This window comes from Modestobacter sp. NPDC049651 (genome assembly GCF_040659695.1).
In the GTDB taxonomy this organism is placed as follows: Bacteria; Actinomycetota; Actinomycetes; order Mycobacteriales; family Geodermatophilaceae; genus Modestobacter.
Genome location: NZ_JBFAOG010000021.1, coordinates 1 through 57,076, shown reverse-complemented (window position 1 = coordinate 57,076; position 57,076 = coordinate 1). Strand labels below are relative to the sequence as shown.

The window sequence follows — 57,076 nt, the reverse complement described above, 5'->3', positions numbered from 1 at the left end:
CGCAGCACGTGCCGGGCCGCGAGCAGCCCGGTGTGCACGGTCACCGCCTCGAGGTCGCCGCCGAACGCCTGCCCGACGGTCACCACCCCGGCCAGCCGGTCGGCCAGCGCGTCGAGGGTCCGGGAGAACGCGGCCGGCAGCGCCCCGCCGTCGGTCATCACGTAGGCGACCCGCAGGCCGGGGTCCGTGGCGTGCACGCCGGCGAGCACGGCGGGCAGCGCGGAGTGCAGGTCGGCGACGACCACCGGCATCCCGCCGACGTCCTCGGCGTCCGCGATCACCGCGTGGTGCGGCGTCTCCTGCTCGTCGACGCCCTGCACCGTCACCTGCAGCCCGGTGTACCGCCCCTTGACCAGGTGCCCCGGCCCGGCCGGGTCGGCCGGCAGCCGGTCGGGTACGGCGACGACCAGCGCGTACCCGCCGGTGCCCAGCCGCTGCGCCCAGGCGGTGGTGTTGAGCAGCACGTCGTCGCCGACCTGCGGCAGCCCGACCACCGAGGGGTGCGCCAGCGCCTGCAGCGTCCCGTCGCCGGGCACCTCGACGGTCATCTCCTGCGCGTCGGTCCACGCCCGGCCCAGGGCGGTGACGCGGCCACGCCGCCAGCGGATCCGGGAACCGGGGGAGGGGGCTGCCGTCACCCCGGCAGGGTAGCCAGCGCTCCCACTAACCTGTGCGCGTGTCGGCGAAGCGAGCAGAGCGGCTGGTCAACCTGGTCATCGCGCTGCTGGGCACCCGCCAGTACGTCTCGGCCGCCCGGATCCGGGAGACGGTGCCCGGCTACGAGCCGCACGACGGCTCGGCCCGCGCCGACGAGGCCTTCAAGCGGATGTTCGAGCGCGACAAGGCCGAGCTCCGGGAGATCGGCGTCCCGCTGGAGACCGGGCGCACGAGCATCTTCGACACCGAGGACGGCTACCGGATCGCCCGCGCCGAGTACGAGCTGCCCGAGATCACGCTCACCGGCGAGGAGGCCGCCGCGGTCGGCCTCGCCCTGCGGCTCTGGCAGTCCGCGCAGCTCGCCGGGGCCGCGCAGAGCGCGCTGGTCAAGCTGCGCGCCGCCGGGGTGGACGTCGACCCGTCGCGCACCCTGCCGATCCAGCCACGCCTGGACGCCGGCGAACCCGCCTTCGAGCCCTGCTACGCCGCGGCCCGCGACCGGCGCGAGCTCACCTTCGACTACCGGCGACCCGACGCCGGCACGCCCAGCACCCGCCGCGTGCAGCCCTGGGGCGTCGTCGCCTGGCACGGCCGCTGGTACCTCGTCGGCCACGACCAGGACCGGCAGGCGCCCCGGGTCTTCCGGCTCTCCCGGGTCGTCGGCTCGCCCACGCCGGTCGGCGAGGCCGGCGCCTTCGAGCCCCCGGCCGACCTGGACCTCGCCGCGGTCGTGGAGCGCTCGGTGAGCCGGGAGGAGTTCCTCGTCGTCGTCCGCGCACGCCCGGGGACGGCGAACGGGCTGCGCCGGACCGCCGAGCCGCTGGGTCCCGCCGACGACGGCCGCGGCGGGTACGACGACCGGCTGCAGGTGCGCACCACCGAGCCGGAGTCGCTGGCCGACCAGCTGGCCGCCTACGGTGCCGACGTGGTGGTCGAGGCGCCGCAGCGGATGCGGGAGGCGGTCGTCGAGCGGCTGACCCGGCTCGCGGCGATGGACGGGGCGAGCGCATGACCAGCCCGACCACCGCGGACCGGATGGTCCGGCTGCTCGCCCTCGTGCCCTACCTGCAGGCCCGCCCGGACGGCGTCCGGCTGGCCGACGCGGCCGCCGACTTCGGGGTGAGCGAGTCCCAGCTGCGCCGCGACCTGGACCTGCTCTGGGTCTGCGGGCTGCCCGGGCACGGCCCCGGCGACCTCATCGACCTGTCCTTCGAGGGCGACCTGGTCCGGGTCACCTTCACCGCCGGCATGGTGCGCCCGCTGCGGCTGACCACCGACGAGGCGGTCGCGCTGATCGTCGCGCTGCGCACCCTGCTGGAGCTGCCCGGTCTCGCCGAGGGGGAGGCGGTCAGCCGCGCGCTGGCCAAGGTCGCGGGTGCCGCCGGGCACGCCGCCGAGCAGCGCACCCCGGTCGCGGTCAGCGTCGGCGCCCGCGAGCAGTCGCTGGCCGTCGTCCGCGCGGGGCTGGAGCGAAAGCGCGCGCTGCACCTGCACTACTACGTGCCCAGCCGCGACGAGCGCACCCAGCGGGTGGTCGACCCGATGCGGCTGCTGCTGGTCGACGGGCACTGGTACCTGGAGGCCTGGTGCCGCAACGTCGAGGGCACCCGGCTGTTCCGGCTGGACCGCATCGACCAGGTCACCGTGCTCGACGAGCCGGCCGCCCCGCCGCCGGAGGCGACCGAGCGCGACCTGGACGACGGGCTCTACCAACCGCCCGCCGACGCCCCGGTGGTGCGGCTGCGGCTGGCCCGCACCGCCCGCTGGGTGGCCGACTACTACCCGGTCGAGGACGTCGCCGAGGTCGACGACCCCCCGGGTGGCCTGGCCGTCGCGGTGCGGACGGCGGACCTCGGCTGGGCCCGCCGGCTGGTCGCCTCGCTGGGCGGGTCGGGGCTGGTCGACGAGCCGGCGGAGCTCGCCGGGCAGGTCGCCGCGGAGGCGCGCGCGGCGCTCGCCCGGTACGCCGACTGAGCGCCCGTTAGGGTCGGTGCCGTGCTGCTGTGGGTGTGGATCGGCGTCGCCGTCCTGGCCGTGCTCGTGCTCGGCGTCCTGGGCTACGGCCTGCTGGGCGCCGTCGGCCGGCTGGGCAAGGAGTTCCGGGCGCTGGACCGGGAGGTCCGGCCGGTGCTCGCGGAGGTGCAGGCCACCGCCGAGCGCGCCGCCGCGGTCCGGGCGAAGGAGCAGCCGACCGCCTGACCGCCCGCGCGGGGACCGGGGACGGTCGGCTCCCCGGCGTAGGCTCGGCACGACCGCCCCACCACTCGGAGGAACCGATGAACCTCGGCCCGGCAGAGATCGGCCTGATCATCCTCGCGATCCTGCTGCTCTTCGGTTACAAGAAGCTGCCCGACGCGTCCCGCTCGCTGGGCCGCTCGCTGCGCATCTTCAAGGGCGAGATGAAGGGCATGAAGGACGACGACGTCCGCACCAGGGACGCCGCGCGGACCACGCCGGTGACCGGTCAGGTCGTCGCCACCCCGTCGGCCGCGGACCTCGAGGCCGAGGCCGCGGCTGCGGAGAAGGCCGCCGCGGACGCGCGTGCCCGGGCCGAGCTGGCGCGCGCCCGCGCCGCGGCCGACAGCGCGCGCTGATCCCCGACCTCCCCCCGTCCGTGAGCGCCCCAGGGCGAGAGCGCACCCGCCGCCGGCGGCGTCCCCCGCGGGACGCCGCCGCGACCATGACCCTGGTCGCGCACCTGCGCGAGCTGCGCAACCGCATCGCGGTGGCGCTGCTGTTCGTCCTGGCCGCGACCGCGGTCTGCTTCTGGTGGTACGACCACGGCCTGGGCACGTTCATCCGCGCCCCCTACTGCGGCATCCCCGCCGACAACCGGGCGCTGGGCACCGGCACCACGAGCGGTGACTGCAAGCTGCTGGTCACCGACGTGTTCGGCGGCGCCCTCATCCGGCTGAAGATCGCCTTCATCGCCGGGATCGTGGTCTCTGCGCCGTTCTGGCTGTACCAGACTTGGGCGTTCATCACCCCGGGCCTCAAGCGCAACGAGAAGCGCTACGGCGCCGGGTTCGTCGCCGCCGCCAGCACGCTGTTCGCCCTCGGCGCGGTGCTGGCCTACGTCTCGCTGCGCGCCGGGCTGACCCTGCTGCTGGGCCTGGCCGGCGACAACGTCGCGGTCGCGCTCACCGCCCAGGACTACCTGGGCTTCGTCATCTCGATCCTGCTCGCGTTCGGGGTCAGCTTCGAGCTGCCGCTGCTGGCGGTGGCGCTGAACCTGGTGGGCATCCTCAGCCACGCGGTGCTGGCCAAGGGCCGGCGGTGGATCTACTTCCTCACCGTCGTGTTCGCCGCGTTCATCACGCCCACCCAGGACCCGTTCACGATGTGCCTGATGGCCATCCCGATGATCGTGCTGTTCGAGCTGGCCATCCAGATCGCCCGGGTCGTCGACAAGCGGCGTGCCCGCCGCGAGGCGCTCAGCGGGTTCGCCGACCTCGACGACGACGAGGCCTCCCCGCTGGACGCCACGCCGTCCCGGCTCCACCCGGACTCCGACCCCGACCCGGCCCACCCGCTCGACGCCGCCGACCTGCCGCGCGGCCGTCCGGCACCCTGACCGGGTGCCGCTCCCGGAGGTGGCGCTGCTGGTCAACGCCGCCGCCGGGCGGGGCCGCGGCGCCCGGATCGCCGACGACGTCGCCGCCGTCCTCACCGCCGGGGGCGTGACCCCGCGGGTGCTGACCGCACCCACGCGGGCGGACGCCGAGCGCCAGGCCCACCAGGCGGTCACCGGAGGCGCGGCCGCGGTCGCCGCCCTCGGTGGGGACGGCGTCGCGCACGCCGCGCTGCAGGCCGTGGCCGGCACCCGCACGCCGCTGGCCCTGCTGCCCGCCGGCAGCGGCAACGACCTGGCCACCGCGCTGGGGGTGCCGGCCGACCCGCTGGCCGCGGCCCGGGCGGCGGCCGCGGACCTGGCGGCGGGGACCGACCGGCGGGTCGACCTCGGCCGCACCGGGGACCGGTGGTGGGGCACCGTGCTGTGCTGCGGCTTCGACGCCGCGGTCACCGCCCGGGCCGAGCGGCTGCGCTGGCCGCGCGGCCCGCGCCGGTACGACGTCGCCGTCCTGGCCGAGCTGGCCCGGCTGCGCCCCCGGCCGGTGACGCTCACCGTCGACGGGACCGTCCGCAGCCGCGAGGTCACCCTGGTGGCGGTCGGCAACACCGGCACCTACGGCGGCGGCATGCGGATCAGCCCCACCGCCACCCCGGACGACGGCCTGCTCGACGTGGTCGTGATCGGACCGGTGACCCGGCTGGACCTGGTGCGCACGAAGCCGCGGCTCACCGACGGCACCCACCTCACCCACCCGGCGGTCGAGGTGCTGCGCGGCCGCCGGGTGTCGCTGCACGGCGCGGGCCTGGTCACCTGGGCCGACGGCGAGCGGGTGCAGCCGCTGCCGGCGACCGCCGTCTGCGTGCCGGGCGCGCTGCGGGTCGTCGGCACCCGCCCCTGAGGCGCCTCCCTGCAGGGGGTCGGGCGGGTACCTACTGTGGGGGCATGTCCAGCCCGGCTGAGCGCTACGCGGCGGCCCGGCGGCGCACCGCCCACCCCACCCTCGCCGACTTCACCGCCGAGCTGGGCTTCTCCCTGGACCCGTTCCAGGTGGAGGCCTGCGAGGCGCTGGAGGAGGGCTCCGGGGTGCTCGTCTGCGCGCCGACCGGCGCCGGCAAGACGGTGGTGGGGGAGTTCGCCGTCCACAAGGCGCTGCAGGAGGGCCGCAAGGCCTTCTACACGACCCCGATCAAGGCGCTGTCGAACCAGAAGTACAACGACCTGGTCGACCGCTACGGCGCCGACCGGGTCGGCCTGCTCACCGGCGACAACGCCGTGAACGGCGACGCCCCGGTGGTCGTGATGACCACCGAGGTGCTGCGCAACATGCTCTACGCGGAGTCCCCGGCGCTGCGCGACCTCGGCTACGTGGTCATGGACGAGGTGCACTACCTGGCCGACCGGTTCCGCGGCGCGGTGTGGGAGGAGGTGATCATCCACCTCCCGCAGCACGTCACCCTGGTCTCGCTGTCGGCGACGGTCAGCAACGCGGAGGAGTTCGCCGACTGGCTGGTCACCGTGCGCGGTGACACGGCGGTCGTCGTCAGCGAGGTGCGGCCCATCCCGCTGTGGCAGCACATGCTGGTCAACGGCCGGGTGATGGACCTGTTCGCGCTGCGGCCCGCGGCGCACGCGGGGGAGTGGGAGGACTCCCCGCGCGGCCGCTCGACCCGCGACCGGGGCGCGGCCGTCGTCGACCCCGAGCTGGTCCGCTACGTGCACGAGCAGGAGCGCCGGTTCGACAGCTGGTCCGGCGGCGGGGGTGGCGCGCGCGGCGGGTTCAGCCACAAGCCGCGGTTCAAGCCGCCGGCGCGGCCCGACGTCATCGCCCGGCTGGACCGCGCGGGCCTGCTGCCGGCGATCACCTTCATCTTCAGCCGGAACGGCTGCGACCAGGCGGTGCACCAGTGCCTGCTGTCGGGGCTGCGGCTGACCGACGAGTGGGAGCGGCAGGAGATCGCGGAGATCATCGACCGCCGCACCGGGTCGCTGCCGGAGGAGGACCTGCACGTCCTGGGCTTCTGGGAGTGGCGCGAGGGGCTGCTGGCCGGGTTCGCCGCCCACCACGCCGGGCTCGTGCCGGCGTTCAAGGAGACCGTCGAGGAGTGCTTCGTCCGCGGCCTGGTCAAGGCCGTGTTCGCCACCGAGACGCTGGCGCTGGGCATCAACATGCCCGCCCGCACGGTGGTCCTGGAGCGGCTGGTCAAGTGGAACGGCGAGGCGCACGTCGACGTGACGCCGGGGGAGTACACCCAGCTCACCGGCCGGGCCGGCCGGCGCGGCATCGACGTCGAGGGGCACGCGGTCGTCGTCTGGGCGCCGAACGTCGACCCGACCCTGGTCGCAGGCCTGGCCAGCACCCGCACCTACCCGCTCCGGTCCTCGTTCCGGCCCAGCTACAACATGGCTGTCAACCTGGTCGGCGCGTTCGGCCGGGCCCGCGCCCGCGAGCTGCTCGCCTCCTCCTTCGCCCAGTTCCAGGCCGACCGGTCGGTGGTGGGGCTGGCCCGCAGCGCCGCCCGGCACGAGGAGACGGCGCTGCAGCTGGAGGCGGAGATGCGCCGGGACACCCACCCGGCGCTCGACGTCGCCGGGTACGCCCGGCTGCGCCGGGAGATCTCCGACCGGGAGAAGTCGCTGTCCCGCGACTCGCAGGCCAAGCGCCGGATCGAGGCGGCCGAGTCGCTGGCCGCGCTGCGGCCCGGTGACGTGATCCGGGTGCCCTCGGGACGGCGCCAGGGGCTGGCCGTCGTGCTCGACCCGGGCGTCACCGACCTGGCCGACCCCCGCCCGCTGGTGCTCACCGAGGACCGCTGGGCCGGCCGGCTCGGGTCCGGCGACTTCCCCTCGCCGGTGAGCGCGCTGGCCCGGGTGAAGGTCCCCAAGAACTTCAACCACCGCAGCCCGCACGCCCGCCGCGACCTCGCCTCCACGCTGCGCAACACCCGGTCCGAGCAGGCCCTGGGCGCCCGGCTGGCGCGCAGCCGCTCGGCGGCCGCCGACGACCCGGTGCTCGCCGACCTGCGGCACGCGATGCGCGCCCACCCGGTGCACGCGCTGCCCGACCGGGAGGAGCGGGTGCGGGCCGCCGACCGCTGGCTGCGGGAGCTGCGCGAGGCGGAGACGCTGCACGCCCGGATGGCCGACCGCACCGGCTCGCTGACCCGCCAGTTCGACCGCACCTGCGACGTGCTGGAGGAGCTGGGCTACCTGCACCCCGAGGCCGCGCCCGACGAGGACGGCCCGACCGTCGAGGTCACCGAGGACGGCATCGCCCCGGAGGCGTCCCCGCTGGTCACCGACGCCGGCCGCCGGCTGGCCCGCATCTGGTCGGAGTCGGACCTGCTGACCGCCGAGTGCGTGCGCGCCGGCGTCTTCCGCGGGCTGACGCCGGCCGAGCTCGCCGCGGTGCTGTCGGCGCTGGTGTTCGAGGCCCGCCGCGAGGGCCCGGGGCAGCCGCCGGTGCCGGCCGGCAAGGTGGCCGGTGCGCTCGCCGAGATGCGCCGGGTGCGCGGCCGGCTGGCCGACGTCGAGGCCGAGCACGGGGTGCCGCTGAGCCGGGACCTGGACCTGGGCTTCGTGTGGGCCGCCTTCCGCTGGGCCGACGGGCAGACCCTGGACCGGGTGCTGTCCGGCGCCGAGCAGGCGGGCGTGGAGCTCTCCGGCGGCGACTTCGTGCGCTGGGCCCGGCAGCTGGTCGACCTGCTCGACCAGCTGGCCAAGGTCGCCGACGAGCCGCTGGCCGGGGTCGCCCGGGCCGCCGTGGGCCGGGTGCGCCGCGGGGTCGTCGCCGTGGCGCTCACCGGCTGACCACCCCAGGATGGGTGCCGCGACCGTGAGCAGGCCGGGCAGCCGGAGGGGACGACGATGAGCCAGCCGCACGACCCGTGGCGCCCCGGGCCCGGCGACCAGCGCCCCGGGCCCGGCGACGGGCACGCCGACCCGGCCGGCCCGCAGCGCCCGGCCGGCCCCTACCCGCCCCCGCCGCAGCCCGGTTGGGGCCAGCCGCACCCGTACGGGCCGCCGCAGCACTGGGCACCGCCCGCCCCGGGACCCCAGCAGGCCTGGGGGCAGCCCTGGGGGCAGGGCCAGCCGTGGGGTGCGCCCGGCGGCTGGCCGCCGCCTCCGCCGCCGGTGCGCCGCCAGCGGTCGTGGCCGTGGCTGCTGTTCGCCCTGCTGCTGGTGGTCGTGGCCGCCGCCGCCACCGTGCCGCTGGCGCTGCGCCCGACCGCGCTCGACCCGGTGTCGGTCCAGCGGGACGTCGCCGCCCAGTACCAGCAGCTGCGCGGCGGGGACGTCGAGCTGCGCTGCGACGACGACATGCCGGTGGAGGTGGACCGCACCTACCGGTGCAGCGGCACGACCGCCGACGACGCGCGGGTCGACATCACCATCCGGGTCACCGGCCGGGACGGCGCCTACACCTGGTCCGACGGCCGCTGAGCCGGCCGCTCAGTCGAGGACGACGGCGTCGTCCGGCCAGCCCAGGGCCGCGCCCAGCCGGCGCAGCGAGGACCCGATGCCGTGCTGGTGGGCCAGCGCGGCCAGCGCGTCGGGGTCCGCGGGGCGGGCCGGCAGGTCGCCGTCCACGGCCGGCAGGTCGATGTCGGTGACCACCCGGACGACGGCCGGCGCGGCGTCGAGGTAGTCGCCGGCGGCGGCCAGCCGCTTGAGCACCGCCGCGGTCAGCGGCGCCCTGGGGACGACGGTGCGCGCGGCGGCCTCGCGGATGGCAGGGAGCGTGCCGAACTCGGTGATCAGCGCGGCCGCGGTCTTCGCGCCCACGCCGGCCACCCCGGGCAGCCCGTCGCTGGGGTCGCCACGCAGCACGGCGAAGTCGGCGTAGGCCGTGCCGGGCACGCCGTACTTGGCGGCGACCGCGGCCTCGTCGACGAACTCCAGGTCGGTGATGCCGCGGGCGGTGTAGAGCACCCGCACGCCGCGGGCGTCGTCGACGAGCTGGAACAGGTCGCGGTCGCCGGTGACGACGTCGACCGGCCCGCGGGCCCGGGTGGCCAGCGTGCCGATGACGTCGTCCGCCTCGTAGCCCGGCGCGCCGACCCGGGCCAGCCCCGCGGCGGCGAGCACCTCGACCAGCACGGGCACCTGCGGGCCCAGCTCGTCGGGGGTCTCCTCCCCGCCGTCCGGGGCGACGCGGTGCGCCTTGTAGGAGGGGAGCGCCTCGACCCGGAAGGCCGGCCGCCAGTCGTCGTCCCAGCAGGCGACGAACCGCTGCGGGCGGTGGGTGGTGACCAGCCGGGCGGTCATGTCCAGGAACCCGCGGACCGCGTTGACCGGGCGCCCGTCGGGGGAGGTGACGCTCGTGGGCACGCCGTAGAACGCCCGGAAGTACAGGCTCGCGGAGTCCAGCAGCATCGTCGTCACGCCCGGGACGGTAGCGGCCCCGGCTCCTCCCGGGACGAGCCCGTCGGCGCCGTCGGGGGCCGCCGTTAGTCTGCGCGCGTGGCTCCTCCCGTCTCCCCGCTGGTGACCGTCGACCGGCTGCACGCCGCGCGCGCCGTCGCCGACGAGCTCGGCATCGACGTCCTGGTCGTCACCCCCGGCTCCGACCTGCGCTACCTGTGCGGGTACGCGGCGCACGCGATGGAGCGGCTGACGGCGCTGGCGGTGCCGCGCCGGGGTGAGCCGCTGCTGGTCGTGCCGCGGCTGGAGGCGCCGATGGTCGACGCCTCACCGGCCGGGTCGCTGGGCCTGCAGCTGCTGGCCTGGGACGAGACCGACGACCCGTTCACCCGACTCGCCGAGGCGGTCACCGCCCGGCTGGGCACGGCGCCCGCGCGGGTCGCCGTCGGCAACCGCACCTGGGCCGAGCACGCCCTCGGCGTCCAGCGCGCGCTGCCCGGCTCGGCGCTGGAGCTCGCGGCGCCGGTCGTGGACCGGCTGCGGATGGTCAAGACGCCCGCGGAGGTCGAGGAGCTGGCGCTGGCCGGCGCGGCCATCGACCGGGTGCACGCGCGGATGGGGGAGTGGCTGCGGGTCGGCCGCACGGAGGCCGCGGTGGGCGCCGACATCGCGGCGGCGATCCTGGCCGAGGGGCACGTGGCGGTCGACTTCACCATCGTCGCCTCGGGCCCCAACGGGGCCAGCCCGCACCACGAGCTGTCCGAGCGGGTGGTGCGGGCCGGTGACGTGGTGGTCGTCGACATCGGCGGGGAGACCGCGACCGGCTACCGGTCCGACTGCACCCGCACCTACGTCGTCGGCGGCTCGGCCGGCGCGCGGACCGCCGAGTGGTACGGGGTGCTGCAGGCCGCCCAGGCCGCGGCGACCGGCGCCGTGCGGCCCGGTGCCACCTGCGAGCAGGTCGACGCGGCGGCCCGCACCGTCATCGCCGACGCCGGGTGGGGGGAGCACTTCATCCACCGCACCGGCCACGGCATCGGTCTGGACACCCACGAGGCGCCGTACATCGTCGCCGGCAACGACCGGCCGCTGGAGCCCGGGATGGCGTTCTCCGTGGAGCCCGGCATCTACCTCGCCGGCGAGGCCGGCGCCCGGATCGAGGACATCGTCGTGTGCACCGACGACGGCGTGCGCGTGCTGAACGAGGGCCCCCGTGAGCTCGTCGAACTCGCCGGCTGACCCGGTCGAGGGGCCGGGCGCCCCGATCGACGTCGACCGCCAGCTGATGGCGGCGCTGGCCCGCGACGGGCGGGCCAGCTACACCGAGCTCGCCGAGCGGGTCGGGCTGTCGGTGTCCGCGGTGCACCAGCGGGTGCGCCGGCTGGAGCAGCGCGGGCTGATCACCGGCTACTCGGCGCACCTGGCCGCGGGCGCGCTCGGGCTGCCGCTGACCGCCTTCGTGGCGATCACCCCGATCGAGGCGGCGCAGCCGGACGACGCCCCGGCCCGGCTGGCGCACCTGTCGGCGATCGAGGAGTGCCACTCGGTCGCCGGGGAGGAGAGCTACCTGCTCAAGGTGCGGGTGCCCTCGCCGAACGCCCTCGAGGCGCTGCTGGCGCAGATCCGCGCGGCGGCGAACGTGTCCACCCGGACGACGGTCGTGCTCACCACCTACTACGAGGACCGCCCGCCCCTCTGATCCGGCCGTGCACGGTCCGCCGCGCCGCGCGGGGCAGTGGACACGGCTTCGAACGTGTGTTCGTATGACGGCATGCGGTGGGACGCCCAGAAGCTCGACCTCGACGAGCCGACGACGCTGCCCGGCCTGCCCACGGTCCGCGGGCTGCTGCGCCGGGTGCAGGTGCCGGAGTTCCCGGACCTGACGTTCCACGAGGTGCGGTCCAAGAGCGCGCTGAACGCGGTGCCGAAGGAGTCGGCGATGCCGTTCGGCCACACGATCAACCCCTACCGGGGCTGCTCCCACGCGTGTGTCTACTGCTTCGCCCGCGGCACGCACGAGTGGCTGGAGCTGGACACCGGCACCGACTTCGACCAGCAGATCGTGGTGAAGACCAACATCGTCGAGGTGCTGCGGCGGGAGCTGTCCCGGCCGAGCTGGAAGCGCGAGCACGTCGCGCTGGGCACGAACACCGACCCGTACCAGCGCGCGGAGGGCCGGTACCGGCTGATGCCCGGGATCATCGACGCGCTGGCCTCCTCGGGCACGCCGTTCTCCGTCCTGACCAAGGGCACGCTGGCCCGCCGCGACGTCCCGCTGCTGGCCGCCGCCGCCCGGGACGTGCCGATCGGCATGGGCGTCTCCCTGGCCATCTGGGACGACGAGCTGCACACCGCCCTGGAGCCCGGGGTGCCCACGCCGCGCGCCCGGCTGGACCTGGTGCGGGCGATCACCGACGCCGGTCTGCCCTGCGGGGTCTTCCTCGCCCCGGTGCTGCCCGGCCTCACCGACCGGGTCGACCACCTCGAGGCGGCCATCGGCGCGATCGCCGCCGCCGGTGCCACCGGCGTGACCGTCCTGCCGCTGCACCTGCGGCCCGGCGCCCGGGAGTGGTTCACCGCCTGGCTCGCCCGGGAGCACCCCGGGCTGGTGCCGCGCTACCGCCAGCTCTACGGCCGCGGCGCCTACGTGCCCGCCGAGTACCGCAGCTGGCTGGCCAAGCGGGTCGCGCCGATCCTCGCCCGGCACGGGCTGGACCGGCAGTCCGGCGGTGACGCGCGCGGGCTCGCCGGTTCGTCGTCGGGTCTGCCCGGCGACGAGTCCGCCGGGTTCCCGGTCGGCAGCCTGCCGCACCCGGCGCCGAACGCGGTGGCCGCGCCCGCCGACGAGCCCGAGCAGCTCGCCCTCTGCTGACGGCCGGCACCCCGGCCGTCAGCAGCGAGCTCGTGCGCGGGGACGGTCAGCCCGCCATCCGGGCGGCACGGCCGACGCTGCGCAGCGCCCGGACCGCCCCGCGGGGCGCGACCGGCGCCGCCCCGGCGGCCAGCGCCAGCCGCCGGTAGGAGTCGTAGGAGAGCGTGCCGTAGTCCTTGGCCAGCTCCTCGACCACCGCCCGCTGCGACGGCGCCGCGGTGGCCTGCAGCTCGAGCGCCGTCCGCACCGCGTGCTTGGTGAACGTCACCTGCAGCGCCTGCGTGGACAGCTGACCGCCCACCGAGCTGTTCACCCCGGGACCGCGGCGCAGCGCGGGCAGCACCCACGGGCTCGCCGCCAGCGCCGGGAACCGCGACCGCGCGGTCTCCCAGGCGTGCCAGGCCAGCAACGCGCCGGGCACCGACCAGTCGCCGTCGTCGGTGCTCAGCAGCAGCCGCTTGCTGGTCGCGTGCACCTGGTCCCGGCGCAGGTTGCGGAACTGGGTCACCGTGCCGGGCCAGCCCAGCGCGAGGGCGCACCAGGCGACCGTGCGCAGGTGCTCCGGCGCGGAGCCGCGCACCTCGGTCAGCGGCCGGAGGTCCAGCAGCACCGGATCGGGCTCCGGCGTCCGGACCAGCGGGACGGCCAGCCCGCCGTAGCGGGCCACCTTGCTGTACAGCGCGACCGTCGCCGGCTTCCAGCCGCGGGCCGCGGCGATCGGTTCGATCCCGCCGGCCAGCAGGTCGTCGGGACCGATGCCGAGTTCGAGGGCCGCCTCGACCAGCCGCCGCCACTGGGGCTCGTAGCCCTGGGGTGGTGGGATGCGCCGCCATGCCCGCGCAGCGGGCGGCACCGGCATGTCGGGCAGGGGGAGCTGCCACGAGCCTGTCATGGACCAATTCTGCCGTTATTCCCAACATTTCTCCACCCCCGAATTGGTGGTCACCTGCCCTTGCCGGCAACCGCGCCCTCCGGGCGCCGGCGCAATGACACGACCATTCCCCCAACCGGTGCGGACGCGGCCGCCCCAGGTGATCATGAGCCGGTGCGCACCGTCGGAGTGGAAGAAGAGCTGCTCGTCGTCGACCCCGGCGGGGTGACGGTCCCGCTCGGGCCGGCGCTGCTCGACGTGGCGGCGCGACGGGGCGAGGGCGAGACGGTCGAGCAGCACGACCGGGCCGAGCGCGGGGAGTTCGAGACGCCCGACGGCGCCCACCTGGTGCCCGAGCTGAAGCAGCAGCAGGTGGAGCTGGGCACCGAGGTCTGCCGGGAGCTGTCCGCCGTCGCCGCCCGGCTGCGGCACTGGCGGGCCGAGGCCGATGCCGCCGCGACCGCCGTCGGTGCGCGCGTCGCCGCGCTGGCCACCTCGCCGGTCGCCGTCGAGCCGCTGCGGACGCCGGGGGAGCGGTACGAGCGGATCGAGGAGTCCTTCGGCGTCACCTCGCAGGAGCAGCTCACCTGCGGGTGCCACGTGCACGTCTCGGTCGACGGGGACGAGGAGGGCGTCGCCGTCCTGGACCGGATCCGGGTCTGGCTGCCGGCACTGACCGCGCTGTCGGCCAACTCGCCGTTCTGGCAGGGCCGCGACACCGGCTACCAGAGCTTCCGCAGCCAGGCCTGGAACCGGTGGCCCTCGGCCGGCGTGAACGGCCCCTACGGCAGTTCGGCCGAGTACCACCGGCTCACCGCGGACCTGCTCGCCACCGGCACCGTGGTCGACGAGGGGATGGTCTACTTCGACGCCCGGCTGTCCGCGACCTGGCCCACGGTGGAGGTGCGGGTGGCCGACGTCTGCCTGCGGGTGGAGGACGCCGTGGTGCTCGCCGGCCTCGTCCGCGGCCTGGTCGAGACCGCGGCCGCGGAGTGGCGCGCCGGGCTGCCGGCGCCGGACACCCGCACCGAGGTCGTGCGGGTCGCCGGCTGGCGGGCCGGGCGGTCGGGGCTCACCGGCGACCTCGTGCACCCGCGGACGGGCCGCCCCGCGCCGGCCGGCACCGTGCTGCGCGACCTGGTCGCCCACGTGCGCCCGGCGCTGGCCGACGCCGGCGACCTCGAGCGGGTCGAGCACGGGGTCGCCGAGCTGCTCCGCCGGGGCACCGGGGCGGCGCACCAGCGGGCGGTCTTCGGCGAGACCGGTGACCTGACCGCCGTCGTCCGCTCCGCGGTGCAGGTCACCCACTCCGGCTGAGCCGACCGGCGGCACCGGCGGCTATCGTCCGCCCATGGACACCGCGCGCTGGAGTGACGTCGTCCGCCGCGATCTCTTCGGCCCCTCCCCGGACCCGCGGGACCGGCGCTACCGGTTCCTCGACCGCGTCGTGCTGGCGTTCTTCCGGGTGATGGGCTTCCGGTTCGACATCCGCGGCTCCGAGCACGTGCCCGCCTCCGGCGGCGCGGTGCTGTGCAGCAACCACGTCAGCTACCTGGACTTCATGTTCCTGGGGCTGGCGGCGCTCCCGCAGTACCGGATGGTGCGGTTCATGGCGAAGGCGTCGGTGTTCCAGAACCGGGTCTCCGGCCCGCTGATGCGCTGGATGCAGCACATCCCGGTGGAGCGCAAGGCCGGGGCCGCGGCGTTCGAGCACGCCGTGCGCGCGCTCAAGGACGGCGAGGTCGTCGGCGTGTTCCCCGAGGCGACGATCAGCAGCTCGTTCACCGTCAAGGACCTCAAGGCCGGTGCCGCCCGGATGGCGATCGACGCCGGCGTGCCGATCGTCCCGGCCGCGGTGTGGGGCGGGCAGCGGGTGGCCACCAAGGGGCGCTCGGTCGAGCTGCGCCGCGGGCTGCCGGTCACCGTGCTCGTCGGCGAGCCGATCGTGCCCCTGCCCGGGGAGAAGGTCGCCCCGCTGCTGCGTCGCACCCGCGCCGCGATGGAGGAGCTGCTGGACCGGGCGCAGCGGGAGTACCCCGACGCCCCGGCCGGCGACGACGACCGCTGGTGGCTGCCCGCGCACCTGGGCGGCACGGCGCCGGCGCCCGAGGAGGTCGCGGCCCGGGACGTCTCCGACGCGGCCGGCCACAAGCCGCACCTCCCCCGCCCGCACCCCGTCGTCCGGGTCCGGCAGGCCGCGCGCGCCCTGGTGAAGCTCGCCCGCCGCTGACCCGGGCGCTGCTCACACCCCAGCGCCGGCGTCGTCCCGGACCACCGGGCCGGCGAGCTCGCGCTCGAGCGTCCGGTGCCAGAAGGCGCCGGTCTCCCGCCGTTCGGCCCGGGTGGTGAACCGGTAGCGGTACACCAGCGCGCGCACCGCCGCGGGCCGCTGCGCCCCGAACGGCGCCGAGCGGAGCAGCCGCAGCGTCGCCGGGTCGGCGTCCAGCAGCTTGCGCAGCAGCGGCCGGAACCACGACCGGCCGTAGGCGGGGGAGAGGGCGAAGAACCACATCAGCCAGTCCAGCCGCAGGTGGTAGGGCGCCCACTGCGGCGGGCGCCGGCGGACGTCGCCCGGCTTGCCCTTGAACTCGTACTCCCGCCAGACCGCGTCCGGGCCGAGGGCGTCGGTGGCCTCGATGACCACCTCCCGGCGCACCTTGGTGACCGAGCCGAACGCGCCGTAGCTGTTGACCAGCCGCAGCGGGTCGAAGCTGGTGTTCATCCGCTGGTGCGGGGAGAGCATGTTGGTGACCGGGCCCCAGCTCAGGCCGGCGACCACGGCGGCGAGCGCGACCACCAGCCACACGTGCCAGGCAGGGGAGTCCAGCTGCGCCGGGCGGTCGACGGGCAGGACGGCGGCCCACCAGCGGCCGTCGAGCACCGAGAGCCCCAGCACCAGGGTGAGCGCGTTCAGCCAGGCGAAGTTGCCGCTGACCAGCAGGTAGCCCTGGGTGACCACCATGACCAGCGCCGCGACCCCGGCGACCGGCTGCGGCCCGAGCAGGCCGAAGACGACGACCAGCTGGGTGGCGTGGTTGGCGACCGTCTCCACCCTGTGCAGCCGCGGGCTGAGCCGGTGGAACCACCAGCTCAGCGGGTTGGGCATCGGCTGGGTCTCGTGGTGGTACTGCAGGCAGGTCAGGTCCCGCCAGCACCGGTCGCCCCGCATCTTGATCAGCCCGGCGCCGAACTCCAGCCGGAACAGCAGCCACCGCAGCAGCCACATCCCCAGCGTCGGCGGGGCGACGTGCGCCGGGCCCAGGAACGCGGTCAGGAAGCCGGCCTCCAGCAGCAGCGACTCCCAGCCGAAGCCGTACCAGATCTGCCCCACGTTGACGATCGACAGGTACAGCGCCCAGAGCACCAGCCACCAGGCGAGCCAGCCGGCCAGCGGCAGCTGGTCGGCGACCCCGACCAGCGCGGCGGCCGACAGCGCGGCGCCCAGCCACGTGCACGCGGTGAAGAACCGGTCGGACCAGTGCAGGAGGAAGATGCTGGGCGCCTTCCGCCGGTCGGCCCACTCCAGGAACCGCGGCACCGGGGTGAGCCCCCGGCTGCCGATCAGCGCCGGCCCCTGCCGCCAGGCGGCGACGAACGCCAGCAGGTAGACCAGCGCCATGCCCCGGGTGAACACCAGCCGGGGCAGCCAGGCACCGGGATCGGCGAACCAGTCCACCGTCTCCTCTCCCGCCCTTCCCGCTCTGCCCGCCCTCAGTCCTCGGGGGCGTCGAGCCGGAAGGCCTCCAGCTCGACGTCGTACCAGCGCCGGGTGCGCCCCAGCGGCGTCATGCCCAGCCGCCGGCACACCGCCAGCGACCGCTCGTTGCCCGGCCGGACGACGGCGTAGACCTCCGGCAGGCCCTGGGTGAACGCCCGGTCCAGGACGGCGCTCGCGGCCTCGGTGGCGTAGCCGCGGCCCCAGCTGTCCGGGTGCAGGTGCCAGCCGACCTCCACCTCGCCGACGCCGCGGGGCAGCGGCTTGAGCAGCAACGTGCCCGCGGTCGGGCCGCCGTCCAGCGGGTCGACCGCCCAGCAGCCGTGCCGCCGGTCCAGCCGGTGCACCAGCGCCCACCGCTCCACCAGCTCCGGCAGCGGCACCGTCGGCGGCCCCCCGACCCAGTCGGTGACCTCCGCGCGGCCGTAGATGTCCGCCAGCCGGGCGAGGTCCGCCGGCTGCGCCGTCCACGGGCGGAGCCGCAGCCGCTCGGTGCACAGCAGTTCCATCCGCGGTGGCTACCGCCGGCCGCTCGGCGGGAAACCAGGCGCGCCGCGCTCGCCGCTGTGCGCTGGGCGCGGCATCGACGGCCGCGACACAGCATCCAGCGCACAGCGGCGGGAGCTAGGCGGGCTGCAGCTCCCCGGCGCCGGCGCGCTGCGCGGCCCACCACTCCTGCCCCTCGGGCGGCAGGGTGTGCACCGGGTCGTGATAGGTGTACCGGCGGTCCAGCGCGGCCTCGTCGGCGCGCTCGATCCCGGTCCGGTAGTTCTTCGTCCAGTAGGAGATGCCGCGCACCCGGTCGTACTCGGCGACCTGGTGCACCCAGCGCTTCCCGACGTAGGGCACGTCGCAGACGATCCGCGGGGTGGCGAACCCGGGCAGGTAGCCCATGAGGTCGTGCTGCAGCGTCTGGGCGTGCGCCAGCGACACCCGCCAGTGCTCGGCCGACGGGATCATGTCGCACATGTAGAAGTAGTACGGCGTCACCGAGGCGCCGTCGGCGAGGGCGAAGCAGAGGTCCAGCAGCTGCCCGGCCGTGGCGTTGACCCCGGCCAGCAGCACCCCCTGGTTGCGGACGTCGCGCACGCCGGCGGCCAGCAGCGCCCGGGTGGCCTCGGCGACCAGCGGCGTCACCGACTGGGCGGCGTTCACGTGGGTGTGCACGGCCAGCGCCACGCCGCGCTCGCGGGCGGTGGTGGCCAGCCGGGTCACGCCGGCCAGGACGTCGTCCTGCAGCCAGTGCTGCGGCAGCCCCATGACGGCCTTGGACGCCAGCCGGACGTCGCGCACCGACTCGATCTCCAGCAGCCCGGCGACGAACGCCTCCAGCGCCCGGAACGGCAGGTTCGCCACGTCCCCGCCGGAGACGACGACGTCCCGCACCCCGGGGTTCGCCCGCAGGTAGGCCAGCATCGCTGCCTGCCGGTCGACCGGCTTGAGGTCGAAGCGGAGCTTGGCGACGGCGGGCGTGGAGTTGCCGACCAGGTCCATCCGGGTGCAGTGGCCGCAGTACTGCGGGCAGGTGGGCAGCAGCTCGGCGAGGACCTTGGTGGGGTAGCGGTGGGTGAGCCCCTCGACGGCCCACATCTCGTGCTCGTGCAGCGAGTCGCGGGCGGCGTGCGGGTGGCTGGCCAGCTCCCCGGGCAGCCGGTCGGAGGCCACGGGGAGCATGTACCGGCGCACCGGGTCGGCGAACATCGCGGCGGTCGAGGGCACCGCCGTACCGTCCCCACCCGGCGCCATGGTGTTGAGCATCTGCGGCGGCAGGAGCAGCGACATCGTCGCCCGGCCGGTCTGGTCGGCCTCGACGTCGGCGTAGAACGACTCGTCCAGCAGGTCGCCGTAGACCGCGCGGAGCTGGCGGACGTTCTTGACGCAGTGCGCACGCTGCCACTGGGCGCTGCGCCACTCGGCGTCGGTCACCCCGGCGAACCCGGGCAGCCGCCGCCAGTCGGGCTCGACCAGCTCGCGGGCGGTGTACTCATAGGGCTGTTCCAGCACGGGTGCTCCCGTCGCCGACGGATCGGATGCGGGCAGCGTACGGAAGAACCACGTCAAAAGGCGACCAGCACAGAGTCTCTTCCGGCAGGATGCCGGTACCGACCGGAAGGAGCACGGGTGGCGATCAGCGCCCTCCAGCGCAGTCTCGGGGTGCACCGGGTGCTGGACCCGCCCGGCGTGCTGCCCCAGGCGGCCGACCGGCTCGACCCGGACCCGGCCATCGGGCCGGACGAGGTGCGCATCGGCGTCCGCCGGCTCAACCTCGACGCGGCGTCGTTCCGGCAGCTGTCCGACGAGCACGGCGGGGACGGCGCCGCGGTGCGCGCCGCCGTGCTGGCGACGATCGAGCGCCGCGGCAAGATGCACAACCCGGTGACCGGCTCCGGCGGCATGCTCACCGGTGTCGTCGAGGAGGTCGGCCACGACTCGCCGCTGGGCCTGTGCCCCGGCGACCGGGTGGCCACCCTGGTGTCGCTGACGCTCACCCCGCTGCGGGTCACCGACGGGCTGGCCCGCTGGGACGGCCGCAGCGAGCAGGTGCCCGCGGAGGGGACGGCGGTGCTCTTCGCCCGCTCGATCGCCGCCGTGCTGCCCGACGACCTGCCCGAGCCGGTGGCGCTGGCGCTGCTGGACGTGTGCGGCGCCCCGGCGCTGACCGAGCGGGTGGTGCACCGGGCCGGTAGGCACGCCTCGGTCGCGGTGCTGGGCGCGGCGGGGAAGTCGGGGAGCCTCAGCCTGGCCGCCGCCCGCGACGCCCGCGCCGGCCGGCTGGTCGGTGTGGTGCGCGACGAGCGGGAGGCGGCCACCCTGCGCGCGACCGGGCTGGCCGGGGAGGTGGTGGTCGCCGACGCCACCGATCCGCTGGCCGTCGCCGCCGCGGTCGGCGAGCCGGTCGACGTCACCGTGGTCTGCGTCGACGTGCCCGGCGCCGAGCACGGGGCGGTCCTCGCGACGGCCGACGGGGGCACCGTGGTCTTCTTCTCCATGGCCACGTCGTTCCCGGCGGCGGCCCTGGGCGCAGAGGGGATGGCAGCGGACGTGACCATGCTGGTCGGCAACGGCTACACACCGGGGCACGCGGCCCTGGCGATGGACCTGTACCGGTCCACCGCCGGGGTGCGGGCCCTGTTCGACGCACGGGTGGGCGCCCGATGAGCGACGTGCTGCTCACCGACGTCACCGTGGGCGACCGGCACGGCCGGGCGCTGCACGTCGTCGACGGCCGGATCGCCTGGCTCGGCGATGCCGCCGACGCGCCGCAGGCCGGGCGGGGCGGGGCGGCCGGGCGGGGCGGGGCGGCCGGGCGGGGCGGGGCGGCCGGGCGGGTGCTGAACTGCGCCGGCGCGCTGCTCACCCCCGCGTTCGTCGACGGGCACGTGCACGCCACCGCCACCGGCCTCGCGCTGACCGGGCTGGACCTGCACGGCGCCGGCAGCGTCCGCGAGACGGTCGCCGCGGTCGCCGCCCAGGCCGCCGCGCAGCCCACCGGCACGATCCTGGGCACCGGGTGGGACGAGACCGGCTGGCCGGAGGGGCGCGGCCTCACCCGCGCCGACCTCGACGCCGCCGTCGGCGACCGCCCGGCCTACCTGGCCCGGGTCGACGTGCACTCCGCGACCGTCTCCACCGCCCTGCTGGACCGGGTGCCCGGCATCAGCGAGCTGCCCGGGTTCTCCGCCGACGGGCAGCTGCGGCTCGACGCGCACCACGCCGTCCGGCAGGTCGCCTACGGCTCGGTCGACCCGGCGCAGCGGCGCGCGGCGCAGCGGGCCACCCTCGACGCCGCCGCGCGGCTGGGCATCGGCACGCTGCACGAGATGTCCGGCCCCGAGGTCTCCGGCGCCGAGGACCTGGCCGGGCTGCTGCAGCTGGCCGGCGAGCGGCCCGGCCCGGAGGTGGTCGGCTACTGGGGCGAGCTGGCGTCGCTGGGCGGGCTGGACGTCGTCCGCGAGCTGCGGCTGGCCGGCGCGGGCGGCGACCTGTTCGCCGACGGCGCGTTCGGCTCGCACACCGCCGCGCTCTCGACGCCCTACACCGACCGGCCCGGCACCTCGGGCGCGCTCCGGTTCGACGACGCCCAGCTGGTCGAGCACGTGCGGGCGTGCACCGCGGCCGGCGTGCAGGCCGGCTTCCACGTGATCGGGGACGCCGCGGTCGCCCAGGTGGTGGCCGCGGTCGCCGCCGTCGCCGACGAGCTGGGGCAGGCCGCCGTCCGGGCCTGCCGGCACCGGCTGGAGCACCTGGAGATGGTCGACGACGCGACCATCGCGCAGCTGCGCCGGCTCGGGATGGTCGCCAGCGTGCAGCCGGCCTTCGACGCGGCCTGGGGCGGGCCGACCGCGATGTACGCCGAGCGGCTGGGCGTCGAGCGGGCCGCGGCCACCAACCCGTTCGCCGACCTAATCGACGGCGACGTCCCGCTGGCGCTGGGCAGCGACGCGCCGGTCACGCCGCTGGACCCGTGGGGCGGGGTGTACGCCGCGGTCGACCACACCACCCCCGGCTCCGGGCTGCGCCCGTTCGACGCGTTCGACGCCGCCACCCACGGCGGGTGGGTGGCGGCGCGCCGCGAGCACGCCGCCGGCCCCCTGGGCATCGGGGCGCCCGCGCACCTGGCGCTGTGGGAGACCACCGAGACGCTGGCCGCGGTGCTGGCCACCCGCACCCGCCCGGCCTGCCGGGCGCTGCTGGTGGCGGGGGAGGAGGTCCCCAGGTGAGGAAGGGAGCACGATGAGCGGGCTGACCCTCGACCCGGCGCTGGTGGCGCGGGCCCGGGAGCTCGCCGCCCGGGCCGCGGCCCCGGTGGTCGACCTCGCGCAGACGCACACCACGGTGAGCGTGGAGCGGGCGGTGCTGCGGCTGGCCGGGCTGACCGGCACCGACCCGGTGACGGGGGAGGTCACGGGTGGGCGGGCCGGGGAGCAGACCGACCGGGTGCCGTGGGTGAACCGGGTGGTCGACGCCGTGCGCGAGCAGGTCGGCCTGGAGCACGGGGTGGCGCTGCCGGTGTGGCACGCGATCACCAGCGGCCGGGCGTCCGGGCTGCCGGAGCTGGCCGAGCAGGTCGGCGCGGGCACCGCCCGGTTCACCCTGCCCACAGACCCGGAGCCGGCCCGGCACGCCGCCCGGGCCGCCGTCTCCGCGGGCATCGCCCGGATCGACGCCAACCGGGCCCGCCGGGAGGAGCTGGTCACGCAGCTCGGGGACCCGCCGCGCCGTCCGTGGATCTACCTGATCGTGGCCACCGGCGACATCCACGAGGACGTGCCGCAGGCCCAGGCCGCGGCCCGCGCGGGCGCCGACGTCATCGCCGTCATCCGCTCCACCGGGCAGTCGCTGCTGGACTACGTGCCCGAGGGTGCCACCCGCACCGGGTACGCGGGCACGTACGCCACCCAGGAGAACTTCCGGATCATGCGCGCGGCGCTGGACGAGGTGGGCGCCGAGCTCGGCCGCTACGTCCGGCTGACGAACTACGCCTCCGGGCTGTGCATGCCCGAGATCGCGGTGCTGGCCGGCCTCGAGCGGCTGGACATGATGCTCAACGACGCGATGTACGGGATCCTCTTCCGCGACATCAACCCGCGGCGCACCTTCGTCGACCAACGGTTCAGCCGGATGGTGCACGCCCGCGCCGGGATCATCATCAACACCGGCGAGGACAACTACCTCACCACCGCCGACGCCGTCGACGAGGCGCACACCGTCACCGTCAGCCAGCTGCTCAACGAGCGGCTCGCGCGCGAGGCGGGCCTGGCCGACTGGCAGCTGGGCCTGGGCCACGCGTTCGAGATCGACCCGGACCGGCGGGAGTCCTTCCGGCTGGAGCTCGCGCACGCGCTGCTGGCCCGCGCGCTGTTCCCCGACGCGCCGCTCAAGTGGATGCCGCCGACCAAGCACATGACCGGCGACGTCTTCCGCGGCTACCTGCTCGACGGGTTCTTCAACCTCGCCGGGGCGCTCACCGGTCAGGGCATCCTGCTGGTCGGGATGATGACCGAGGCCGTGGTCACCCCGTGGCTGAGCGACCGGGACCTGGCGCTGCGCAACGTCCGGTACGTGCTCGACGCCGCCGGCGGGCTGGCCGAGGACTTCGCGCCGCCGCCCGGCGGGTTCATCGACCGCCGGGCGCACACCGTGCTCATCGAGGCGGTCGGCCTGCTGGAGCGGATCGCCGACCACCCCGAGGGGCTGATCCAGGCGATCGCCGACGGCACCTTCGGCATCACCAAGCGGTCCCCGGACGGCGGCAAGGGCCTGGACGGCGTGGCCCGGCTCGCCCCCGGCGCCTACAACCCGGCACTCGAGCTGCTGGCGGCCGTCCATGCCTGACGGCACGATCGTGCGGCCCTACGGCGACACCACCGGCGACGGGATGGTGCAGACGTCGTTCACCCTCCCGGTGCCCCCCGGGCCGCGGGCGGACGGCGCGGCGCTGCAGCTCGCCGCGAAGATGGGCATCGAGCCGGCGATGGTGGTGCACAGCCACGGCATCGGAGGCGGGGCGTCGGGCGCCGAGTTCACGTTCTTCGTCGTCTACGGGCCGGTGCGGCACCTGGTCGACCTCGACGCCGTCCAGGTGGAGGAGCGGGCCTACCCGCTGCTGTCGCCGTCCGAGGTGGACGCCGCGGTGAAGACCCGGCTGCGGCGCGCCCTGGTGGTGCTCGGCGCCTGCATCGGCACCGACGCGCACACCGTGGGCATCGACGCGATCCTCAACCTCAAGGGGTTCGCGGGGGAGAAGGGCCTGGAGTACTACCGGGAGCTGCAGGTGACCAACCTGGGCGCCCAGGTGAGCGTGCCGGACCTGGTGCGCACCGCCCGCGCCCGCCGGGCCGACGCCGTGCTGGTCTCCCAGGTGGTCACCCAGAAGGACGCGCACCTGCGCAACACCCGGGAGCTCGCCGGCGCGTTCCGGGAGGCGATGGGGGAGTCCCGGCCGCTGCTGGTCGTCGGCGGCCCCCGGTTCGACCCGGCGATGGCCGCCGACCTCGGCGTCGACAAGGTCTTCGGCCGGGGGACGACGCCCGGCGAGGTGGCCAGCTACCTGGTGCACGCCCTGGTGCCCACGGAGGAGACGACATGAGCGACGCCGACCTCAGGCTCGGGTTGACGGTCACCCACCGCCGGTACGTGCCGTACGCGCACGCCCACTACGGCGGACACCTCGTCGACGGCGCGTACACCCTGGGGCTGTTCGGCGACGTCGCCACCGAGGTCGCGATCCGCGGCGACGGCGACGAGGGCCTGCTGGCCGGGTACTCGGAGGTCAGCTTCCTGGCTCCGGTGCAGGCCGGCGACGTGCTCGAGGCCTCCTGCGAGGTGGTGCGGGTCGGCCGGCGCAGCCGCGAGCTGCGCTGCTGGGCGGAGGTGGTGGCCCGGGCCGATCCCGACCGCGGCCCCTCGGCGGCCCGGGTGCTGGACCCGCCGCTGCGCGTGGTCGAGGCCACCGCGACGCTCGTCGTCCCCGCCCCGACCTCGGACGACGCCGTCTCGGTGCAGCCGCAGCAAGATCTGGGGTAACGGTTCCATAACGGACCATCACGTGCACACCGGATGGCGTGGCGGCCCGCCGAGGAGTCCCTAGGGTCCACGGCAGCTCCACACGGGACCGTGTTCCCGACGTCCGCCGTGCGGGGCCCCGCGTCACCAGACAACGTCGCCACGGCCGCATCCAGCGGCCTCCGGCGGCGGCCCGAAGGCGCGGGGCTCCCCGGCCGGTCGTCCACCTTCCCGCGGCCGCGCGTCCCGGGTGGAGTTCCGGCGGTGGAGGTCCGGCAGGCGCCCAGCCCGGGATGCGATGCTGGAGGCGCCGCCGGGGCACTGGGCCCCGGCCAGCACGGAGGGCGGCGGTGCCGGCAGTGGTCGCGACCGGCACGCATCCCGCGCAGACCCCGCCCGCCACCCCGGCCCGCCCCGGACGCCTGCTGCCCTGGCGCACCCTGCTTGCCGCCGCCGGTGGTCTCGCCCTCTTCCTGTCCTTCCCCGGCGCCGCGGTGTCGTGGCTCGCGCCGCTCGGCCCCGCCGCGCTCGCGCTGGCCGTGCACGGCCGCCGGTTCCGCGGCGGGCTGTGGCTGGGCCTGGTGCTCGGCCTGGTGTTCCTGGCCCCGCTGCTGTCCTGGACCGGCATCTACGTCGGCGCCTTCCCCTGGCTCGCGCTGGCGGTCACCGAGGCGCTCTACCTGGCGCTGCTGGGCGGCGCCACGGCGCTGGTGTCCCGGCTGCCGGCCTGGCCGCTGTGGACTGCGGCGCTGTGGGTCGCCGACGAGGCGCTGCGCAGCCGCTGGCCGCTGGGCGGCTTCCCCTGGGGCCGGCTCGCCTTCAGCCAGCCCGAGGGCCCCTTCACCGCGCTGGCCGCCTACGGCGGGGCGCCGCTGGTCAGCTTCGCGGTGGCGCTCACCGGCACCCTGCTGGCCGCCGCGGTGCTGGCGGTGGCCCGGCGCCGGCGGCGGGCCGGGGTGCTGGCGCTGGCCGGTGCGGTCGCCGTCCCCGCGCTCGGCGCGCTGGCCTGGCTGCCGCTGGCCGGCCCGTCGCTGACCGAGGGCGGCCCCACCCGCACCGTGGCGGTCGTGCAGGGCAACGTGCCGCGGGCCGGGCTGGACTTCAACGCCCAGCGCCGCGCGGTGCTGGACAACCACGCCACCCAGACCCGGCGGCTGGCCGCCGAGGTCGCCGCCGGCCGGGCCGCCCAGCCCGACCTGGTCATCTGGCCGGAGAACAGCTCCGACATCGACCCGTACACCAACGACGACGCCGCCGCGGCCATCTCCGACGCCGCCCGGGCCATCGGGGCACCGATCCTGGTCGGCGCGGTCGTCGAGGGACCCGGCCGGTACCTGTCCAACACCGGCATCGTCTGGGACCCGGTCACCGGTCCCGGCGACACCTACGTGAAGCAGCACCCGGTGCCGCTGGCCGAGTACGTGCCGGCCCGGTCGTTCTTCCGGTTCTTCAGCTCCGACGTCGACCGGGTGCACGACTTCGTGCACGGCACCGGCGGCGGCAACCTGGCGATCGGCGGCGCGGCGGTCGGGGACGTCATCTGCTTCGAGGTGGCCTACGACGGGCTGGTCTCCGACGTCGTCCGCGGCGGCGCCGGCATGGTCGTGGTGCAGACCAACAACGCCACGTTCGGGCGCACCGACGAGAGCGCGCAGCAGCTGGCCATGGGCCGGCTGCGCGCCGTCGAGTTCGGCCGCACCGTCGTGGTGGCCGCCACCAGCGGCATCAGCGCGGTCATCGCCCCGGACGGCTCGCTGGTCGACCGGTCGGAGCTGTTCACCGCGGACACGTTCGTGCGGGACGTCGCCCAGCGGTCGCAGGCGACGCTCGCCCAGCGGCTGGGCGCCGGCCCGGAGTGGGTGCTGACCGCGCTGGGCACCGGAGCCGCGCTGGTCGTCGTCGCCGCCGGGGTGCGGCGCCGCCGGGCGGGGAACCGGTGAGCGAGCCGCAGCTGCCGGACGGCGAGCTCGGACCGGTGCTGGTCGTCGTCCCCACCTACGACGAGGTCGAGAACCTCGGTCCGGTGCTGGACCGGCTGGCCGCCGCCGTGCCCACCGCGCACGTGCTGGTGGTCGACGACGACTCGCCGGACGGCACCGGGGAGCTCGCCGACGCGCGGGCCGCCGCGGACCCCCGGGTGCACGTGCTGCACCGGCCCGGGAAGTCCGGGCTGGGCCCGGCGTACGTGGCCGGGTTCCGCTGGGCCGCCGAGCACGGCTACGCCGTCGTGGTGGAGATGGACGCCGACGGCTCCCACCCGCCGGAGCGGCTGCCGGCGCTGCTGACCGCGCTGCGCGGGGCCGACCTGGTGCTGGGCTCCCGCTGGGTGCCCGGCGGCCGGGTGCTGGACTGGCCGCGGTACCGGCTGGCGCTCTCCCGGATCGGCAACGTCTACACCCGCTGGGCGCTGCGGATGCCGCTGGCCGACGCCACCGGCGGCTTCCGGGCCGCACGGGCCGGGCTGCTGGCGCAGTTGCCGTTCGACGAGGTGGCCAGCCAGGGCTACTGCTTCCAGGTCGACTGGGCCTGGCGGGCGGTGCGGGCGGGCGCCCGGGTGGTCGAGGTGCCGATCACGTTCAGCGAACGCACAGCCGGCCGGAGCAAGATGAGCACCTCGATCGTTGGGGAAGCGCTGGCACGGGTCACCTGGTGGGGCCTGACCGACCGGTTGGCCGACTGGCTGCCGGGCAGGGTCCGCCGTCCGGTGCCGGCGCGAGCCCGCGGGGGACGGCGGACCCAGGCGCTGCAGTAGGTGCAGCACCGGCCGTCCGGCGCGGGAATGAGGAGGAGCACATGCCTGCAGGACGCGCGTCGTCCCGGCTGCGGCTGGTGTTCGGGCTCTGGGCGGCGGCCGAGGTCGCCGGTTACGTGCTCGTCGCGAGCCAGATCGGTCTGGGCTGGACGATCCTGCTCACCCTGGCCACCAGTGCGCTGGGCGGGCTGCTGCTCGCCCGGCAGGGCACCCGGGCGCTGGCCGAGCTGCGCACCCGGGCGCAGGAGAACCGGGCGCCCGGCCGGGCGCTCGGCGATGCCGGGCTCGTCGCGGCCGGTGGCCTGCTGATGGTGCTGCCCGGCTTCCTGGGCGACCTGCTCGGGCTGCTGTGCCTGCTGCCCGGCACCCGGGCGCTGCCGCGGGCGCTGGTCGCCCGCGGGCTGCTGCGCCGGCTGCCCGACCGGCTGCGCGGCCCGGTGCACGTGCAGGCCACCCGGTCGGGCCCGGCGACCACCGGAGCGGTGCCCCCGCACCCGGGGGAGGGGCCCCGGGTCATCGAGGGCGAGATCGTCCGCTGAACGCAGATCGGCCCCGGTGGGAGTTCCCACCGGGGCCGATCTCCAGCTCAGGTCAGCTGGCGCGGGTGCGGCGACCGCGGAGCACCTCGAGCCGCTCGGCGAGGACCTCCTCGAGGTCGTCGACGGAGCGCCGCTCGAGCAGCATGTCCCAGTGGGTGCGCGGCGGCTTGACCTTCTTGGGGGCCGGCTCGGAGCCGCCCACCAGCTTGGCCGCGCTGCCGTCGAACTTGCACTCCCAGGTGTCCGGGATCTCCGCGTCGTCGGCGAAGGGCACCGTGACGAGGTGGCCCTGCGCGCACTTGTACTCGGCGTACTGCCGCTCGATCGGCGCGGTGTTGCGCTCGGTCTCGTAGCTCACGCTGCCCAGTCGGCTGCCCCGCAGGGATCGCTCGCCCATGGCACACCGTCCTCTCGTGCTGATGTCGGTCGGTTCGTGGACTTCCCGGGCAGCCGCATGCGTACGCATCCGGTGCGGGGTGTCGCAGGGGTCAACGACAGATTGCGGGATGAGATTCCGCTGTCGTCAGCAGTTCATCATCGCACGGGGTGATGGATGCACCCTCAACCACCCCCTACGGGTGACCTCGGGCCCCGTCCGGCCCGGTCAGCGCAGGGCCAGCTGCCCCGGTCCGGTGGGGGTCGGGCCGAGCTGTCCGCGGACGTGGTGGCCGCGGCAGAGCACCTGGTAGTGCACCGGGCCGCCGTCGTCCGCCGCCGGGGTGGGGGAGGTGTCGGCGACCACGACCGTCTCGCCCTCGCGGACCACAGCCCCGCCCACGACGCGGGCGTTGAGCAGCCCGGGCAGGCCGCACCAGCACAGCACCTGGACCTGCACCCGCTGCACCTCGTCGGCGAGCTCGAACAGCCGCTGGGTGCCGGGGAACAGCCGGGTGCGGAAGTCGGTGGTCAGCCCGAACGCGAAGACGTCGACGTGCGACTCGTCGACCAGCTCGGCCAGCTGCTCCACCTGCTCGCCGGTGAGGAACTGCGCCTCGTCGACGATGAGGTAGTCGACCCGGGAGCCCGCCGCCCACCGATCCCGGACGAGCAGCCGGACGTCGGTGCCGGCGTCGACGTCGACGGCCGGCCGGGTCAGCCCCACCCGCGAGCTGATCTGCGGCGCCCCCGAGCGGTCGCCCTGGGTCAGCAGCAGGCCGTGGCGGCCCTGCCGGTGCTGGTTGTGGTCGACCTGCAGCGCGAGCGTGGACTTCCCGCAGTCCATCGGCCCGTGGAAGAACACCAGGTGCGCGGGCGCGGGGTGCCGGCGGCGGTCCCCGGCGACCGGGACGCTGTGGGGCGCGGGCAGGGAGTCGGGCAGGGGGGTCACAGACGCTCCGGTGGGGTGTTGCCGGCCTCGACGATGGCCCGCCGCATGGGCAGCCGCCAGAAGAGCAGGCCGCCGACGACGAAGAACAGCACGAGGCTCGTGATCGCGTTCCGGTAGGAACCGGTGAGCTGGTAGGTGAGGGCGAACAGGAACGGGCCGAGCCAGCTGGTGCCGCGGTCGCTGATCTCGTAGAGGCCGAAGTACTCCGCCTCCCGGCCCGGCGGGATGAGCTGGCTGAACAGCGAACGGGACAGCGCCTGGGTGCCGCCGAGCACGAAGCCGATGACCGCGGCCAGCAGGTAGAACTGGACGGCGGACCCGGCGGCGATGAAGAAGGCGGCGACCAGCACCGCCGTCCAGACGACGAGGCTGCCCAGCACCGTGCGCTTGGCGCCGACCGCGACGGCGATCCGGCCCAGCACGGCCGCGCCGGCGAACGCGACCACCTGGACCAGCAGGATCGCCGACACGAGCGTGGTCTGGGACAGCCCCAGCTCGTCGTCCCCGAACTGCGCGGCGACGCCGATGACGGTCTGCACGCCGTCGTTGAACAGCAGGTAGGCACCGAGGAACCACAGCGTGAGCCGGTACCCGCGCAGGTGCCGGAGGGTGTCGCAGAGCTGCCGGAACCCGCCGGACAGCGCGCCGCCCCCGGCCGGGACGACGGCGCGCGGCGGCCGGTTGCGCAGCAGCGCGACGCTGACCACGGAGAAGCCGGCCCACCAGACGCCGGCCGAGGCCAGGCAGATGCGCACCGACTGGCCCTCGGTGAGGCCCAGGGAGTCGTGCGCGGTGAACAGCACCAGGTTCGCCGCGAGCAGCAGCGCCCCGCCCGCGTAGCCGATCGCCCACCCGCGGCTGGAGACCGCGTCGCGGGAGTCGGGGTCGGCGAGGTCGGGCAGCCACGAGTAGTAGACGACGATGCTGGCGCCGTAGCAGAGGTTGGCCACGATGAACAGCGCCGCACCCAGCAGGTAGCGGCCGTCGCTGACGGTGAACAGCGCCAGGGTGGCCACCGACCCGATGCCGGCCAGCACCGCCAGCAGCTGCCGCTTGGCGCCGCTGCGGTCGGCGATCGCGCCGGTGACCGGCAGGACGACGACCTGCAGCAGCACCGACAGCGACAGCAGGTAGCCCCAGAAGCTGCCCGGCGGGACCGCGATGCCCAGCGGGTGGATCCGGCCGTCGCTGCCGGCGGCGTCCTCGGCGACGCTGGTCAGGTACGGCCCGAGGAAGACGGTGGTCACCGAGGTGGTGAACACCGAGTTCGCCCAGTCGTAGGAGTACCAGCCGAACCGCTCGCGGCGCTGGGCGCGGTCCACCGCGGCACCCGCCCCGCCGACCCCTGCCCCGCCGACCGGCTGGCCGCTCACCTGCTCGTGCACCGGCGCAGCGTGCCAGCCGGCCGGGCGCCGGTCCAGCACCGGGCGGGCCGGGTCACGGCACGTCGTCCGGCACGACCCCGCCGGGGTAGGCCGCGGTCGCGGTGGTCGGCCGGGTGGGGTCGGCGAAGGCGACCCGGTCGGCCGGCTCCCCGGCCCGAAGCGGCACCAGGCCCCGGGTGATGGCCGCGGCGATCCGCATCCGCGCCCGGTGGGCGTCACCCACCCGGCCGGCCTGCAGGTCGTCGAGCCGCACCGGCGGGCCGATGTGCACCCGCAGCGCGGGCTGGCGCCACACCGCCCGCAGGAGGGTGCGCAGCTTGCCCCAGTCGTTGCCGTACCGGAGCACCTCGTGCGCGCCCCACTGGCTGACCGGCACCACCGGGACGCCGGCGGTGAGCGCCAGCCGGGCGAGCCCCGTGCGGCCGCGCTCGGGCCAGCCGTCCGGCGCCAGGCCGACCCGACCCTCGGGGTAGGCGACGACGTGCGCGCCGTGCGCCAACGCGGTCCTGGTGACCCGCAGGGCGTGCGCGGCGACGTCGGTGCCCCGGTCGACGCGGACGCCGCCGGAGCGCTCCAGCAGCGGGCCGACCACCGGGGTGGTGATGATGCCGCGGGTGACCAGGAACCGCGGGGTGACGCCGATCTTGTTCAGCGCGGCGGCGACCAGCAGCGTGTCGTAGTCGCCGATGTGGTTGGCGGCGAACAGCACCGGGCCGCGGCGCAGCTCCTCGGGCAGCGAGCCGGTGACCTGCAGCCGGCCGGGCAGGTGGGCCACCGGCGGCGTCCAGACCGTGAGCATCAGCCGCCAGAACCACCACGGCGGCGAGGCGGCGATCGCGAGCTCGCGGGCGAACCAGTCCGGGTCGTCCGGCGCGACCTCGCCGGCCAGGTGCGGCGGCAGGGGAGGCGCAGCCGGACGCCAGCCGGCCAGTCGGGCGCGCAGGCTCACGCGGCCGTCCACGCGCCGCGGTCCTTGAGGACGTCGCGCAGCATCCGCGGCCGGTCGGTCATGATCCCGTCGACACCGAGGTCCAGCAGGTCGGCGGCCTCCTGCTCGTCGTCGACGGTCCACACGTGCACCTGCAGGCTGCGGGCGTGCGCGGCGGCGATGAACCGCTCGTCGACCAGCGGGCGCCCGCCGAGGTTGAGCGGCACCTGCGCGCAGCCGGCCTGGATCCGCACCAGCCCGGCGGCCCGCGGCGAGTACGACGACAGCCGCAGCGCCGCCACCCCCTTGGGCCCGAGCGAGGTGCACACCTCGGGGCCGAAGACCCGGCGGGCGGCGGCGATCCGCGCGTCGGAGAACGAGCCCAGGCAGATCCGCTCCTCGACGCGCAGCCGGCGCACCAGCCGGACCAGCGGGGCGAGCACTCCGGCGGCCTTGACGTCGAGGTTGAACTTCACGTCCGGCCAGGCGCCCAGCAGGTCCTCCAGCCGGACGACGGGGTGGCGACCGCCGATGAGCGCGGTCGACACCTCCCGCCAGGGCAGCGACTCGATCCGCCCCTCGCGGTCGGTGACCCGGTCCAGCGTGGGGTCGTGGAAGGCGACGAGCACGCCGTCGGAGGTCACCCGGACGTCGGTCTCCAGGTACCGGTAGCCCAGTTCCACGCACGCCTCGAAGGCCGGCATGGTGTTCTCGACGTGCTCGATCGCACCGCCGCGGTGGGCCATCGCCAACGGGGTGGGCTCGTCGAGGAAGGCGAAACGCGAGCCCGGCACCCCGTCACGCTAGCGACCGTCCCGACGGCGCGCTCCCCGGGTCCCCAGCGGCCCGTCCGGCGCTCCTCGTGGGCCGGCCGGCGGGCGTGTCCTCGTGGGCCGGCCGGCGGGCGTGTCCGCGCGGGCGTCGCGGAACTCGGCGTCTACGGTCCCGGTGTGGCAACTGAGCAGGAGGCGGTCACCCGCCGGGGGGCCCGCCGTCGCCGAGAGGCCGCCGAGGAGCGTCGCTGCGGGTGGTGCCGGAACGTGCTGCCCACCCAGGAGTCCGTCGGCCGGCCCCGGCTGTACTGCGGTCAGGCGTGCCGGCAGCGGGCGTACGAGCAGCGCTCGGCGACCGCGAAGGCGGGGCTGTCCGACGACGTGGTGCTGGTGACCCGGGCGGAGCTCGACGGGCTGCAGGACCGGCTCTACCAGCTGCGGTGCGCCATCGAGGACGTGCAGACGCTGCTCACCGAGAAGCCCACCAAGGCCGAGCTCGAGGCCTCGCTGGCGGAGCTGGTCCGGTCGACCGGGCGGCTCGACCGGCTGTGGTTGTCGGGGCGTGCCGCGGGCTGAGGTGCGCCCGGGTGACCCCGATTGCGTCACCGTGACGGAACGAGGGGCGGGGACGGCGGTCGACGGGGGAGCACACCCACCCGGCGACCACCGCCACGGTCAGCCCTTGTCGGGGTCCTCGTTCTGGTCGCGGTCGCTGTTGGGCGTGGTGTTCGCCGGGTCCTGCGCCGAGGGGACCGCACCCTGGGACGTGCTGCCCGGGTCGGCACCCTCGGTGCTCGTGCTGTCGTCGTCGGTCGTGCCGTCGTTGCGCTCCGTGCCGCCGCCGGCGGCGTCTCCACTGCAGGCGGTCAGGACGGCCGGCCCGCCGGCCAGTGTCAGCGCGAGGAGCAGGGCGGCCACCGGACGTCGGATGTTCATGACCCGACCCTACGAAGGGTTGGCGCGCACCGCGCGTCGGAACCGGCCAGACCCGTGCCGATACGTCACAGTGACGTATCCCGAGGGGTGTCCGCGGTACCAGGGGAGCAGGGCGCCGGACCGCCCGAGAGGACCATCCGCGCCGCCGAGACCGGCAGCACAACGGATGATCTTGGTCGGCGGCGAGCCGCCGGGGGAGTTGATCATGGAGCGCCGCCGGCAGTGGGTGGACGACTCGGCTACCGCCTGCCGACCGGTCGACCCGCCGCCGTACGGGACGCCCGCCGGGACTCGGCCGCCACGTCAGGGCACAGACGTCGGCACGCCACATCGAACCGGCGACGAGAGCCGGGACGCACCGGCTCATCCGGTCAGGAACGACATGGACGACACCTGGTCGCCGGCCGGCGTGAGCCCCTCCCGGCCCTGGTCATCGCTGCGCCGATAATCGACATTATGTCAAGTCATGCGCGGAGAGGGGGTCACGACCGCCACCCCGCGACCACTGGGTCCCACTGCCCGATCGGCACGCTCACCCCGTGGTCCGTCGGGCACCGCCATCTCGCCGGGCCCTCCTCGGTCGAGCTGGCCCGCATCGGGTGCTCGTGCGCCAGGCACGTGGGCCAGGCGCCGTGCACCTCCTCGATGACCTCGTCCTGCACCTCGCCGGCGAGCGTCGCCACCGCGTCCTCGACGTCCTCGTCCTCGGCCAGCGGCATCAGGTGGATCGTGGTGTGCGGCAGCTCCAGGACGATCCTCGGGAAGTCCAGCTCCCGCTCGCGGAGCTCGACCTCCCCCTCGACGATCCAGATGCCCTGACGAGGTGGACCCGGCCAGTCCGGCGAGACCGTCTCGGTCTCCTGCAGGACGACCTGCCAGGGGACGTCGCGGCCGGCCGCCGCGGTGACGTCCCGGAACACCCGCGGGGCGGCCTGCTCCCACAGCTGCTGCAGCAGCGGCAACCGTGCCCGCCAGTCCGCCATCGCCTGCAGGTCGCGATCGAGCCGCACGCCCGGACCGCTGCGACGATCCCACGCGACCCAGTCGTCGATCTCGTCGGAGAAGGTCGAGGTGTCCAACGGGTCGGCGTCGGTATGGGGCCCGGCGACCTGGATGCGGAAGTCGCCGTAGTTCGCCCACAGACCACCGAACTCGACCGTCAGGCTCCACGGGTCCTCGACGCCTCGCTGCTGCCGCAGTCGGTCGGCCACGTCGCGGAGCGCAGCCTCCCAGTGGTCCCACTCCCCCTGGTCCGGCCAGTCGCTGCGTCCGCTCACCGGCGCATCGTGCCAGTACGACTCAGCCGGTGAAGGTGATCTCGGCGGACGGGGTGACCGCGGCGGTCCTGCCCGGTGCCGCCTGGAACTTCCAGTACAGGTTCGTGTGCGCGATGACCGCGGCCGGCTCCGGCGCACCCCACGCGCTCTTGTCGCCGGTGGTGTGCGCGTCCTCCACCAGCGTCACGTCGTAGCCCCGGGCGAACGCGCCGTGGATGGTCGACCGGATGCACGCGTCGGTCTCGGCGCCGGCGACCACCAGCCGCCCGGCGCCGGCCGCGGCGAGCACCTGCTCCAGGTCGGTGCCCTCGAACGAGTCGCCGTAGGACTTGTGCACCACCGGCTCCCCCTCGGCCGGCGCCAGTTCCGGCACGTACTCCCACTCGGCGCTCCCGCGCACCAGCCCCTCGTCGGAGTGCTGCACCCACACGACCGGCACCCCCTCGGCGCGGGCCCGGTCGACGAGCCCGGCGATCGAGCCGACGACGTCGTCCCTCCGCAGCGCGTCGTCCACGACGCCGTTCTGCACGTCGATCACCACGAGGGCGGTTCCGGTCCGGTCGGTCAGCGTGGTCAAGGCGGGCTCCTCATCCGTCGGGACGGTCGCCGCGGACGCTAGAGCAGACGTCGGACGATTCGGCAGTCCGGCTCCCCTGCCGCGTCATTGCGTTCTTGCTTGTCGATTGTGTTCGACGACCCTGTTGGGGATAACGGCTGAGGTCGATCAGACTCCGGTGACGCGGTGGCGGCCGACGGTACGGCCCCGCGAGCGGAGACCGCCGGTGCCCGCGACCGACGGCGCGTCGCGGGCACCGGCGAGCAGCTCAGCTGATCGACGACCGCTCCACCCGCAACCACCCGGCGGCCATGGGCAGCAGGACCCACAGCGCCGCGGAGGTGGCCACCTGCAGCCAGCCCTGGCCGTCGAGCTCGCCGTCGTACATCGGCGTCGTGGTGGTCGACAGGTCCAGCCAGTCGCGCACCCAGTCCAGCGCGGACACCGCGTTGACCAGGATGGTGAAGGCGATCGGCAGGGCGAAGTAGGTGACGATCGCCAGCGGCGAGCTGAGCAGCAGCAGGCCGAAGGCCACCCCGCCGAGGACGAAGAGCACGTCGACCAGCGCGATCTGGCCGAGCTGGGCCGCGGACGTCGACCAGTCCGCCGCCGTGTCGCCCAGCGCGGGGGTCAGGGCCGTGCCCAGCGCGGCGACCACCCCGGTGGCGACCGCACCCAGCAGGGCGAGCACCACGGCGGCCAGCACCTTGGCGCCCAGCACCCGGGACCGCTGCGGCACCAGGGCGAACGTCTGCAACGCCGTCCGCTGCGACCACTCGCTGGTGACCAGCAGGATGCCCAGCACCGGCAGCAGCACCCCGACCGGCAGCTGCGTCCCGGCCAGGTACATCGCGAACGTCCGGTTCTCCGCGTCGTCGAAGAACAGCTGCAGCGCGACCACCGCCAGCGCGGCCACGCCGATGACCACCAGCAGCCAGCGCCCCGCGCGGGTGTCCCAGCTCTTGCGCAGCTCCACCCGGGTGAGCCGGGCCAGCGACGGCGCGGCGCCGGTCACCGGCGCGGTCCGGTCCAGCGTCGCGGCGGTCATGCCGCCACCTCCTGGCCGGCCGGGGCGGTGAGCGAGCGGAAGAGCTCCTCGAGCCCCTCTCCCCCACCGGGCCGCAGTTCCGTCACGACCGCACCCGCCGCGGCGACCGCCCGCCCGACGGCGTCCACGAGCGCGTCGGCGACCAGCGCGTCACCCTCGCCCGGCCGCCACCCGATGCCGGCCCGCTCGAGCGCCTGCTGCAGCACCGCCCGGTCCGGCCCGCGGACCAGCGTGCCGCGGGCGGCGAGCAGCTCCTCCTTCGCGCCCGAGGCGACCACCCGGCCGCCCGCGACGACGACGAGCTGGTCGGCGACCGCCTCGACCTCGCGCAGCAGGTGCGAGGAGAGCAGCACCGTGCCGCCGCGGTCGGCGAAGCCGCGCAGCAGCCCGCGCATCCAGAAGATGCCGTCGGGGTCCAGGCCGTTGGCCGGCTCGTCGAGCACCAGCACGGGCGGGTCGCCGAGCAGCGCCGTCGCCAGCCCCAGCCGCTGGCGCATGCCCAGGGAGTACTGGCCGACCCGCTTCCCGGGGGCCCGCCCGGTCAGGCCCACGGTCTCCAGCAGCTCGTCGACCCGGGAGCGCGGCACGCCGAGCACGAGAGCGGCGAGGACGAGGACCTCGCGGCCGGTGCGCCCGGGGTGCTGCGCGCCGGCGTCCAGCAGCACACCGACCGTGCGGCCGGCGGCCGGCAGGTCGCGGTAGCGGCGGCCACCGATGGTGGCCGTGCCGCTGGTGGGCAGGGTGAGCCCGCACAGCGCCCGCATGGTGGTGGACTTCCCGGCGCCGTTGGGGCCGAGGAAGCCGGTCACCGTGCCCGGTGGGCAGGTGAAGGACACGTCGTCGACGGCGGCCTGCGTGCCGTACCGCTTGGTCAGGTGCTCGATGCTGATCACGGCGACCACGCTGGCCCGGCCACCCGGCTGCGCACATCGGCCGCCGGTCGGCTCCGGGGACGCCGGCCGGCCGCGGGGACCCCCTACCGAAGTCAGAGGGTGGCATGGCCGGAGGTCGCTGTGCGCGCGGGGTCCCGGCTCGTAGCCTCCTGCTGTGAGCGCACCCACCCGAGCGCGGCTGGCAGGCGTCGACCACCCGTCGTTCATCCCGGCGCACCTGCTGCCGGTGGCCGAGCCGGACCCGCGGGACGGCCGGCACCCCGGCCGGGTGCGCCGGTCGGTGCGCGACTGGGCGGTCGACGTCGGGATCTTCCTGGTCTCGCTGCTGGACGGTCTGGTGCTGCTCGGCACGGCCGCCAGCAACCCCTCCCCGCCCGCCGACGGGCTGCTGTTCGCCGACCTGGTCGCCGGCGTGGTGGCCTGCACCGCCCTGTGGGCCCGCCGCCGGTGGCCGGTGGCGCTGGCCCTGGTGCTCGCCCTCGCCGGGGCGTTCTCCGACACCGCGGGCATCGCGGTGCTCGTCAGCCTGTTCACCGTGGCGGTCCACCGCCGCTGGCCGACCGTGCTGCTGGTCAGCGGGGTGAACCTGGCGTCGTTCGCCGTCTACGTGGTGGTCCGCCCCGACCCCGACCTGCCCGCCTGGGTCTTCGCCGCGCTGGGCACCATGCTGACCGCCGCGGTGGTGGCCTGGGGCATGTTCGTCCGGGCCCGCCGGCAGCTGGTGCTCACCCTGCACGAGCGGGCGGCGCGGGCGGAGGGTGAGCAGCGGCTGCGGGTCGAGCAGGCGCAGCAGTCCGAGCGCACCCGGATCGCCCGGGAGATGCACGACGTCCTCGCCCACCGGCTGTCGCTGCTGAGCATGCACGCCGGCGCGCTGGAGTTCCGCCCGGACGCCCCGCCGGCCGAGGTCGCCCGCGCCGCGGGCGTGGTGCGGGCCAGCGCCCGGCAGGCGCTGGAGGACCTGCGCGAGGTCATCGGCGTGCTCCGCGACGACCCGGACGCCCCCAGCGCCACCCGGCCGCAGCCGACGCTGGCCGACCTGCCCGCCCTGGTCGAGGAGAGCCGCGCGGCCGGGCTGCGGGTGCGCAGCCAGCAGCAGGTACCCGACCCGGCCACCGTGCCCGCCGCGCTCGGTCGCAACGCCTACCGGGTGGTCCAGGAGGCGCTGACCAACGTCCGCAAGCACGCCCCGGGCACCGTCGCCGACGTCCGGGTGACCGGCGCCCCCGGAGCGGGGCTGACCCTGGAGGTGCGCAACCCGGCACCGACCGGCGAGCACCCCGCGCCGCTGCCCGGCGGCGGCACCGGGCTGGTCGGGCTGGCCGAGCGCGTCGCGCTGGCCGGCGGACGGCTCGAGCACGGCCGGACGGCGGACGGTGGGTTCCGGCTGTGCGCCGAGCTGCCGTGGGCGGCTGCGCCGGCGGGGACCCGGACCGGTGAGGGAGCGTGACCGGACCGGTGCGGGTGCTCGTCGTCGACGACGACCCGCTGGTGCGCGCCGCGCTGGCGATGGTGCTCGGCGGCGCGGACGACGTGCTGCTGGCCGGCGAGGCCGCGGACGGCGCGGAGGTGCCGGCCGCGGTCGCCGCGGCGGCCCCGGACGTGGTGCTGATGGACATCCGGATGCCCGGGGTCGACGGGCTCACCGCCACCGAGCGGCTGCAGTCCTCCCCCGGCGCCCCGGCCGTCGTCGTGCTGACCACCTTCGACGCCGACGAGCAGGTGCTCCGCGCGCTGCGGGCGGGCGCCGCGGGCTTCCTGCTCAAGGACACCGCCCCGGCCGCCATCGTGGACGCCGTCCGCCGGGTGGCCGCCGGTGAGCCGATGCTCTCCCCCGCCGTCACCCGCCGGTTGATGGCGCACGTCGCCGGGGCCGAGCCGGCGCCGGCCGCCGACCGGCGCAAGGACCGGGCCGCGGCCCGGCTGGCCACGCTCAGCGACCGCGAGCGGGAGGTGGCCCTGGCCGTCGGCCGCGGGCTGAGCAACGCGCATATCGGCGCGGAGCTGTACCTGAGCGTCGCGACCGTGAAGGCGCACGTGTCCCGGCTGCTGACCAAGCTGGAGCTGACCAACCGGGTGCAGATCGCGCTGCTCACCCACGACGCCGAGCTGGTCTGACCGTGGCGCGCCGGATCCGGCTGTCCCGGGCGCGCGGGTGGCGCAAGCCGCCGGACGCCGTGGTCGTGGCCCGGCCGAGCCGCTGGGGCAACCCCTTCACGATCGCCGACGTGCTCGCGGCGTGCGAGGCGGCCACTCCCGCGGCGGGCCGCGCGCTGGTGGTCGAGCGGTTCGCCGACGCCGTCCGTCGCGGGCCGGACAGCCCCTGGTGGACGCCGGAGCACGCCGACCACCTGGCCTGGATCCGCGCGCACGTGACCGAGCTGGCCGGCCGCGACCTGGCCTGCAGGTGCCCGCTGGACGGCCCGTGCCACGCCGACGTGCTGCTCGACCTCGCCGCCGCTCCCCCTCGTTGAGCGCTTCTGTTTGTCGCGAAAACCCGGCTGAGTTGGGGATAACGGCTGAAGGACACAGCGTCGGGGCAGCTGCCCGGGTCAAGTCCGCGGCCCCACCTGCCGACGATGAGGACGAGGACCGTCGACGTCAGGAGACCGGGTTGGGCAGCACGGCAGGACGACGGGGACGGCTCGGCGCGGTCGGCGCGGCGCTCGCCGCGGGCGGGTTGCTCACCGGGTGCACGGCCACCGGCGACGCGGCGGTCACGCCGGCGGCCGCCACCGCCGCGGCCCCGGCGTCCTCGTGGTTCGTCTCCTCCGGCGGCGGCAGCGACGTCCCGGAGAACCGGACCGGGACGGTCAACGGCCTCGGGGACGACTTCTACGTGCCGCAGCCGCCGCGGCCGGACCTGCGCAACCTCAACGTGCCCTACTCCCCCGTCGGCGTCTCGCCCACGCTGAGCCCGGAGCCGGACGGCTGCGGCGGCGCGACCCGCCCGCGCCGGGTCTCCCCCGGTGTCACGCCGGGCCGGGGGTCCGCGGTGGTCACCTGGCAGGCCTCGGACCAGCCGGAGGTGCTGGGCTACCGGGTCAGCGCGGTCAGCCAGCAGCTGGTCGGCGGCACCCAGCCGGCGCCGGTGCAGCGGACGGTCGACCAGGTCGAGGACTGCCAGCAGCTGTCGGTCACGGTGGCGGGCCTGCAGCCGGGGGTGCCCTACGTGTTCTGGCTGGAGGAGCAGACGGCCAGCAACGTGCGCACGACGGTGCGCTGGGTGCAGGTCGGCACGTCGGACGCCGTCGTCATCGGCTGACGGCGCGGCGGTCGCGGAACCGGCGGCCGGCCAGCCACCACTCCAGCCGCCGGGTGACCCAGGGCAGCAGCAGGTAGGTCATCACCGGGGTGAGGGTGAGCGTCATCGCGGCGACCCGCAGCACCACGTGCACGTCGGCGAGCAGCCGGCCGAGGGTGACCGTGGCGAGCAGGTTGAGCGGGAAGAACACCAGCCAGATGGTGGCCGCCTGCTTCCAGCGGGGCGGCGCCGGCGGGCGGGGGTGCTCGGCCGGCTCGGTGGCGGCCTCGACCGGCGGGTCGAACCACCCCTCGATGCCGGTGCGGCGCTCGGTGCGGGTCACCTCCGCCAGCCCTTGCGCGGAGCCGAGCCACCACCGCCGCTCGGGGCTCGCCTCCCACGCCGCGAGGGTGGCGGGCGAGTCGAACCGGCAGAGCATGTGCCACTCGTCGGCGCCGGAGCGCGGGCGCACCCAGCCACCGCCGAGGAAGCCGGGGAAGCCCTCGGCCAGGGTGAGCCCGGCGCGGATCCACGCCGTCATCTGCACCGCGTGCGCCGGGTCGGCGCGGCGGGTGAAGGAGACGGTCACCGGGAGCGGGGTGTGCTCCTCCACCGAGGCCTCGATCAGCGACATGACCTCAGGATCGTCGGTGGATGTGTCATCCGCATTGCAGAGTCGTAGGCATCTCACCCGGCACGGTGTGGCGCTCGTCGCGTCGTCCCCCGGACCGGTGATGATCGGGCGGTGGAGGCGCTGGACCGGTCCTGGGCACGGGTGAGCGCCCAGGCCCCCGCGCTGCCCGGCTGGCTGCTCGCGCTGAGCGCCGCCGCGGCGCTGCTGCTGGTCCTCTCCCCCCGCCTGTGGCGGCCGGCCCGCACCGCGGTGACGATCGCGCACGAGGGCGCGCACGGGCTGGCCGCGCTGGCCGCGGGCCGCCGGCTGTCGGGCATCCGGCTGCACTCGGACACCTCGGGGCTGACCGTCTCCGCCGGCCGGCCCACCGGCCCGGGGATGGTGCTCACCTGCGCCGCGGGCTACACCGGGCCCGGCCTGTTCGGCCTGGGCGCGGCGGCGCTGCTCGGCGCCGGGTACGCCGTCGGCCTGCTCTGGGTGCTGCTCGGGCTGCTGGCGCTGCTGCTGGTGCAGATCCGCAACTGGTACGGGCTGTGGGCGGTGCTGGTCACCGGAGCGGTGGTGCTCGCCGCCACCTGGTGGCTGCCCGCGGCGGGGCAGGCGGCCTTCGCGCACGCCGTCACCTGGTTCCTGCTGCTGGCCGCCCCGAAGACCGTGCTGGAGCTACAGGCCAAGCGCCGGCGCGGCGCCGCACCGGACTCCGACGCCGACCAGCTGGCCCGGCTCACCCGGCTGCCCGGGCTGTGCTGGGTGGGCGTCTTCCTGCTCGTCGACGTCGGCGCGCTGGTGCTCGGCACGCGGTGGCTGCTGCCGGGGTGACGGTGCTGCCGGTCCGGGACTGCCGGGCCGGCCGCGCTCCACCGGGTGGGACACCGCCGGGGGTGAGAGGATCGACCGGCTGTCGCAGGGCGCAGCACCCATGGTCCGGCACGCAGGAAGAGGCACGAGTCGAGTGGTCGGACGACGTCCGGAGGAGCCGTCGGACCCGCTGTTCACCGGCACCGGCGAGGTCGGCGCCGCGATGGCCCGGCACGACTGGTCGGCCACCCCGGTCGGCCCGCCGTCGACGTGGCCGGCCGAGCTGCGCAACGTCGTGCGCATCCTGCTCACGTCGCGGTTCTCGATGTGGATGGCGTGGGGCCCGCAGCTCGCCTCGTTCTACAACGACGCCTACTGGCGCGACACGCTGCAGTCCAAGCACCCCTGGGCGCTGGGCCGGCCGGCCAGCGAGATGTGGGCGGAGATCTGGCCCGACATCGGACCGCGGATCGAGACGGTGCTGAGCACCGGCGGGGCCACCTGGGACGAGGACCTGCTGCTGTTCCTCGAGCGGCACGGCTACCCGGAGGAGACGTACCACACCTTCTCCTACAGCCCGCTCGGCGGCGGCGGGGGCGAGCGGGCCGACGGCATGCTGTGCGTGGTCACCGAGACCACGCAGCGGGTCGTCGGCGAGCGCCGGATGGCCACGCTGCGCGACCTGGCCGCCGCGGTCACCGCCGCCCGCACCGAGTCCGACGTGCTCTCCGCGGTGGCCGCCCAGCTCGGCCGCAACCCGCGGGACCTGCCGTTCAGCCTCGTCTACCTGCTCGACGAGGACGGCGCCCGGCTCGGTGCCGCGACCGGCATCGCGGCCGGCTCCCCCGCGGCCCCCGACCGCATCGCGGCCGGCGACCCGGACCCCACCTGGCCGGTGGACGGCGCCCGCGCCGGGCGGCCGGTGCTGGTCGAGGACCTCGCCGACCGCGGCTGGTCGCTGCCCGGCGGTGCCTGGGACCGGCCGCCGCACCAGGCGGTGGTCGTGCCGTTCGCCGCCGCCCCCGCGGCGCCCGGCGCGGACGACGACGGCGCGGACGACGACGGCGCGGGTGGCCCGGTCGCCGGGTTCGTGGTCGTCGGGCTCAACCCGCACCGGCGGCTGGACGACGCCTACACCGGGTTCCTGCAGCTGGTCGCCGGCCAGGTCGGCGCCGGGCTGGTCAACGCCGGCAGCTACGAGGCGGAGCGGCGCCGCGCCGAGGCGCTGGCCGAGCTGGACCGCGCCAAGACCGACTTCTTCTCCAACGTCAGCCACGAGTTCCGCACCCCGCTGACGCTGATCACCGGCCCGCTGGCGGAGCTGCGCAGCTCCCCGGCGATCGCCGCCGACGACGCCGCCCGCACCGAGCTCGCGGTCATCGAGCGCAACGCGCAGCGGCTGGGCCGGCTGGTCAACACGCTGCTGGACTTCTCCCGCCTGCAGGCCGGCCGGCTCACCGCCCGGTTCGAGCCGGTCGACCTGGCCGCCGCGACCGCCGAGCTGGCCAGCGTCTTCCGGTCCGCCGTCGAGCGCGCCGGGCTGCGGCTGACCGTCGACGCCCCGCCGCTGCCGCAGCCGGTGTTCGTCGACCGGGAGATGTGGGAGAACGTCGTCCTCAACCTGCTGTCCAACGCGCTGAAGTTCACCTTCACCGGGGGCATCACGGTGCGGCTGCAGGCCGCGGACGACGCCGCGGTGCTGACCGTGAGCGACACCGGCACCGGCATCCCGGCCGACGAGCTGCCCCGGCTGTTCGAGCGCTTCCACCGGGTGGAGCGGGCCCGGTCCCGCTCCGGTGAGGGCAGCGGCATCGGCCTGGCGATGGTCCGCGAGCTGCTGGCCCTGCACGGCGGCACCATCGCCGCCGACAGCCGGGCCGGCCGGGGCACCACCTTCACCGTGCGGGTGCCGCTGGGCTCCGCCCACCTGCCCGCCGAGCAGGTCGCCGACGGCGACGACGGGGCGGCTCCCCCGGCCGGCATCAGCGCGGCGGCCGAGCCGTTCGTCTCCGAGGCGCTGCGCTGGCTGCCCGCGGACGACGCGGCGGGCAGCACATCGGACGGCAGGACGCCCGACGGCGCTCCCCCCGCGCGCACCGACCCGCTGGGCCGCGCCCCCGGCCGGGTGCTGGTCGCCGACGACAACGCCGACATGCGCGACTACGTGCAGCGCCTGCTCGCGCAGCGGTACACCGTGGAGGTCGTGGCCGACGGGCAGGCGGCGCTGGAGGCCGTGCGCGCCGACCCGCCGGACCTGGTGGTCAGCGACGTGATGATGCCGCGGCTGGACGGCATGCAGCTGCTGGCCGCGCTGCGCGCCGACAGCCGCACCGAGCGGGTGCCGGTGCTGCTGCTGTCGGCGCGCGCCGGGCAGGAGGCCGCGGTCGAGGGGCTCGCCGCCGGCGCCGACGACTACCTGGTCAAGCCGTTCGCCGCCCGCGAGCTGCTGGCCCGGGTCGGCGCGCACGTGGAGCTGGGCCGGGTGCGCCGGGAGGCCGAGGAGCGGTTCACCGCCATGGCGGACCTCGCGCCGGCGCTGATCTGGGTCGCCGACGCCGACGGCCGGCGGGTGCTGCTCAACGCGGGCTGGCGGGAGTTCACCGGCTCGGGCCCCGACGAGGACCGGGCCGGCCGCTGGCAGGACGGGCTGCACCCCGACGACCGCGACCGGTACCTGGCCGTGGTCGCCGCGGCGAGCGCCGAGCGCCGCCCGTGGGAGGTGGAGTACCGGCTGCGCCGGGCCGACGGCGCCTACCACTGGCTGCTGGAGCGGGCCGTGCCGCTGGACGGCGGGCAGGGCGGGCACGTCGGCGCGTGCACCGACATCAACGCCCGCTACCGGGAGAGCCAGCGGCAGGCGCTGCTGGCCGAGGTGGGTGCCGCGCTGGACCGGGCCGAGGGCGTGACCGGGCAGCTGGCGGCGCTGGCCCGGCTGCTCGTGGACAGCCGGCTGGCCGACGTGTGCGACGTGCGGCGCGTCGGTGACGACGGCCGGCTGCGGCGGGAGGCCGCCGCCGCCCTCGACCCGGTCACCGAGGCGGTGCTGACCTCGCTGGACGAGGACACCTACGCCGCGCGGCAGGCGGTGGCGACGGGCCGGGCGGTGCTGCAGGTGCAGGTCCCCGACGTCGAGCGGACCGGCCCGGCGTACACCGACCCCGCGCTGGCCACCCGCCGCCGGGAGCTGGCGGTCACCTCGGCGATGTCGGTGCCGCTGGTCGTGCGCGGGCGGGTGCTCGCCGTCCTCGGGCTGGGCCGTCGCTTCGACGCGCCGGGGCTGACCGACGACGACGTCACGCTGGCCGGCGAGATCGCCGCCCGCGCCGCGCTGGCGCTGGACAACGGCCTGCTGCTCACCGAGGAGCGGGCCAGCGCCGCCCGGCTGGCGCTGCTGCAGCGGGCCACCGCCGCGCTGTCGGCCGCCACCACCCCCGACCAGGTGGCCGCCGCCGCGGCCCGGCACGTGCGCGACCTGCTGGGCCCCTCCTGCCGGGTGTCGGTCTTCGAGCTCGACGAGGACCGGCGGACGCTGGTCTCCCTGGGCCGCAGCGGGCACGACCCCGGTACGGCGGAGTGGAGCCGGGTGCCGCTGTCCGCGCCCGGTGCGCTCACCGAGGCGGTGGCGACCCGGCAGCCGGTCTGGGTGGACGGCACGCCCGGCAGCGGCCGGCCCACCCCCGGTGAGGTCGAGCAGCTGGCGGAGCTGGGGCTGCAGGGTGCGGCGGACCTGCCGCTGCACGCGGGCGGGCGGGTGACCGGTGTGCTGGGCGTCGGGCTGCCCACCCCCGCCCCGCTCGGCCCGACCGAGCGCGCGACGCTGCTCGCGCTGGCCGAGCAGTGCGCCCTGGCGCTGGACCGGGCCCGGCTCTTCCGCGCCCAGCGGCGGATCGCCGAGACGCTGCAGCGCAGCCTGCTCCCCCAGCAGCTGCCCCAGCTGGACCGGCTGGCGCTCGCCGCGCGGTACGTGCCCGGCGCGGAGGGCAGCCAGGCCGGCGGCGACTGGTACGACGTCGTCGAGCTCGACAGCTCCCGGGTCGCGGTCGCCGTCGGCGACGTCGTCGGCCAGGGCCCCGCCGCGGCGGCCGTGATGGGCCAGCTGCGCAGCGTCCTGTCGACCGCGCTGCTGTCCGGTTGCGGCCCGGCCGAGGCGCTGGAGCTGCTCGACCGGTTCGCCGCCCGCGTGCCCGGGGCGCTCGCCTCGACCGCGGCGTGCCTGGTGCTGGACTGGTCCGCCGGCGAGGTCCGCTGGGCGCGGGCCGGCCACCTGCCGCCGCTGCTGGTCACCGCGGACGGCGCGCGCCTGCTCGAGGGGGCCGGCGGGGGCACCGTGCTGGGCGTCCCGGGCCGCCGCCCCTACACCGAGGGCCACGCCCCCGTCGGGCCGGGCAGCACCCTGCTGCTCTACACCGACGGGCTGGTCGAGCGCCGCCGGGAGACCCTCGATGCCGGGCTGGACCGGCTCACCGGGTCCGCGGCCCGGCACGCCGGCGACGCGCCGGAGGCGCTGGCGTCCGCCCTGCTGGCGGAGCTGCTGGCCGACACCGACCAGCCGGACGACGTGGCGCTGATCGCGGTGCGGCTCATGCCCCCGGCGCTGGACGCGCGGGTGCCGGCCGACGCCCGCGAGCTGTCCCGGGCCCGGCGCGCGGTCCAGGCATGGGCGGAGGCGGCCGCGCTGCCCCCCGACCTCGCCGAGGACCTGCAGCTGGCGTTCGGCGAGGCGCTGGCCAATGCCGTGGAGCACGCCTACCGCGGGCAGCGGGCCGGGGAGGTCGCCTACACGGTGAGCCGGACCGCCGCCGGTGACGTCGACGTGTGCATCACCGACTCCGGCGTCTGGCGGCCGGTGCCGGCCGACCGCGGCTTCCGCGGCCGCGGGCTGGAGATGATCGCGGTGCTCACCACGGACCTGGACCTCCGCCCCGGGCCGGCCGGTGGCACCGCCGTGCACTTCCGGCTGCCCGCCGCACCGGTCCCGTCGGCCACCCCGCCGGCGTCCGGTCCCGGCGCGGGCGACGCGACGGACGACGGCGCGGACCTGCGGGTCGACGGCGCTCGGCTGGTGCTCACCGGCACGCTGGACCTCGGGTCGGTCGACGCGCTGCGGCCCCGGCTGCTGGCCGCGCTGCCCGGCGACGGGCAACTGGTCACGCTGGACCTGCGCGGGGTCGGCTACCTGGCCAGCGCCGGGGTGGGGCTGCTGCTGGAGACCACCGCGCAGGTGCGCGCGGGCGGGGGCGGCGTCCGGGTGCTCGTCACGCCCGGCAGCCTGCCCGCCCGCGTGCTGGACGTGACCGCGCTCAGCGACGTCCTGGGCGTCGCCCCGGAGTGAGGGTCCGCGTGCAGGGTCCCGCGCCGGGCCTGCGAGGCGCGGGGGGCGCGGGGGTCGTCGCTCAGTCGCTCTCCGGGCGGAACCGCCGGCGGGGCGCCGCGTGCGGGGGCTGGCGCACCGGCTCCACCTGCGGCGGCGGCGGGACGTCCCGCACCACCGGCTCGACGCCGACCGTCAGCGGCTCCCCGTGGTGGCGGATCTCCAGCGGCCGGTCGCCGTAGACCAGCCGGTAGGTGGCCCGGTCGCCCTCGACGGTGACCGCCAGGCAGCTGCCCCGGAACACCACGCGGAAGGCCAGCCGGCGCAGCCGCGGGGGCAGCCGGGGCGAGAAGGACAGCTGCCCGTCGTGGTCCCGCATGCCGCCGAACCCGGCCACCGCGACCGTCCAGCCGCCGGCGAGCGAGGCGATGTGCAGCCCGTGCCCGCTGTTGCCGTGCAGGTTCTGCAGGTCGGTGAGCGAGGCCTCGGCCCAGTAGTCGTAGGCCAGCTGCAGGTGCCCGGTCTCCGCCGCGACCACGGCCTGCTGCGCCGCCGACAGTGAGGAGTCCCGGACGGTGCGGGCCTCGTAGTAGGCGAAGTCGGCGATCTTCTCCTCGAGGGTGAACGCGTCGCCGCGCAGGTGCAGGGCCATCACCAGGTCGGCCTGCTTGACCACCTGCTTGCGGTAGATGTCGAAGTAGGGGAAGTGCAGCAGCAGCGGGTACTGGTCGGGCCGGGTGCCGGCGAAGTCCCACTCCTCGTGGTGGGTGAAGCCCTCCGACTGCTCGTGCACGCCCAGGTGCTCGTTGCGCGGGACCCGCATCGCGTCGGCGGCGCGGGTCCACAGGTCGACCTCGTCCTCCCCCACCTGCAGCCGGCCGGCGGTCTCCGGCTGCCGGCGCACGGCGGCGACCGCCTCGCTCAGGTTCCGCTGGGCCATCAGGTTCGTGTAGACGTTGTTGTCGACGATCGCGTCGTACTCGTCCGGGCCGGTGACCCCGTCGATGCGGAACCCGTCACCGGGGTCGAAGTGGCCCAGCGACGCCCACAGCCGCGCCGTCTCCACCAGCAGCTCGGTGCCGTACTCGCGGTCGAAGGTCTCGTCGCAGGTGGCCCACCAGTAGCGGGCGACGGCGTCGGCGATGTCGGCGTTGACGTGGAAGGCCGCCGTCCCGGCCGGCCAGTAGCCCGAGCACTCCTCGCCGCGGATGGTGCGCCAGGCGAACGCCGCCCCCGCGTGGCCGAGCACCCGGGCCCGGTCGCGGGCCATGTCCAGGGTCGAGTGCCGCCAGATGAGCGCGTCCCGGACCGCGCCGGGCGCGGTGTAGGTGAGCACCGGCAGCACGTAGGTCTCGGTGTCCCAGAAGGTGTGCCCGTCGTAGCCATCACCGGTGAGCCCCTTGGCCGGGATGGGCTGCCGCTCGGCGCGCAGCCCGGCCTGCAGGACGTGGAACATGCCCACCCGCACGGCCTGCTGCAGCTCGTCGTCGCCGTCGATCTCGACGTCGGCCTCGTCCCAGTGCTGGTCCAGCAGCTCGCGCTGCTCGCGCAGCAGGCGCTCCCAGCCGGCGAGCTTCGCCGTCGCCAGCGCTCCCTCCACCTGGTCGCGGACGGCGGCGGCCGAGCGCCGCGAGGACCAGCCGTAGGCCAGGTACTTCACGATCCGCAGCTTCGACCCGGCCGGCAGCCGGGCGGCGAGCGTGTACCGGGCGAGGTCCGGGCTGACCTCGAGGTCCTCCGACGCGGTGTCGGGAATCTCGACGTCGTGGTCCATGCCCGCGGCCATCCGCAGCCGGCTGCGCTTGGTCTGGTGCACCAGCACGGCGTGCCGGCCGCGGCCGACGTGCAGCTCGGGCTCCAGCGGCCGGCGCAGCGCCGAGGCCACCCGCGGGTCGCCGGAGTCGGAGGTGTTGACCGACTCGTTGGCCAGCAGGTCCGACTGCAGCGCCACGTACAGGTCGCCCTGGTCGTCGGTGCACTCGACCTCGTACTCGATGGCCGCGATGGAGCGGCGGGTCAGCGACACCAGCCGGGTGCTGGTCACCCGCACCTGCCGGCCGCTGGGCCCCCGCCACTCGGTGACCCGGCGCAGCACGCCGTCGCGCAGGTCGAGGGTGCGGCGGTGCTCCAGCGCGTGGCCGTACTGCAGGTCCAGCGGGGTGTCGCCGACCAGCAGCCGGATGAGCTTGCCGTCGGTGACGTTGACGATCGTCTGCCCCTGCTCGGGGAAGCCGTAGCCCCCCTCGGCGTAGGGCAGCGGCCGCTCCTCGAAGAAGCCGTTGAGGTAGGTGCCGGGGACGACGACCGGCTCGCCCTCCTCCAGCGTGCCGCGCATCCCGATGTGCCCGTTCGCCAGGGCGAACACCGACTCGTTGACCCCCAGCGAGGCCAGGTCGACGCCCTCGGCGGTCAACGACCAGGGCTCGACGGAGAAGTGCGCGCGGCCCTCCGTCACCGGCCCTCCTCCAGCAGCTGCGCCAGGTCGGTGACGACGACGTCCGCGCCGTTCTCCCGCAGCTCCGCGGCGTGCCCTACCCGGTCGACCCCGACCACGAACCCGAAGCCGCCCGCCTTCCCGGCGGCGACACCGGACGTCGCGTCCTCGAAGACGACCGCCTGCTCCGGAGCCACGCCCAGCGCCCGGGCGCCGGCCAGGAAGCTGTCGGGTGCCGGCTTCCCGCGCAGGCCCTCACGGGCGAGCGTCAGGCCGTCGACCCGGGCGTCGACGAGGTCGGCGAAGCCGCCGGCGGCCACCACCTGCTCACCGTTGGCCGAGGCGGTGACCACGGCGACGGCCAGGCCGGCGTCCCTGACCGCGCGGAGGTACCGCATCGATCCCTCGTAGACCTGGACGCCGTGCTCGTCGAGCTCCTGGAGCACCAGCTGGTTCTTGCGCGTGGCGATGCCGCTGACGGTCGCGGCGTCCGCCGGGTCGCCGTCGCTGCCCTCGGGCAGCGTGATGCCCCGGCTGGTGAGGAAGTCGCGGACGCCGTCCTTGCGCGGCCTGCCGTCGACGAAGCGGTTGTAGTCGTCCTGGGTGAACTCCCCCGCCCCCGGGTCGCGGGCGCGCAGGAACTCGTCGAAGGTCCGCTTCCAGGCGGCCTGGTGCACGACCGCGGTGCGGGTGAGCACACCGTCGAGGTCGAACAGGCAGGCCCGGATGTCATCGGGGAGTCCCAGCACGTGCGACACGCTACGGCCAGGAGCCGACAGGTTCTCGCCGGGCCGCGTCGCTGCCGGCGCCCGCAGGGCGCCCTCCCCCACGGACGACGGTGTCCGAGCGCCAAGTTGGGGATAACGGTGGAACATGGAGCGGGAGACCGCTGGCCAGGCGGTTCCCGGTCGGGATGCCTAGGGTCGGCGACGGCGCGGCGCCCGCTGCGTCCCCGGCAGCCGCCGGGTCCCGGACCGCAGGAGATCCCGCATGGCCGGTCGTCCGACCCCGCCCAACCCCTACGACTTCCTCCCCCAGGTCCCCTCGTTCGAGCTGACCAGCACCGACATCGCCGACGGTGAGCGGCTGCCCGCCCCGCACACCAGCGGCGCGATGGGCGTGCCCGGCGGCGAGGACCGCTCCCCGCAGCTCCGCTGGTCCGGCTTCCCGGCGGAGACCAAGGGCTTCGCCGTCACCGTCTACGACCCCGACGCGCCCACCGGGTCGGGGTTCTGGCACTGGGCGGTGGCCGGCATCCCCGCATCGGTGACCGAGCTGCCCAGCGGCGCGGCCGAGGGCGGCCTGCCCGAGGGCGCGGTGCAGCTGCGCAACGACGCCGGCTTCCCCGGGTTCGTCGGCGCCGCCCCGCCGGCCGGCCACGGCCCGCACCGCTACTACGTCGTGGTGCACGCGCTGGACACCGACGACCTGGGCGTGCCGGCCGAGGCCACCCCTGCCTACCTCGGCTTCAACCTGTTCACCCACACGCTGGCCCGCGGCACGATCGTCGCGACGTACGACGTCGAGTGAGCCACCGGCCCGTCGGGGCGCGTGCCCCGGCGGGTCACCCGGCGGGCGGGCGCTCGGCGACGCAGGTGGTCGCGACCCGGGCGAACCCGGCCCGCTCGTAGACGCGGGCGACGTCGTCGTCACCGGCGGAGAGGAACACCAGGTCGGCGGTCTGCCGGGCGTGCTCGGCCAGCGCGGAGGTGAGCCCCGCACCCAGGCCGCGGCCCCGGTAGCGGGGCAGCGTGGCCACCCCCACCACCTCGCTGGTCTCCTCGCCGTCGACGGTCACCGGCTGGTGGGCGCCGACGGCGACCGGCTCGCCGTCCTCGACGGCCACCATCAGCACGGTGCGCCCGGACGCCACCCGCTCGCGCAGCACCGCCGTCGGCGGCACCTCGGCCGGGCCCGGGTCGGCGGCCGCGACCGCGGGCACGCCGTCCGGCTGCTCCTGCCGGGCGGTCCGCGCGGCGACGGTGCCGGGCTGGGCGAAGGCCAGCTGGGTGAGCCGCTCGTACAGCCCGAGCCTGGGGTCGTCGGCGCCGACGAGGAACAGCCGGACGCCGGCGGGCAGGGTCACCTCGACCGGGTCGGCGGCCACCAGCAGCGGCAGCTCCTCCACGGTGAGCCCGGCGGCGCGGGCGACCGCGGCCAGCCCGTGGCACCGGTCGCCGAGCCACTCCAGGGACGCCGGCAGCCCGGCCCGCTCCTGCAGCGCCACGGCGGCCCGGACGTCGGCCACCTGCACGTCCCGCTCCGCGCCGGGGCGCGGGCGGGCGGGGTGCGGCCACTCCGGCGGGCCCAGCGGCACCTGCAGCGGGCCCACCTGCTCGATCCGGGCCTCACCGAGCGGCGCGGCGGCGAAATAGCGCTCGATCCGGTCCAGCACCCCGGTCACGGACGACACGCCCCGGACCCTAGCGACCCTCACGCCGGGAACGGGAGGTCCGCCCGGCCGGACCCACCCGCCCGAGGGGGTGAGCGGGGGCAGACGGCACCATGGGCGGTGTGACGGCCGGTACGCGAGCGCAGATCTCGCCCTTCACCGCCTTCGACCGCGCGTCGTGGCGGGCCCTCGCAGCCGGCGACGAGCTGCCGCTGTCCGCCGCCGACCTGCGCGCGCTGGCCACCCTGGGCGATCCGATCGACCTCGACGAGGTCACCACCGTCTACCTGCCGCTGGCCCGGCTGCTGCACCTGCACGTGACGGCCAGCCGCCGGCTGTGGGCGGCGCAGACGGAGTTCCTCGGCCAGGAGACGGCCAAGGTGCCGTTCGTCATCGCCGTGGCCGGCAGCGTCGCCGTCGGCAAGAGCACCACCGCCCGGCTGCTGCGGGCGCTGCTGGCGGCCGCTCCCGACACCCCGCGGGTCGACCTGGTGACCACCGACGGGTTCCTGCTGCCCAACGCGGTGCTCGAGGAGCGCGGCATCCTCGACCGCAAGGGCTTCCCGGAGAGCTACGACCGGCGGGCGCTGCTGCGCTTCCTGGCCGACGTGAAGTCCGGCCGGCCGGAGGTCAGCGCGCCGACCTACTCGCACCAGTCCTACGACGTGGTACCCGGGGAGCGGCAGGTGGTCGACTCCCCCGACGTCCTCGTGCTCGAGGGCCTCAACGTGCTGCAGGCCGGCGGCGGGCACGGCGACGGCCGGGTGCCGGAGGTCTTCCTCTCGGACTTCTTCGACTTCTCCGTCTACGTCGACGCCGCCGAGGGCGACATCGAGCAGTGGTACGTGGAGCGGTTCCTGGCGCTGCGGCGCACCGCGTTCGCCGACACCGCCGCCTACTTCCACCGGTTCGCCGACCTCACCGACGAGGAGGCGGTGCGCACCGCCCAGGGCATCTGGACGGCGGTCAACGAGCCCAACCTGCGGCAGAACATCGCACCGACCCGGTCGCGGGCCCGGCTGGTGCTGCAGAAGTCCGCCGACCACTCGGTGCGCCGGGTGCTGCTGCGCAAGCTCTGAGCCGCGCTGCTCCGCGGGGACCCGGCCCGGGCCACCCAGGGCGGTGGTTGCCGAACCCGGAGGGGTGACTTCGTCAGGTCGCACCGGTCCCCCGCGGTGTGAGGTGGCGCACACTCGGTCCGCCCCGCACGGACGCGGGTCCCCCACCACGGGGGACGGACACCAGGAGACCAGCATGTGCGCCCACCCCCTCCCCTGCCCCGCCGCCGACGCCGACGACCGCGTCCTCGCCCGGCCGGTGAGCCGGCACCCCGAGCAGGGCTGGACCCTGCTGTGCAACGGCGTCGTCCTGTTCGACGACGACAGCGAGCTGCTCCCCGACGGCCGGGTGCTGACCCGCCCGTGGACGCTGGCCGGCGCCTCGGCCTGATCGTTCGTCCGCGCACCACGGCCCTTGAGCCCGCATCGCGTTGGGGATAACGGCGACCGTCCGACCGGACGGATCCGCCGCCCCGCCGTTGGGCGCGGCGTGGGCCGTCAGGCCGGGGCGCTGACCACGTCGCGCGTCGTCCCCAGGTCGTCGGGTGCGCCCTCGGCCCGGTCGGGCGTGCTGACCGCCGCGGGCAGCGGCTCCTCGAACGCCTCGGGCGCCGGGCAGGAGCAGACCAGGTTGCGGTCGCCGTGGGCGCCGTCGATGCGCCGGACCGGCGCGAGGTACTGCCGGTCGGTCAGCCCGGGCAGCGGGTGGACGGCGACGTCGCGCGGATAGGGCCGCGCCCACTCCCCCGCCAGCATCTTCAGCGTGTGCGGCGCGTTGCGCAGCGGGTTGTCGGTGCTGTCGTACTCGCCGGTGGCGACCTTCTCGATCTCCGCGCGGATGGCGACCATCGCGTCGACGAAGCGGTCGAGCTCGGCCTTGTCCTCGCTCTCGGTCGGCTCGACCATCAGCGTGCCGGCCACCGGGAAGCTCATCGTGGGCGCGTGGAAGCCGAAGTCGATGAGCCGTTTGGCGATGTCGTCGTTGGTGACGCCGGTTGCCTTGGTGAGCGGCCGGACGTCGAGGATGCACTCGTGGGCGACCAGGCCGTTCTCGCCGGTGTAGAGCACCGGGTAGTGCGGTCGGAGCCGCTCGGCCAGGTAGTTGGCGGCGAGGATCGCGTGCTCGGTGGCCCGCAGCAGCCCGTCGGGGCCCATCAGCCGCAGGTAGGCCCAGGAGATGGGCAGGATCCCGGCCGAGCCGAACGGCGCCGCGGACACCGCCGGCCCCTGGCCACCGGTCTCGACCAGCGGGTGGCCGGGCAGGAAGGGCACCAGGTGGTCGCGGACGCCGATCGGGCCGACGCCAGGGCCGCCGCCGCCGTGCGGGATGCAGAAGGTCTTGTGCAGGTTGAGGTGGCTGACGTCGGAGCCGAACTTCCCCGGCCTGGCCAGGCCGACGAGGGCGTTGAGGTTGGCGCCGTCGACGTAGACCTGGCCGCCGGCGTCGTGCACCGCACCGCAGATCTCCTGGATGTCGGTCTCGAAGACCCCGTGCGTCGACGGGTAGGTGATCATCAGGGCGGCGAGCCGGTCCGCGTGCTGCGCGACCTCGGCGCGCAGGTCGGCGAGGTCGACGTTGCCGGCCTCGTCGCAGGCGACCACGACCACGCGCATGCCGGCCATCACCGCGCTGGCGGCGTTCGTGCCGTGGGCGGAGCTCGGGATGAGGCAGACGTCGCGCCGGGTCTCCCCGCGGGAGGCGTGGTAGCCGCGGATGGCGAGCAGCCCGGCGAACTCGCCCTGCGAGCCGGCGTTGGGCTGCACGCTGACCGCGGCGTAGCCGGTGACCTCGGCGAGGCCCGCGCAGAGCTCGTCGATCAGCTGCCGGTAGCCGCGGGTCTGGTCGGCCGGGGCGAACGGGTGGATGCCGGCGAACTCCGGCCAGGTGATGGCGGCCATCTCGGTGGCGGCGTTGAGCTTCATGGTGCAGGAGCCCAGCGGGATCATCGTGCGGTCCAGCGCGAGGTCCTTGTCGCTGAGCCGGCGCAGGTAGCGCAGCATCGCCGTCTCGGAGCGGTGCGCCGAGAACACCGGGTGGGTGAGGAACCGCGTCCTCCGGCGCAGGGCGGCCGGGAACGAGGGGTCGCCGGCCTCGCTGAGCGCGCTGTCGTCGGCGGTCACCCCGAACGCCTCGGCGACCAGGCGCAGCGCGGCGGGGGTGGTCGTCTCGTCGCAGGCGACGGCGACGGTGTCGGCGTCCACGCGCCGCAGGTTGATCCGCCGCTCGGCGGCGGCGGCGACCACATCGGCCGCGCGGCCGGGCACCGCGACGGTGAGGGTGTCGAAGAAGTCCTCGTGCACGAGCTGCAGGCCCCCGGTGCGCAGCCAGCCGGCGAGCACCTGGGCGCTGCGGTGGACGCGGGCGGCGATCGCGGTCAGCCCCTCGGGACCGTGGTAGACGGCGTAGGCGCCGGCCATGACGGCGAGCAGCACCTGGGCGGTGCAGATGTTGCTGGTCGCCCTCTCCCGGCGGATGTGCTGCTCACGGGTCTGCAGGGCGAGCCGGTAGGCGACGTCGCCGTCGGCGTCGACGGAGACGCCGACCAGCCGGCCGGGGAGCTGGCGGGCCAGCCCCTCGCGGACGGACAGGTAACCGGCGTGCGGGCCGCCGTAGCCCAGCGGGACGCCGAAGCGCTGGGTGGTGCCGCAGACGACGTCGGCGCCCCACTCCCCCGGGGCCTCGAGCAGGGTCAGGGCAAGGAGGTCGGCGGCGACGACGACGGCCGCGCCGGCCTCGTGCGCGGCGACGGCCAGCGCCCGGTGGTCGCGGACGGCGCCACTGGCGCCGGGCTGGCTGAGGAGCACGCCGAAGGCGCCGGCGTCGGGGAGGTCAGTGGGCCAGCCGGCGGAGAGGTCGGCGACGTGCAGCGCGATGCCGAGCGGTTCGGCGCGGGTCCGCAGGACGGCGAGCGTCTGCGGGAGGGTGTCGGCGTCGACGACGAACACGGCGTCGGGCGAGACCTTGCCCCGGCCTGCGCCGCCGCCGGCCCGGCGGACCAGGGTCATCGCCTCGGCGGCGGCGGTGGCCTCGTCGAGGACGGAGGCACCGGCGACCGGCAGGCCGGTGAGGTCGGCGACCATCGTCTGGAAGTTGATGAGCGCCTCGAGGCGGCCCTGGCTGATCTCGGGCTGGTACGGGGTGTACGCGGTGTACCAGGCGGGGTTCTCCAGGATCGTGCGCTGGATGACCGCGGGGGTGACCGTGCCGGAGTAGCCGAGGCCGATCATCGAGGTGAAGACCTCGTTGGCGTCGGCGCGCTCGCGCAGGGCGGCGAGGACGGCGGCCTCGTCGGCGGCGGCGGGGAGGTCCAGCGGCGTGCGGTCGCGGACGCTGTCCGGGACGGCGGCGTCGACCAGGGAGGCCAGCGACGGGTGGCCGACGACTGCGAGCATGTCCGCGGTGTCCGCCGGCCGGGGACCGATGTGCCGGGCGGCGAACGAGCCGCTCGGGAGGAGGTCGGCGAGCGCGGGCAGCGACCCGGTCAGGGGCGCGGAACCGTCCGGACGAGCTGTGCGATCGGCCACTGTGCGGACGTTACCAGCGATGCCTTCCACCTCCCGGAATCCCACTGGACGTCACCTCTGCCCTTCCGACCAGGGGCTCCGCGGCGCGCGCCCGCCCAGTCGCCAGGGGCGGGTCCGCGGTGAGCGGCCGGGCACCCGGGCCGCCCCGTCCGGGTCGCGAGGCAGGCTCGCGCCCGGACAGGTGGCCGGCCGTGTGTCCCCGGGTTGCGGGTCAGAAGGGCGGTGGATCGTCCGCCGGATCGATCGGTGGGCTCTCCGGCGATGGCGGTCGTCCAGCATCTGGCGGTGGGTCGGGTGCCCGGACGCGCATGCCCGGTGGCCGGGTGGTGCGGGTGACCCCGCTGGGTGTGGTGACCGTGAGCGTCCCGTCATCGGTCATGGTGAACCGCCAGCCGGGGGCGAAGGTCTTCAAGCGGTGGTGGCTGCGGCACAGGCAGCACAGGTTGGTGCAGTCGGTCGTGCCACCGCAGGAGTGGGCGATCACGTGGTCCAGGTCCGCCCAGCCCACGCGCTGGCCGCAGTTGGGGAACCGGCAGCGCCGGTCGCGGGTGGTCACGAACGCCCGCTGCTTCGCGGTCGGCGCGTAGGCGCTGGTCTCCGGCGGCGGCCCGAGCACCGCGCACCCACAGGCGGTGTCCGGGTGGTCGGGGCAGCCGCGCTTGACCAGCCGCTCCAGCTCCGCCGCGGTCACCGTGGCCAGGAGCTCCCCG

The 57,076-nt window shown here is 75.9% G+C and carries 53 protein-coding genes (1 of these 53 cut by a window edge); 31 read left to right on the top strand and 22 right to left on the bottom strand.

Annotated elements, in window-relative coordinates:
* Positions 1–638, bottom strand: partial view of a DUF3866 family protein gene (locus AB0J00_RS20420; RefSeq protein WP_357748489.1) — the 5' portion only. 460 nt of this gene lie to the left of the window's left edge; only the first 638 of its 1,098 coding nucleotides appear in the window; the start codon lies at positions 636–638; its stop codon lies off the left edge, out of view.
* Between the two features lie 38 nt (positions 639–676).
* Here AB0J00_RS20420 and AB0J00_RS20415 point away from each other — a divergent pair, with 38 nt between their 5' ends.
* The 8 genes from AB0J00_RS20415 to AB0J00_RS20380 all read left to right on the top strand — a co-directional run bounded on the left by AB0J00_RS20415 (position 677) and on the right by AB0J00_RS20380 (position 8,671).
* On the top strand, positions 677–1,669 hold the full coding sequence (locus AB0J00_RS20415; RefSeq protein ID WP_357748486.1) for a WYL domain-containing protein: 993 nt from the start codon (positions 677–679) through the stop codon (positions 1,667–1,669).
* A complete protein-coding gene (locus AB0J00_RS20410; RefSeq protein ID WP_357748484.1) occupies positions 1,666–2,631 on the top strand; it encodes a YafY family protein in 966 nt (321 codons plus the stop codon). Before AB0J00_RS20415 ends, AB0J00_RS20410 begins: the two co-directional genes overlap by 4 nt.
* Before the next feature lie 21 nt (positions 2,632–2,652).
* Positions 2,653–2,856, top strand: coding sequence for a hypothetical protein (locus AB0J00_RS20405; protein WP_357748481.1), 204 nt, complete (start codon positions 2,653–2,655; stop codon positions 2,854–2,856).
* A gap of 77 nt (positions 2,857–2,933) precedes the next feature.
* Positions 2,934–3,251, top strand: a complete 318-nt coding sequence (tatA, locus tag AB0J00_RS20400; protein WP_357748479.1) for a Sec-independent protein translocase subunit TatA — start codon at positions 2,934–2,936, stop codon at positions 3,249–3,251.
* 20 nt (positions 3,252–3,271) lie between these two features.
* Entirely contained in the window at positions 3,272–4,231 is a 960-nt protein-coding gene (tatC, locus tag AB0J00_RS20395; RefSeq protein WP_357748476.1) for a twin-arginine translocase subunit TatC, read from the top strand.
* Positions 4,232–4,235: 4 nt separating this feature from the next.
* Positions 4,236–5,129 carry a diacylglycerol kinase family protein gene (locus AB0J00_RS20390; protein WP_357748473.1) on the top strand — a complete coding sequence of 298 codons (894 nt, stop codon included), beginning with the start codon at positions 4,236–4,238 and terminating at the stop codon, positions 5,127–5,129.
* 44 nt (positions 5,130–5,173) lie between these two features.
* Positions 5,174–8,038 carry a DEAD/DEAH box helicase gene (locus AB0J00_RS20385; RefSeq protein WP_357748472.1) on the top strand — a complete coding sequence of 955 codons (2,865 nt, stop codon included), beginning with the start codon at positions 5,174–5,176 and terminating at the stop codon, positions 8,036–8,038.
* 57 nt (positions 8,039–8,095) lie between these two features.
* Entirely contained in the window at positions 8,096–8,671 is a 576-nt protein-coding gene (locus AB0J00_RS20380; RefSeq protein ID WP_357748469.1) for a DUF4333 domain-containing protein, read from the top strand.
* A gap of 9 nt (positions 8,672–8,680) precedes the next feature.
* Here AB0J00_RS20380 and AB0J00_RS20375 read toward each other — a convergent pair whose 3' ends face one another.
* Positions 8,681–9,604 (bottom strand): 5'-3' exonuclease, encoded by a 924-nt coding sequence (locus tag AB0J00_RS20375; protein WP_357748496.1) that lies wholly within the window; start codon positions 9,602–9,604, stop codon positions 8,681–8,683.
* 87 nt (positions 9,605–9,691) lie between these two features.
* On the opposite strand from AB0J00_RS20375, the gene AB0J00_RS20370 reads away from it, so the two are divergent.
* The 3 genes from AB0J00_RS20370 to AB0J00_RS20360 all read left to right on the top strand — a co-directional run bounded on the left by AB0J00_RS20370 (position 9,692) and on the right by AB0J00_RS20360 (position 12,464).
* The gene (locus AB0J00_RS20370; RefSeq protein WP_357748466.1) at positions 9,692–10,831 is read left to right on the top strand and encodes a Xaa-Pro peptidase family protein; all 1,140 of its coding nucleotides are present in this window, start codon (positions 9,692–9,694) and stop codon (positions 10,829–10,831) included.
* The gene (locus AB0J00_RS20365; RefSeq protein ID WP_357748464.1) at positions 10,806–11,291 is read left to right on the top strand and encodes a winged helix-turn-helix transcriptional regulator; all 486 of its coding nucleotides are present in this window, start codon (positions 10,806–10,808) and stop codon (positions 11,289–11,291) included. Before AB0J00_RS20370 ends, AB0J00_RS20365 begins: the two co-directional genes overlap by 26 nt.
* Before the next feature lie 72 nt (positions 11,292–11,363).
* The gene (locus AB0J00_RS20360; RefSeq protein WP_357748461.1) at positions 11,364–12,464 is read left to right on the top strand and encodes an Rv2578c family radical SAM protein; all 1,101 of its coding nucleotides are present in this window, start codon (positions 11,364–11,366) and stop codon (positions 12,462–12,464) included.
* Between the two features lie 46 nt (positions 12,465–12,510).
* Here the strand turns inward: AB0J00_RS20360 and AB0J00_RS20355 are convergent, their stop codons facing one another.
* Positions 12,511–13,356 (bottom strand): hypothetical protein, encoded by an 846-nt coding sequence (locus AB0J00_RS20355; protein WP_357748458.1) that lies wholly within the window; start codon positions 13,354–13,356, stop codon positions 12,511–12,513.
* A 153-nt stretch (positions 13,357–13,509) separates the two neighbouring features.
* Here AB0J00_RS20355 and AB0J00_RS20350 point away from each other — a divergent pair, with 153 nt between their 5' ends.
* A complete protein-coding gene (locus AB0J00_RS20350; protein WP_357748456.1) occupies positions 13,510–14,652 on the top strand; it encodes a glutamate--cysteine ligase in 1,143 nt (380 codons plus the stop codon).
* Positions 14,653–14,686: 34 nt separating this feature from the next.
* Entirely contained in the window at positions 14,687–15,565 is an 879-nt protein-coding gene (locus AB0J00_RS20345) for a lysophospholipid acyltransferase family protein (RefSeq protein WP_357748453.1), read from the top strand.
* Between the two features lie 12 nt (positions 15,566–15,577).
* On the opposite strand, the gene AB0J00_RS20340 is transcribed toward AB0J00_RS20345, so the two are convergent.
* The 3 genes from AB0J00_RS20340 to AB0J00_RS20330 all read right to left on the bottom strand — a co-directional run bounded on the left by AB0J00_RS20340 (position 15,578) and on the right by AB0J00_RS20330 (position 19,054).
* A complete protein-coding gene (locus tag AB0J00_RS20340) occupies positions 15,578–17,011 on the bottom strand; it encodes a lipase maturation factor family protein (RefSeq protein ID WP_357748450.1) in 1,434 nt (477 codons plus the stop codon).
* A 35-nt stretch (positions 17,012–17,046) separates the two neighbouring features.
* Entirely contained in the window at positions 17,047–17,559 is a 513-nt protein-coding gene (locus AB0J00_RS20335) for a GNAT family N-acetyltransferase (protein ID WP_357748447.1), read from the bottom strand.
* Positions 17,560–17,674: 115 nt separating this feature from the next.
* Positions 17,675–19,054, bottom strand: coding sequence for a lysine 2,3-aminomutase (locus AB0J00_RS20330; RefSeq protein ID WP_357748444.1), 1,380 nt, complete (start codon positions 19,052–19,054; stop codon positions 17,675–17,677).
* A 117-nt stretch (positions 19,055–19,171) separates the two neighbouring features.
* Between AB0J00_RS20330 and AB0J00_RS20325 the strand changes: the two genes are divergently transcribed.
* The 8 genes from AB0J00_RS20325 (at position 19,172) to AB0J00_RS20290 (ending at position 27,847) form a co-directional block, all read left to right on the top strand.
* Positions 19,172–20,209, top strand: coding sequence for an L-erythro-3,5-diaminohexanoate dehydrogenase (locus tag AB0J00_RS20325; protein ID WP_357748442.1), 1,038 nt, complete (start codon positions 19,172–19,174; stop codon positions 20,207–20,209).
* Positions 20,206–21,771 (top strand): amidohydrolase family protein, encoded by a 1,566-nt coding sequence (locus tag AB0J00_RS20320; protein WP_357748441.1) that lies wholly within the window; start codon positions 20,206–20,208, stop codon positions 21,769–21,771. Before AB0J00_RS20325 ends, AB0J00_RS20320 begins: the two co-directional genes overlap by 4 nt.
* 13 nt (positions 21,772–21,784) lie before the next feature.
* Positions 21,785–23,386: a lysine 5,6-aminomutase subunit alpha gene (locus AB0J00_RS20315; protein WP_357748439.1), complete on the top strand. Its 1,602-nt coding sequence runs from the start codon at positions 21,785–21,787 to the stop codon at positions 23,384–23,386.
* Positions 23,379–24,140: an OAM dimerization domain-containing protein gene (locus AB0J00_RS20310; protein WP_357748436.1), complete on the top strand. Its 762-nt coding sequence runs from the start codon at positions 23,379–23,381 to the stop codon at positions 24,138–24,140. Before AB0J00_RS20315 ends, AB0J00_RS20310 begins: the two co-directional genes overlap by 8 nt.
* Entirely contained in the window at positions 24,137–24,577 is a 441-nt protein-coding gene (locus AB0J00_RS20305; RefSeq protein ID WP_357748433.1) for a hotdog fold domain-containing protein, read from the top strand. Before AB0J00_RS20310 ends, AB0J00_RS20305 begins: the two co-directional genes overlap by 4 nt.
* 329 nt (positions 24,578–24,906) lie before the next feature.
* Entirely contained in the window at positions 24,907–26,496 is a 1,590-nt protein-coding gene (gene lnt / locus AB0J00_RS20300) for an apolipoprotein N-acyltransferase (protein WP_357748430.1), read from the top strand.
* The gene (locus AB0J00_RS20295) at positions 26,493–27,308 is read left to right on the top strand and encodes a polyprenol monophosphomannose synthase (protein ID WP_357748427.1); all 816 of its coding nucleotides are present in this window, start codon (positions 26,493–26,495) and stop codon (positions 27,306–27,308) included. Before lnt ends, AB0J00_RS20295 begins: the two co-directional genes overlap by 4 nt.
* A 41-nt stretch (positions 27,309–27,349) precedes the next feature.
* The gene (locus tag AB0J00_RS20290) at positions 27,350–27,847 is read left to right on the top strand and encodes an FxsA family protein (protein WP_357748426.1); all 498 of its coding nucleotides are present in this window, start codon (positions 27,350–27,352) and stop codon (positions 27,845–27,847) included.
* Between the two features lie 52 nt (positions 27,848–27,899).
* On the opposite strand, the gene AB0J00_RS20285 is transcribed toward AB0J00_RS20290, so the two are convergent.
* From AB0J00_RS20285 to AB0J00_RS20265, 5 genes are all read right to left on the bottom strand, one after another.
* Positions 27,900–28,244, bottom strand: a complete 345-nt coding sequence (locus tag AB0J00_RS20285) for an RNA polymerase-binding protein RbpA (protein ID WP_357748423.1) — start codon at positions 28,242–28,244, stop codon at positions 27,900–27,902.
* A gap of 207 nt (positions 28,245–28,451) precedes the next feature.
* Positions 28,452–29,174, bottom strand: coding sequence for a thymidine kinase (locus AB0J00_RS20280; RefSeq protein ID WP_357748419.1), 723 nt, complete (start codon positions 29,172–29,174; stop codon positions 28,452–28,454).
* Complete coding sequence (locus AB0J00_RS20275; RefSeq protein WP_357748416.1) at positions 29,171–30,559, bottom strand: MFS transporter; 1,389 nt, start codon at positions 30,557–30,559, stop codon at positions 29,171–29,173. Before AB0J00_RS20275 ends, AB0J00_RS20280 begins: the two co-directional genes overlap by 4 nt.
* A gap of 52 nt (positions 30,560–30,611) precedes the next feature.
* On the bottom strand, positions 30,612–31,520 hold the full coding sequence (locus tag AB0J00_RS20270; RefSeq protein ID WP_357748414.1) for a lysophospholipid acyltransferase family protein: 909 nt from the start codon (positions 31,518–31,520) through the stop codon (positions 30,612–30,614).
* Entirely contained in the window at positions 31,505–32,281 is a 777-nt protein-coding gene (locus AB0J00_RS20265) for a glycerophosphodiester phosphodiesterase family protein (RefSeq protein ID WP_357748412.1), read from the bottom strand. The genes AB0J00_RS20270 and AB0J00_RS20265 overlap by 16 nt, the downstream gene beginning before the upstream one ends.
* A gap of 156 nt (positions 32,282–32,437) precedes the next feature.
* On the opposite strand from AB0J00_RS20265, the gene AB0J00_RS20260 reads away from it, so the two are divergent.
* On the top strand, positions 32,438–32,836 hold the full coding sequence (locus AB0J00_RS20260) for a hypothetical protein (RefSeq protein WP_357748410.1): 399 nt from the start codon (positions 32,438–32,440) through the stop codon (positions 32,834–32,836).
* Between the two features lie 99 nt (positions 32,837–32,935).
* Here the strand turns inward: AB0J00_RS20260 and AB0J00_RS20255 are convergent, their stop codons facing one another.
* The 5 genes from AB0J00_RS20255 to AB0J00_RS20235 form a co-directional block, all read right to left on the bottom strand.
* The gene (locus AB0J00_RS20255) at positions 32,936–33,196 is read right to left on the bottom strand and encodes a hypothetical protein (protein ID WP_357748408.1); all 261 of its coding nucleotides are present in this window, start codon (positions 33,194–33,196) and stop codon (positions 32,936–32,938) included.
* A 482-nt stretch (positions 33,197–33,678) separates the two neighbouring features.
* On the bottom strand, positions 33,679–34,473 hold the full coding sequence (locus tag AB0J00_RS20250) for a hypothetical protein (RefSeq protein WP_357748406.1): 795 nt from the start codon (positions 34,471–34,473) through the stop codon (positions 33,679–33,681).
* Between the two features lie 22 nt (positions 34,474–34,495).
* The gene (locus AB0J00_RS20245; protein WP_357748403.1) at positions 34,496–35,050 is read right to left on the bottom strand and encodes a cysteine hydrolase family protein; all 555 of its coding nucleotides are present in this window, start codon (positions 35,048–35,050) and stop codon (positions 34,496–34,498) included.
* A 247-nt stretch (positions 35,051–35,297) separates the two neighbouring features.
* Positions 35,298–36,077 carry a hypothetical protein gene (locus AB0J00_RS20240; protein ID WP_357748400.1) on the bottom strand — a complete coding sequence of 260 codons (780 nt, stop codon included), beginning with the start codon at positions 36,075–36,077 and terminating at the stop codon, positions 35,298–35,300.
* On the bottom strand, positions 36,074–36,970 hold the full coding sequence (locus AB0J00_RS20235) for an ATP-binding cassette domain-containing protein (protein ID WP_357748396.1): 897 nt from the start codon (positions 36,968–36,970) through the stop codon (positions 36,074–36,076). The genes AB0J00_RS20240 and AB0J00_RS20235 overlap by 4 nt, the downstream gene beginning before the upstream one ends.
* Positions 36,971–37,124: 154 nt before the next feature.
* Here AB0J00_RS20235 and AB0J00_RS20230 point away from each other — a divergent pair, with 154 nt between their 5' ends.
* The 4 genes from AB0J00_RS20230 (at position 37,125) to AB0J00_RS20215 (ending at position 40,235) form a co-directional block, all read left to right on the top strand.
* Positions 37,125–38,420: a histidine kinase gene (locus AB0J00_RS20230; protein ID WP_357748394.1), complete on the top strand. Its 1,296-nt coding sequence runs from the start codon at positions 37,125–37,127 to the stop codon at positions 38,418–38,420.
* Positions 38,417–39,088 (top strand): response regulator transcription factor, encoded by a 672-nt coding sequence (locus AB0J00_RS20225; protein ID WP_357748392.1) that lies wholly within the window; start codon positions 38,417–38,419, stop codon positions 39,086–39,088. Before AB0J00_RS20230 ends, AB0J00_RS20225 begins: the two co-directional genes overlap by 4 nt.
* Before the next feature lie 2 nt (positions 39,089–39,090).
* The gene (locus tag AB0J00_RS20220; RefSeq protein ID WP_357748390.1) at positions 39,091–39,444 is read left to right on the top strand and encodes a DUF4326 domain-containing protein; all 354 of its coding nucleotides are present in this window, start codon (positions 39,091–39,093) and stop codon (positions 39,442–39,444) included.
* 140 nt (positions 39,445–39,584) lie between these two features.
* Positions 39,585–40,235: a fibronectin type III domain-containing protein gene (locus AB0J00_RS20215; RefSeq protein ID WP_357748387.1), complete on the top strand. Its 651-nt coding sequence runs from the start codon at positions 39,585–39,587 to the stop codon at positions 40,233–40,235.
* Here AB0J00_RS20215 and AB0J00_RS20210 read toward each other — a convergent pair.
* On the bottom strand, positions 40,225–40,848 hold the full coding sequence (locus tag AB0J00_RS20210; RefSeq protein WP_357748385.1) for an antibiotic biosynthesis monooxygenase: 624 nt from the start codon (positions 40,846–40,848) through the stop codon (positions 40,225–40,227). The two genes, AB0J00_RS20215 and AB0J00_RS20210, sit on opposite strands and share 11 nt — an antisense overlap.
* A gap of 111 nt (positions 40,849–40,959) precedes the next feature.
* On the opposite strand from AB0J00_RS20210, the gene AB0J00_RS20205 reads away from it, so the two are divergent.
* Positions 40,960–41,667 (top strand): M50 family metallopeptidase, encoded by a 708-nt coding sequence (locus AB0J00_RS20205; protein ID WP_357748383.1) that lies wholly within the window; start codon positions 40,960–40,962, stop codon positions 41,665–41,667.
* 133 nt (positions 41,668–41,800) lie between these two features.
* Positions 41,801–46,978, top strand: a complete 5,178-nt coding sequence (locus AB0J00_RS20200) for a SpoIIE family protein phosphatase (RefSeq protein WP_357748380.1) — start codon at positions 41,801–41,803, stop codon at positions 46,976–46,978.
* 61 nt (positions 46,979–47,039) lie between these two features.
* On the opposite strand, the gene AB0J00_RS20195 is transcribed toward AB0J00_RS20200, so the two are convergent.
* Together AB0J00_RS20195 and AB0J00_RS20190 are read right to left on the bottom strand one after the other, a co-directional pair.
* Positions 47,040–49,412: a glycosyl hydrolase family 65 protein gene (locus AB0J00_RS20195; RefSeq protein WP_357748377.1), complete on the bottom strand. Its 2,373-nt coding sequence runs from the start codon at positions 49,410–49,412 to the stop codon at positions 47,040–47,042.
* Positions 49,409–50,140, bottom strand: coding sequence for a beta-phosphoglucomutase family hydrolase (locus tag AB0J00_RS20190; protein WP_357748376.1), 732 nt, complete (start codon positions 50,138–50,140; stop codon positions 49,409–49,411). Before AB0J00_RS20190 ends, AB0J00_RS20195 begins: the two co-directional genes overlap by 4 nt.
* Before the next feature lie 241 nt (positions 50,141–50,381).
* Between AB0J00_RS20190 and AB0J00_RS20185 the strand changes: the two genes are divergently transcribed.
* Positions 50,382–50,921, top strand: coding sequence for a YbhB/YbcL family Raf kinase inhibitor-like protein (locus AB0J00_RS20185; RefSeq protein WP_357748373.1), 540 nt, complete (start codon positions 50,382–50,384; stop codon positions 50,919–50,921).
* 34 nt (positions 50,922–50,955) lie between these two features.
* Here AB0J00_RS20185 and AB0J00_RS20180 read toward each other — a convergent pair whose 3' ends face one another.
* On the bottom strand, positions 50,956–51,804 hold the full coding sequence (locus tag AB0J00_RS20180) for a GNAT family N-acetyltransferase (RefSeq protein ID WP_357748370.1): 849 nt from the start codon (positions 51,802–51,804) through the stop codon (positions 50,956–50,958).
* Positions 51,805–51,896: 92 nt separating this feature from the next.
* Between AB0J00_RS20180 and coaA the strand changes: the two genes are divergently transcribed.
* Together coaA and AB0J00_RS20170 are read left to right on the top strand one after the other, a co-directional pair.
* Entirely contained in the window at positions 51,897–52,862 is a 966-nt protein-coding gene (gene coaA, locus AB0J00_RS20175) for a type I pantothenate kinase (protein WP_357748368.1), read from the top strand.
* Between the two features lie 175 nt (positions 52,863–53,037).
* Positions 53,038–53,232, top strand: a complete 195-nt coding sequence (locus AB0J00_RS20170; RefSeq protein WP_357748365.1) for a DUF5999 family protein — start codon at positions 53,038–53,040, stop codon at positions 53,230–53,232.
* A 107-nt stretch (positions 53,233–53,339) separates the two neighbouring features.
* Here AB0J00_RS20170 and gcvP read toward each other — a convergent pair whose 3' ends face one another.
* Positions 53,340–56,366, bottom strand: coding sequence for an aminomethyl-transferring glycine dehydrogenase (gene gcvP, locus AB0J00_RS20165; protein ID WP_357748363.1), 3,027 nt, complete (start codon positions 56,364–56,366; stop codon positions 53,340–53,342).
* Between the two features lie 211 nt (positions 56,367–56,577).
* Positions 56,578–57,076, bottom strand: a 499-nt coding sequence (locus AB0J00_RS20160; RefSeq protein ID WP_357748361.1) for an HNH endonuclease signature motif containing protein, incomplete at its 5' end; no start/stop codon positions are given.

Coding starts and splice junctions, on each gene's coding strand:
- AB0J00_RS20410 (WP_357748484.1), top strand. CDS start 1,666: ATGACCAGCCCGACCACCGCGGACCGGATGGTCCGGCTGCTCGCCCTC.
- tatA (WP_357748479.1), top strand. CDS start 2,934: ATGAACCTCGGCCCGGCAGAGATCGGCCTGATCATCCTCGCGATCCTG.
- AB0J00_RS20385 (WP_357748472.1), top strand. CDS start 5,174: ATGTCCAGCCCGGCTGAGCGCTACGCGGCGGCCCGGCGGCGCACCGCC.
- AB0J00_RS20380 (WP_357748469.1), top strand. CDS start 8,096: ATGAGCCAGCCGCACGACCCGTGGCGCCCCGGGCCCGGCGACCAGCGC.
- AB0J00_RS20375 (WP_357748496.1), bottom strand. CDS start 9,604: ATGCTGCTGGACTCCGCGAGCCTGTACTTCCGGGCGTTCTACGGCGTG.
- AB0J00_RS20360 (WP_357748461.1), top strand. CDS start 11,364: ATGCGGTGGGACGCCCAGAAGCTCGACCTCGACGAGCCGACGACGCTG.
- AB0J00_RS20355 (WP_357748458.1), bottom strand. CDS start 13,356: ATGACAGGCTCGTGGCAGCTCCCCCTGCCCGACATGCCGGTGCCGCCC.
- AB0J00_RS20345 (WP_357748453.1), top strand. CDS start 14,687: ATGGACACCGCGCGCTGGAGTGACGTCGTCCGCCGCGATCTCTTCGGC.
- AB0J00_RS20335 (WP_357748447.1), bottom strand. CDS start 17,559: ATGGAACTGCTGTGCACCGAGCGGCTGCGGCTCCGCCCGTGGACGGCG.
- AB0J00_RS20320 (WP_357748441.1), top strand. CDS start 20,206: ATGAGCGACGTGCTGCTCACCGACGTCACCGTGGGCGACCGGCACGGC.
- AB0J00_RS20315 (WP_357748439.1), top strand. CDS start 21,785: ATGAGCGGGCTGACCCTCGACCCGGCGCTGGTGGCGCGGGCCCGGGAG.
- AB0J00_RS20310 (WP_357748436.1), top strand. CDS start 23,379: ATGCCTGACGGCACGATCGTGCGGCCCTACGGCGACACCACCGGCGAC.
- AB0J00_RS20305 (WP_357748433.1), top strand. CDS start 24,137: ATGAGCGACGCCGACCTCAGGCTCGGGTTGACGGTCACCCACCGCCGG.
- AB0J00_RS20290 (WP_357748426.1), top strand. CDS start 27,350: ATGCCTGCAGGACGCGCGTCGTCCCGGCTGCGGCTGGTGTTCGGGCTC.
- AB0J00_RS20285 (WP_357748423.1), bottom strand. CDS start 28,244: ATGGGCGAGCGATCCCTGCGGGGCAGCCGACTGGGCAGCGTGAGCTAC.
- AB0J00_RS20255 (WP_357748408.1), bottom strand. CDS start 33,196: ATGAACATCCGACGTCCGGTGGCCGCCCTGCTCCTCGCGCTGACACTG.
- AB0J00_RS20240 (WP_357748400.1), bottom strand. CDS start 36,077: ATGACCGCCGCGACGCTGGACCGGACCGCGCCGGTGACCGGCGCCGCG.
- AB0J00_RS20210 (WP_357748385.1), bottom strand. CDS start 40,848: ATGTCGCTGATCGAGGCCTCGGTGGAGGAGCACACCCCGCTCCCGGTG.
- AB0J00_RS20185 (WP_357748373.1), top strand. CDS start 50,382: ATGGCCGGTCGTCCGACCCCGCCCAACCCCTACGACTTCCTCCCCCAG.
- coaA (WP_357748368.1), top strand. CDS start 51,897: ATGGGCGGTGTGACGGCCGGTACGCGAGCGCAGATCTCGCCCTTCACC.
- AB0J00_RS20170 (WP_357748365.1), top strand. CDS start 53,038: ATGTGCGCCCACCCCCTCCCCTGCCCCGCCGCCGACGCCGACGACCGC.